Source organism: Vibrio sp. 05-20-BW147, from assembly GCF_013369385.1.
Lineage (GTDB): Bacteria > Pseudomonadota > Gammaproteobacteria > Enterobacterales > Vibrionaceae > Vibrio > Vibrio floridensis.
Map to the genome: position 1 here is coordinate 288,358 of NZ_SZTO01000010.1, position 57,671 is coordinate 346,028.

General features: G+C 47.0%; 53 protein-coding genes (1 of these 53 running past the window's edge). 10 read left to right on the top strand and 43 right to left on the bottom strand.

The window, feature by feature from the left end; translation table 11 throughout:
• Nucleotides 1-188 precede the first annotated feature (188 nt).
• The gene (fcrX, locus tag FC652_RS11535; protein ID WP_011078292.1) at nucleotides 189-638 is read left to right on the top strand and encodes a ferric iron uptake transcriptional regulator FcrX; all 450 of its coding nucleotides are present in this window, start codon (nucleotides 189-191) and stop codon (nucleotides 636-638) included.
• Between the two features lie 100 nt (nucleotides 639-738).
• Here fcrX and glnS read toward each other — a convergent pair whose 3' ends face one another.
• Nucleotides 739-2,409: a glutamine--tRNA ligase gene (gene glnS / locus FC652_RS11540; protein ID WP_176298671.1), complete on the bottom strand. Its 1,671-nt coding sequence runs from the start codon at nucleotides 2,407-2,409 to the stop codon at nucleotides 739-741.
• A 224-nt stretch (nucleotides 2,410-2,633) separates the two neighbouring features.
• Nucleotides 2,634-4,205: an N-acetylglucosamine-specific PTS transporter subunit IIBC gene (gene nagE, locus FC652_RS11545; RefSeq protein ID WP_176298672.1), complete on the bottom strand. Its 1,572-nt coding sequence runs from the start codon at nucleotides 4,203-4,205 to the stop codon at nucleotides 2,634-2,636.
• 491 nt (nucleotides 4,206-4,696) lie between these two features.
• On the opposite strand from nagE, the gene nagA reads away from it, so the two are divergent.
• The 3 genes from nagA (at nucleotide 4,697) to FC652_RS11560 (ending at nucleotide 8,732) form a co-directional block, all read left to right on the top strand.
• Nucleotides 4,697-5,833, top strand: a complete 1,137-nt coding sequence (gene nagA / locus FC652_RS11550; protein ID WP_176298673.1) for an N-acetylglucosamine-6-phosphate deacetylase — start codon at nucleotides 4,697-4,699, stop codon at nucleotides 5,831-5,833.
• A gap of 2 nt (nucleotides 5,834-5,835) precedes the next feature.
• Complete coding sequence (locus tag FC652_RS11555) at nucleotides 5,836-7,050, top strand: ROK family protein (RefSeq protein ID WP_176298674.1); 1,215 nt, start codon at nucleotides 5,836-5,838, stop codon at nucleotides 7,048-7,050.
• 89 nt (nucleotides 7,051-7,139) lie between these two features.
• Complete coding sequence (locus FC652_RS11560; protein ID WP_176298675.1) at nucleotides 7,140-8,732, top strand: cation:proton antiporter family protein; 1,593 nt, start codon at nucleotides 7,140-7,142, stop codon at nucleotides 8,730-8,732.
• 73 nt (nucleotides 8,733-8,805) lie between these two features.
• Here the strand turns inward: FC652_RS11560 and aroC are convergent, their stop codons facing one another.
• Complete coding sequence (gene aroC, locus FC652_RS11565; RefSeq protein WP_176298735.1) at nucleotides 8,806-9,891, bottom strand: chorismate synthase; 1,086 nt, start codon at nucleotides 9,889-9,891, stop codon at nucleotides 8,806-8,808.
• A 199-nt stretch (nucleotides 9,892-10,090) separates the two neighbouring features.
• Nucleotides 10,091-11,023: a 50S ribosomal protein L3 N(5)-glutamine methyltransferase gene (gene prmB / locus FC652_RS11570; RefSeq protein ID WP_176298676.1), complete on the bottom strand. Its 933-nt coding sequence runs from the start codon at nucleotides 11,021-11,023 to the stop codon at nucleotides 10,091-10,093.
• A 59-nt stretch (nucleotides 11,024-11,082) separates the two neighbouring features.
• Here prmB and smrB point away from each other — a divergent pair, with 59 nt between their 5' ends.
• On the top strand, nucleotides 11,083-11,613 hold the full coding sequence (smrB, locus tag FC652_RS11575) for an endonuclease SmrB (protein WP_176298677.1): 531 nt from the start codon (nucleotides 11,083-11,085) through the stop codon (nucleotides 11,611-11,613).
• 64 nt (nucleotides 11,614-11,677) lie between these two features.
• Here the strand turns inward: smrB and sixA are convergent, their stop codons facing one another.
• Nucleotides 11,678-12,142 carry a phosphohistidine phosphatase SixA gene (gene sixA, locus FC652_RS11580; protein WP_176298678.1) on the bottom strand — a complete coding sequence of 155 codons (465 nt, stop codon included), beginning with the start codon at nucleotides 12,140-12,142 and terminating at the stop codon, nucleotides 11,678-11,680.
• Nucleotides 12,143-12,450: 308 nt separating this feature from the next.
• Here sixA and FC652_RS11585 point away from each other — a divergent pair, with 308 nt between their 5' ends.
• On the top strand, nucleotides 12,451-15,228 hold the full coding sequence (locus tag FC652_RS11585) for an insulinase family protein (protein WP_176298679.1): 2,778 nt from the start codon (nucleotides 12,451-12,453) through the stop codon (nucleotides 15,226-15,228).
• 93 nt (nucleotides 15,229-15,321) lie between these two features.
• Here FC652_RS11585 and fadJ read toward each other — a convergent pair whose 3' ends face one another.
• Together fadJ and fadI are read right to left on the bottom strand one after the other, a co-directional pair.
• The gene (gene fadJ, locus FC652_RS11590) at nucleotides 15,322-17,439 is read right to left on the bottom strand and encodes a fatty acid oxidation complex subunit alpha FadJ (RefSeq protein ID WP_176298680.1); all 2,118 of its coding nucleotides are present in this window, start codon (nucleotides 17,437-17,439) and stop codon (nucleotides 15,322-15,324) included.
• Nucleotides 17,439-18,746 carry an acetyl-CoA C-acyltransferase FadI gene (gene fadI / locus FC652_RS11595; RefSeq protein WP_176298681.1) on the bottom strand — a complete coding sequence of 436 codons (1,308 nt, stop codon included), beginning with the start codon at nucleotides 18,744-18,746 and terminating at the stop codon, nucleotides 17,439-17,441. Before fadI ends, fadJ begins: the two co-directional genes overlap by 1 nt.
• A gap of 738 nt (nucleotides 18,747-19,484) precedes the next feature.
• Here fadI and FC652_RS11600 point away from each other — a divergent pair.
• The 4 genes from FC652_RS11600 to FC652_RS11615 all read left to right on the top strand — a co-directional run bounded on the left by FC652_RS11600 (nucleotide 19,485) and on the right by FC652_RS11615 (nucleotide 23,979).
• Nucleotides 19,485-20,060, top strand: a complete 576-nt coding sequence (locus tag FC652_RS11600; protein ID WP_176298682.1) for a sigma-70 family RNA polymerase sigma factor — start codon at nucleotides 19,485-19,487, stop codon at nucleotides 20,058-20,060.
• A complete protein-coding gene (locus FC652_RS11605; RefSeq protein WP_176298683.1) occupies nucleotides 20,053-20,784 on the top strand; it encodes a DUF3379 domain-containing protein in 732 nt (243 codons plus the stop codon). Before FC652_RS11600 ends, FC652_RS11605 begins: the two co-directional genes overlap by 8 nt.
• A 288-nt stretch (nucleotides 20,785-21,072) precedes the next feature.
• Nucleotides 21,073-22,377 carry an outer membrane protein transport protein gene (locus FC652_RS11610; RefSeq protein ID WP_176298684.1) on the top strand — a complete coding sequence of 435 codons (1,305 nt, stop codon included), beginning with the start codon at nucleotides 21,073-21,075 and terminating at the stop codon, nucleotides 22,375-22,377.
• Between the two features lie 300 nt (nucleotides 22,378-22,677).
• Nucleotides 22,678-23,979, top strand: a complete 1,302-nt coding sequence (locus tag FC652_RS11615) for an outer membrane protein transport protein (protein WP_176298685.1) — start codon at nucleotides 22,678-22,680, stop codon at nucleotides 23,977-23,979.
• A 55-nt stretch (nucleotides 23,980-24,034) separates the two neighbouring features.
• Here FC652_RS11615 and FC652_RS11620 read toward each other — a convergent pair whose 3' ends face one another.
• From FC652_RS11620 to fliF, 36 genes are all read right to left on the bottom strand, one after another.
• A complete protein-coding gene (locus FC652_RS11620; protein ID WP_176298686.1) occupies nucleotides 24,035-24,826 on the bottom strand; it encodes a VacJ family lipoprotein in 792 nt (263 codons plus the stop codon).
• Nucleotides 24,827-24,908: 82 nt separating this feature from the next.
• A complete protein-coding gene (gene ccmI, locus FC652_RS11625; protein WP_176298687.1) occupies nucleotides 24,909-26,123 on the bottom strand; it encodes a c-type cytochrome biogenesis protein CcmI in 1,215 nt (404 codons plus the stop codon).
• Nucleotides 26,123-26,605: a cytochrome c-type biogenesis protein gene (locus FC652_RS11630; protein ID WP_176298688.1), complete on the bottom strand. Its 483-nt coding sequence runs from the start codon at nucleotides 26,603-26,605 to the stop codon at nucleotides 26,123-26,125. The genes ccmI and FC652_RS11630 overlap by 1 nt, the downstream gene beginning before the upstream one ends.
• Nucleotides 26,602-27,156, bottom strand: coding sequence for a DsbE family thiol:disulfide interchange protein (locus FC652_RS11635; RefSeq protein WP_176298689.1), 555 nt, complete (start codon nucleotides 27,154-27,156; stop codon nucleotides 26,602-26,604). Before FC652_RS11635 ends, FC652_RS11630 begins: the two co-directional genes overlap by 4 nt.
• Nucleotide 27,157: 1 nt before the next feature.
• A complete protein-coding gene (locus FC652_RS11640; protein ID WP_176298690.1) occupies nucleotides 27,158-29,140 on the bottom strand; it encodes a heme lyase CcmF/NrfE family subunit in 1,983 nt (660 codons plus the stop codon).
• Entirely contained in the window at nucleotides 29,137-29,622 is a 486-nt protein-coding gene (gene ccmE / locus FC652_RS11645; protein WP_176298691.1) for a cytochrome c maturation protein CcmE, read from the bottom strand. Before ccmE ends, FC652_RS11640 begins: the two co-directional genes overlap by 4 nt.
• Entirely contained in the window at nucleotides 29,619-29,825 is a 207-nt protein-coding gene (gene ccmD, locus FC652_RS11650; protein ID WP_176298692.1) for a heme exporter protein CcmD, read from the bottom strand. Before ccmD ends, ccmE begins: the two co-directional genes overlap by 4 nt.
• Nucleotides 29,826-29,837: 12 nt before the next feature.
• A complete protein-coding gene (locus tag FC652_RS11655; protein ID WP_176298693.1) occupies nucleotides 29,838-30,581 on the bottom strand; it encodes a heme ABC transporter permease in 744 nt (247 codons plus the stop codon).
• A 107-nt stretch (nucleotides 30,582-30,688) separates the two neighbouring features.
• Complete coding sequence (ccmB, locus tag FC652_RS11660; protein WP_176298694.1) at nucleotides 30,689-31,357, bottom strand: heme exporter protein CcmB; 669 nt, start codon at nucleotides 31,355-31,357, stop codon at nucleotides 30,689-30,691.
• Between the two features lies 1 nt (nucleotide 31,358).
• Nucleotides 31,359-31,976, bottom strand: coding sequence for a cytochrome c biogenesis heme-transporting ATPase CcmA (ccmA, locus tag FC652_RS11665; protein WP_176298695.1), 618 nt, complete (start codon nucleotides 31,974-31,976; stop codon nucleotides 31,359-31,361).
• Nucleotides 31,977-32,270: 294 nt separating this feature from the next.
• Nucleotides 32,271-32,768, bottom strand: a complete 498-nt coding sequence (locus FC652_RS11670) for a DUF2802 domain-containing protein (protein ID WP_176298696.1) — start codon at nucleotides 32,766-32,768, stop codon at nucleotides 32,271-32,273.
• On the bottom strand, nucleotides 32,768-33,262 hold the full coding sequence (locus tag FC652_RS11675; RefSeq protein ID WP_017420583.1) for a chemotaxis protein CheW: 495 nt from the start codon (nucleotides 33,260-33,262) through the stop codon (nucleotides 32,768-32,770). The genes FC652_RS11670 and FC652_RS11675 overlap by 1 nt, the downstream gene beginning before the upstream one ends.
• 32 nt (nucleotides 33,263-33,294) lie before the next feature.
• Complete coding sequence (locus tag FC652_RS11680) at nucleotides 33,295-34,362, bottom strand: chemotaxis protein CheW (protein ID WP_176298697.1); 1,068 nt, start codon at nucleotides 34,360-34,362, stop codon at nucleotides 33,295-33,297.
• Nucleotides 34,355-35,131, bottom strand: a complete 777-nt coding sequence (locus FC652_RS11685) for a ParA family protein (protein WP_176298698.1) — start codon at nucleotides 35,129-35,131, stop codon at nucleotides 34,355-34,357. Before FC652_RS11685 ends, FC652_RS11680 begins: the two co-directional genes overlap by 8 nt.
• Before the next feature lie 8 nt (nucleotides 35,132-35,139).
• The gene (locus FC652_RS11690) at nucleotides 35,140-36,270 is read right to left on the bottom strand and encodes a chemotaxis response regulator protein-glutamate methylesterase (protein WP_176298699.1); all 1,131 of its coding nucleotides are present in this window, start codon (nucleotides 36,268-36,270) and stop codon (nucleotides 35,140-35,142) included.
• A gap of 30 nt (nucleotides 36,271-36,300) precedes the next feature.
• A complete protein-coding gene (locus FC652_RS11695) occupies nucleotides 36,301-38,526 on the bottom strand; it encodes a chemotaxis protein CheA (RefSeq protein WP_176298700.1) in 2,226 nt (741 codons plus the stop codon).
• Between the two features lie 9 nt (nucleotides 38,527-38,535).
• Nucleotides 38,536-39,276: a protein phosphatase CheZ gene (locus FC652_RS11700; protein ID WP_176298701.1), complete on the bottom strand. Its 741-nt coding sequence runs from the start codon at nucleotides 39,274-39,276 to the stop codon at nucleotides 38,536-38,538.
• Between the two features lie 122 nt (nucleotides 39,277-39,398).
• Entirely contained in the window at nucleotides 39,399-39,767 is a 369-nt protein-coding gene (gene cheY / locus FC652_RS11705; RefSeq protein WP_017052487.1) for a chemotaxis response regulator CheY, read from the bottom strand.
• 44 nt (nucleotides 39,768-39,811) lie between these two features.
• Entirely contained in the window at nucleotides 39,812-40,546 is a 735-nt protein-coding gene (locus tag FC652_RS11710; protein ID WP_176298702.1) for an RNA polymerase sigma factor FliA, read from the bottom strand.
• Entirely contained in the window at nucleotides 40,539-41,426 is an 888-nt protein-coding gene (locus FC652_RS11715; protein ID WP_176298703.1) for a MinD/ParA family protein, read from the bottom strand. Before FC652_RS11715 ends, FC652_RS11710 begins: the two co-directional genes overlap by 8 nt.
• A 13-nt stretch (nucleotides 41,427-41,439) precedes the next feature.
• Nucleotides 41,440-42,933: a flagellar biosynthesis protein FlhF gene (flhF, locus tag FC652_RS11720; RefSeq protein ID WP_176298704.1), complete on the bottom strand. Its 1,494-nt coding sequence runs from the start codon at nucleotides 42,931-42,933 to the stop codon at nucleotides 41,440-41,442.
• A gap of 49 nt (nucleotides 42,934-42,982) precedes the next feature.
• On the bottom strand, nucleotides 42,983-45,079 hold the full coding sequence (flhA, locus tag FC652_RS11725) for a flagellar biosynthesis protein FlhA (protein WP_176298705.1): 2,097 nt from the start codon (nucleotides 45,077-45,079) through the stop codon (nucleotides 42,983-42,985).
• A gap of 188 nt (nucleotides 45,080-45,267) precedes the next feature.
• Nucleotides 45,268-46,398 carry a flagellar biosynthesis protein FlhB gene (gene flhB, locus FC652_RS11730; RefSeq protein ID WP_176298706.1) on the bottom strand — a complete coding sequence of 377 codons (1,131 nt, stop codon included), beginning with the start codon at nucleotides 46,396-46,398 and terminating at the stop codon, nucleotides 45,268-45,270.
• 9 nt (nucleotides 46,399-46,407) lie between these two features.
• Nucleotides 46,408-47,190 (bottom strand): flagellar biosynthetic protein FliR, encoded by a 783-nt coding sequence (gene fliR, locus FC652_RS11735; RefSeq protein ID WP_176298707.1) that lies wholly within the window; start codon nucleotides 47,188-47,190, stop codon nucleotides 46,408-46,410.
• 12 nt (nucleotides 47,191-47,202) lie between these two features.
• Nucleotides 47,203-47,472 (bottom strand): flagellar biosynthesis protein FliQ, encoded by a 270-nt coding sequence (gene fliQ, locus FC652_RS11740; protein ID WP_011079845.1) that lies wholly within the window; start codon nucleotides 47,470-47,472, stop codon nucleotides 47,203-47,205.
• A 15-nt stretch (nucleotides 47,473-47,487) separates the two neighbouring features.
• Entirely contained in the window at nucleotides 47,488-48,357 is an 870-nt protein-coding gene (gene fliP, locus FC652_RS11745; RefSeq protein ID WP_176298708.1) for a flagellar type III secretion system pore protein FliP, read from the bottom strand.
• Nucleotides 48,347-48,769, bottom strand: coding sequence for a flagellar biosynthetic protein FliO (gene fliO / locus FC652_RS11750; protein ID WP_176298709.1), 423 nt, complete (start codon nucleotides 48,767-48,769; stop codon nucleotides 48,347-48,349). The genes fliP and fliO overlap by 11 nt, the downstream gene beginning before the upstream one ends.
• Nucleotides 48,769-49,179 carry a flagellar motor switch protein FliN gene (gene fliN, locus FC652_RS11755; protein WP_176298710.1) on the bottom strand — a complete coding sequence of 137 codons (411 nt, stop codon included), beginning with the start codon at nucleotides 49,177-49,179 and terminating at the stop codon, nucleotides 48,769-48,771. The genes fliO and fliN overlap by 1 nt, the downstream gene beginning before the upstream one ends.
• Before the next feature lie 69 nt (nucleotides 49,180-49,248).
• Complete coding sequence (gene fliM, locus FC652_RS11760; protein ID WP_176298711.1) at nucleotides 49,249-50,289, bottom strand: flagellar motor switch protein FliM; 1,041 nt, start codon at nucleotides 50,287-50,289, stop codon at nucleotides 49,249-49,251.
• Between the two features lie 7 nt (nucleotides 50,290-50,296).
• Complete coding sequence (fliL, locus tag FC652_RS11765) at nucleotides 50,297-50,794, bottom strand: flagellar basal body-associated protein FliL (RefSeq protein ID WP_176298712.1); 498 nt, start codon at nucleotides 50,792-50,794, stop codon at nucleotides 50,297-50,299.
• A 36-nt stretch (nucleotides 50,795-50,830) separates the two neighbouring features.
• A complete protein-coding gene (locus tag FC652_RS11770; protein WP_176298713.1) occupies nucleotides 50,831-52,897 on the bottom strand; it encodes a flagellar hook-length control protein FliK in 2,067 nt (688 codons plus the stop codon).
• A gap of 105 nt (nucleotides 52,898-53,002) precedes the next feature.
• A complete protein-coding gene (fliJ, locus tag FC652_RS11775; RefSeq protein ID WP_176298714.1) occupies nucleotides 53,003-53,434 on the bottom strand; it encodes a flagellar export protein FliJ in 432 nt (143 codons plus the stop codon).
• 3 nt (nucleotides 53,435-53,437) lie between these two features.
• Nucleotides 53,438-54,760 carry a flagellar protein export ATPase FliI gene (gene fliI, locus FC652_RS11780; RefSeq protein ID WP_176298715.1) on the bottom strand — a complete coding sequence of 441 codons (1,323 nt, stop codon included), beginning with the start codon at nucleotides 54,758-54,760 and terminating at the stop codon, nucleotides 53,438-53,440.
• Nucleotides 54,760-55,560, bottom strand: coding sequence for a flagellar assembly protein FliH (gene fliH / locus FC652_RS11785; protein ID WP_176298716.1), 801 nt, complete (start codon nucleotides 55,558-55,560; stop codon nucleotides 54,760-54,762). Before fliH ends, fliI begins: the two co-directional genes overlap by 1 nt.
• A gap of 96 nt (nucleotides 55,561-55,656) precedes the next feature.
• On the bottom strand, nucleotides 55,657-56,712 hold the full coding sequence (gene fliG / locus FC652_RS11790; protein WP_176298717.1) for a flagellar motor switch protein FliG: 1,056 nt from the start codon (nucleotides 56,710-56,712) through the stop codon (nucleotides 55,657-55,659).
• Nucleotides 56,705-57,671 carry the 3' portion of a flagellar basal-body MS-ring/collar protein FliF gene (gene fliF / locus FC652_RS11795; RefSeq protein WP_176298718.1) on the bottom strand. The gene runs 779 nt beyond the window's last position, so 967 of the gene's 1,746 nt are visible here — the last part of the coding sequence; the start codon falls outside the window, past its right edge; the stop codon is at nucleotides 56,705-56,707. The genes fliG and fliF overlap by 8 nt, the downstream gene beginning before the upstream one ends.

Below are 57,671 nucleotides of genomic sequence, written 5' to 3' on the forward strand. Positions count from 1 at the left end.
TGCTCTCTTTGCACAACTGTTATTAAAATGTAACTGGTCAGATGAGCAATATAAGCGACCTTGCACCAATTTACAAAAAGAATCTAGTAACCCTTTGAAGTTCGTGGTTTATTGTTATCTCTGGTTAACCTATAATGTTCAGAATATTGAATTCTGTTAATTGCGGCAGATCATCAACGGGAAAGTATATGTCAGACAACAACCAAGCGCTAAAGGATGCTGGTCTTAAAGTTACCCTTCCAAGGCTGAAAATTTTAGAAGTACTACAGCAACCGGATTGCCAACACATCAGTGCAGAAGACCTTTATAAGAAGCTGATTGATCTTGGCGAAGAGATTGGTCTTGCGACTGTATATCGCGTGTTAAACCAGTTTGATGATGCCGGTATTGTTACTCGCCACCATTTTGAAGGCGGTAAATCGGTATTCGAACTCTCAACTCAACACCATCATGATCACTTAGTGTGCTTGGATTGTGGTGAAGTAATTGAGTTCTCAGACGACATTATCGAAGAGCGCCAAAAAGAAATCGCCGCCGCTTATAATGTTCAACTGACAAACCACAGCCTCTATCTTTACGGCAAGTGTGGCGATGGCTCATGCAAAGGTAATCCAGACGCGCATAAGCGTAAGAACTAATTTCTAACCAAGACACAAAAGCCAGCTTAACGCTGGCTTTTTGCTGTTTCCAATAAAAAACCCAACTCTAAGAGTTGGGTTTGTATTCAGTTTGTTCGTGTTACTGCGCTTCGATCTTCGCCCAAGTATCTCGTAAACCTACGGTGCGGTTGAAAACCAAATGCTCTTTAGAAGAGTCTTTAGAGTCCGCACAGAAGTACCCCATACGCTCAAACTGGTAGCCTTTCTCAGCTTCCGCTTCTACTAGGCTTGGCTCGACAAAACCCTTCAACACAGTGAGTGACTCTGGGTTAATTGTGGATGCAAAATCATCCGCCGCTGCTGGGTTTGGTACCGTGAATAGACGATCGTACAAACGAATTTCAGCAGGAACGCCTTTATCCGCCGATACCCAGTGAATTACACCACGGACTTTACGACCATCAGCTGGGTTAACGCCCAATGTTTCTGAGTCGTAAGTACAGAAGATGGTTGTGATATTACCTTCGTCGTCTTTCTCAACACGTTCAGCTTTAATCACATACGCGCCACGGAGACGCACTTCACTGCCGAGAACCAAACGTTTGTACTTCTTGTTCGCTTCTTCACGGAAATCTTCACGCTCGATCCAAATTTCACGGCTAAACGGCACTTCACGCGCACCCATTTCTGGTTTATTTGGGTGGTTAGCAACCGTTAGATTTTCTACTTCGCCTGCAGGGAAGTTCTCAATCACTAGCTTAACAGGATCCAACACCGCCATTGCGCGAGGGGCATTTTCATTCAAATCATCACGAATACAAGATTCAAGCGAGCTAAACTCGATCATGTTTTCTTGCTTCGTCACACCGATACGCTTGCAAAACTCGCGAATGGACGCTGGTGTGAAACCGCGACGGCGTAAACCAGAGATAGTTGGCATACGTGGGTCATCCCAACCATTAACCAATTTCTCGGTCACTAGTTGGTTAAGCTTACGCTTAGACATCACTGTGTATTCAAGATTCAGACGGCTGAACTCATACTGATGAGGACGGCAATCAATGGTGATGTTATCGAGAACCCAGTCGTACAAACGACGGTTGTCCATAAACTCAAGAGTACAAATTGAGTGCGTAATGCCTTCTAACGCGTCCGAAATACAGTGCGTGAAGTCGTACATTGGATAAATGCACCATTTGTCACCGGTTTGGTGGTGAGACGCAAAACGCACGCGGTAAAGTACTGGATCACGCATAACAATGAACGATGAAGCCATGTCAATCTTCGCACGAAGGCATGCTTTACCTTCTTCAAAACCGCCGTCGCGCATTTTTTCAAACAGCGCAAGGTTTTCTTCGACAGGACGATCACGGTAAGGGCTAGGCTTACCAGGCTCAGTCAACGTACCACGGTATTCACGGATCTGCTCTGGACTTAGCTCATCAACGTACGCTAAGCCTTTGTTAATCAGTTCCACTGCATACTCGTAAAGCTTGTCGAAATAGTTCGATGAGTAACAGATCTCATCGTCCCATTCAAAGCCTAACCAGCTCACATCATTTTTGATCGACTCAACGTATTCGATGTCTTCTTTCTCAGGGTTGGTATCGTCGAAACGAAGATTACACTTACCCTGATAGTCCTGAGCAATACCAAAGTTCAAACAGATCGATTTCGCATGGCCGATGTGTAGGTAGCCGTTTGGCTCCGGTGGGAATCGTGTATGCACACTCGTGTGTTTGCCATCCGCCAGATCTTTATCAATGATCTGACGAATAAAGTTTGATGGACGAGCATCAGCTTCACTCATCTAAAGCACCTCAAGTTTGTTTTAGTATTGTTCAGAGAAAACTTAGCTCCGAAGCTGCATTCAGCCTTCAGAGCACACTGCCGTTAATGATCCACAATTATGCGCCAATAGACAATAAGATCTCGCGTTTAAATGGGATTATTTATCTTAAACAACCACGATAAAGCACTAAAATAGAAAAAGCCTCCCTAGGGAGGCTTTGATCTTGTTTCATGTGATTGCGATTAAGGCAGTTTCACATCAGATAGGTCTTCGTTAGCACCAATTGCTTTCATTTCGCCAGCAACGATTTCTGCTAGAGGACCAAGGATAACTTGTAGGTTGTTTTCGCCAAGCTTAACCACACCTTTCGCACCCAGTTTCTTAAGTACTGCTTCGTCAGCAACAGAGCGGTCTTTAAGCGTTAGACGCAGACGAGTGATACATGCATCGATTGATGTTAGGTTCTCATGACCGCCTAGTGCCTTAAGGTACTGACGAGCTAGGTCACCACTTTTTGCATCACCAGATGACTGAGCAACTTCAGAGTCATCGTCTTCACGACCAGGCGATTTCAGGTTGAACGCGCGGATTGCGAAGGTGAAAGTGAAGAAGTATAGAGCACCAAATGCTAGACCGATTAGTAGTAGTACAAATGGTTTAGTTGCTAGACCCCAGTTCAGTGCGAAGTCAATTAGACCTGCAGAGAAACCGAAACCGTGTAGAGTACCGAACATGTTCGCAACCACTAGAGCTAGACCAGTGAATACTGCGTGCATTGCGTATAGCGCAGGTGCAAGGAACACGAACATGAACTCTAGAGGCTCTGTGATACCCGTTAGGAATGAACAGAATGCTACAGAGAACAGTGCACCACCAACTTGATGACGTTTCTCAGCAGGCGCTGCAAAGTACATCGCTAGAGCCGCACCTGGTAGACCAAACATCATGATTGGGAAGAAACCGTTCATGAATACGCCAGCGCCTTTATCGCCACCGAAGAAGCGGTGTAGGTCACCAGATTTAACAGTTTCAGTTACTTCTTTTACTGTTGCTGTGATTTCTGGAGTTACTGCGTTAGCAAATTCAAATGTGTGAGTTTGGCCAGCAACAAGAGTTTTCGCTAGAGCTGGGTCAACACAAAGCTGTTGTAGCGCTGGTAGTGCTTGACCAGCAGCTTGCGCGCCAGTTACTAGGATCTCTTGACACGTACCCATACCAAACCAGAAGTATGAGTTTAGAACGTGGTGAAGACCAACAGGGATAAGTGCACGGTTAAGAGTACCGTAAACAAATTGACCAACAGCACCTGAAGTCGATACAGCGTGTGCTAGAGCGTCAAGACCACCCTGGATTGAAGGCCAAACCACACCAGCTACTGCACCAGCAACCAGCGAGAATAGACCTGCCATAATAGGCACTAGACGTTTGCCAGAGAAGAATGCCAACCACTCAGGAAGACGTGTAGCATGGAAAGCGTTGTACGAGTGACCAGCGATGATACCACCAATGATACCGCCGAAGAACGACATGTTGATAGACGCATCGATTGTTGTTGCTGTTGCTGTTAGCACGAAGTATGCAACTGCACCAGCTAGGCCTGCAGCACCTTGACCGTCTTTAGAAAGACCAATCGCGATACCAAGACCGAATAGAAGAGGAAGTTGACCAAAGATAGCACCACCAGCTTGCGCCATGAATGGGATATCCAACAGGTCGCCTTGACCCAAACGTAGTAAGAGCGCCGCAACCGGTAGGGTCGCGATAGGTAGCATAAGTGCTTTACCTAATTTTTGCGCGTATCCAAGAATATTCACCTTAAGTTCCCCCTATAGGATTTTCATTTTTTGAAAGACTTTTTTTAGTCATCCAATTTAGTCTTTTTCAGTTTATGACATTAATTTTGCTCCGCAAATTAAAAGCTCTTTGTTTGTGATCATAATCACCAGATTTTGCCCTTCCAAAAGGTTTTTGCTAGCGAGATCATAAAACTTATTTTATCATTCAAAAAAATGGTGAATTGGCGATAAAATTCTCAGACTTTTAGTGATAAACGAATCCCTTTTTTTACCCTTGCTCAAAACATTAAAATTACAAGTGGGCAATAACAAACACTGAAAGAACCATAAAAACAAATAAAACTCAGCAACTTACGCTATTAAACCTTTATCTTGCCAATGTTTGCTGTACCGGTTTTACGGTCTAATTCAGCGACACAAACTAAGTGTCCAATATTTCGGATGAATCGCTGTCTAAGGAACCGTAAATGAAACGAATTTAAATCTCATTTGATAAGGATTAGCTGAACATGTACGCGCTAACGAACTGTAAAATTTATACAGGAAGTGATGTTCTTTCAGAACACGCTCTCATCATCGAAAATGATTTGATCACATCGGTTGTGCCTGCAGCGGATCTACCTTCAGGGATCGAAGTCAAAGACCTTGCAGGTGCTAATGTTAGCCCAGGCTTTATTGACCTACAGTTAAACGGCTGTGGTGGTGTAATGCTGAACGATGAAATCACCGCAGAAACCATGCAAATTATGCATGAAGCCAACTTGAAATCCGGTTGTACAAGCTTTCTGCCTACACTGATCACATCCTCTGATGAAGATATGCGTGCAGCCATCGCTGCAGCACGTGAGTATCACGCCAAGTACGAAAACCAATCGCTTGGTTTGCACCTTGAAGGTCCTTACCTTAACGTGATGAAAAAAGGCATCCACAGCGTTGACTACATCCGCCCGTCAGATAACAGCATGGTTGACTTCATCTGCGCAAACGCAGACGTCGTGACTAAAGTGACTCTCGCACCAGAGCTGAACAATCCTGAGCACATTGAAAAACTTCGTGATGCCGGCATCATTGTGTCAATTGGCCACACCAACGCGACCTACGCAGAAGCTCGCAAAGGCTTTGAAGCAGGTATCACTTTTGCCACTCACTTGTTTAACGCAATGACACCAATGGCAGGCCGTGAACCTGGTGTAGTGGGCGCTATTTACGACACACCTGAGGTGTATGCTGGTATCATCGCGGATGGCTTCCATGTCGATTACGCAAACATCAGAATTGCGCACAAAATCAAAGGCGAGAAGCTAGTATTAGTGACCGATGCCACAGCTCCTGCAGGCGCTAACATGGATTACTTTATTTTTGTAGGTAAGAAAGTATATTACCGTGATGGCAAATGTGTTGATGAAAATGGCACATTAGGTGGTTCAGCGTTGACGATGATTGAAGCCGTCGAAAATACAGTTGAACATGTCGGAATCGCTTTAGACGAAGCTCTTCGTATGGCAACACTCTACCCAGCAAAAGCAATTGGTGTAGATGCTTACCTAGGTCGAATTAAGAAAGGTTACGTGGCTAACCTGACGATTTTTGATCGAGACTTCAACGTTAAAGCGACGGTTGTTAACGGACAATACGAGCAAAATTAAGAATGAATGGCGGACAGATAGGTAACGTAGACTTAGTAAAACAACTGAACAGCGCTGCTGTGTACAGGTTGATTGATCAACAAGGACCTATCTCCCGCATTCAAGTGGCAGATGTCAGTCAGCTGGCACCTGCCAGTGTTACAAAAATCACTCGCCAGTTACTTGAGCGTGGGCTAATCAAAGAGGTTGCTCAGCAGGCCTCAACGGGTGGGCGACGCGCCATTTCACTGACCACCGAAGTAAAGCCATTTCACTCTGTTGCGGTTCGTTTAGGACGAGATTACGTACAATTTTGCCTATACGATCTTGGTGGGACAGCGCTAGCACAAGATCAACACGATTTCCGTTACACCAACCAATCAGACCTCCAGCAGGGACTTACTTCCCTTTTGAAAGATTTTATTGGTCGCTGTCAAGGCAAAATAGACCAACTCATCGCCATTGGTATCACCCTTCCTGGCCTAGTCAACCCAACAACCGGTGTTGTTGAGTACATGCCAAACACAGACATCGATAAACTTGCGCTCGGTGAGATCATTCGTGAAAAATTTGGCATTGAATGTTTCGTTGGCAACGACGTGCGTGGCATGGCGTTAGCTGAACACTATTTTGGAGCCAGTCAGGATTGCCAAGACTCAATTCTCGTCAGCGTTCATCGAGGCACCGGTGCTGGTATTATCGTTAATGGACAGGTGTTCCTTGGTTTTAACCGCAATGTGGGAGAAATTGGTCATATCCAAATCGATCCTCTCGGTGAACAGTGCCAGTGTGGTAACTTCGGCTGCCTTGAGACAGTTGCAGCAAACCCAGCAATTATTCAGCGCGTGAAAAAACTGATCGCGCAAGGTTATGAGTCATCGCTAGCAAAATTGGATCACATTACCATCCAAGATGTCTGTAACCACGCTCTAGAAGGCGATGAACTGGCGCAACAAAGCTTAGTCCGCGTTGGGAATCAGTTGGGTAAGGCGATCGCAATGACCATCAATTTGTTTAACCCACAAAAAATTGTTATTGCGGGTGACATTACTGCGGCGAAAGACATTGTGTTCCCAGCTATTCAGCGCAACGTCGAAAATCAATCACTAAAGACATTCCATAACCAACTGCCAATTGTCGCGTCACAAATTGACAAGCAACCTACTATGGGCGCATTTGCAATGATTAAACGTGCCATGCTGAATGGCGTTTTGTTACAAAAGTTGTTAGGTGATTAAAGCATCTGTCATTCAATCCGTTACATAAGCTACAATTGGGCTGTGTCATCACAGCCCTTTTTACATTTGAAGGAAATCACGTTAGCCCCATGGAAATCATTCTAATATCTACGGCGTTTATCGCTGGGTTTGCAGCGTTGAAATGCAATCTTCCTCCGTTAGTCGGCTTCTTGCTTGCGGGTTTTGCACTGCACGCTTTTGGTTTTGAAAGTAACCTCACTATCACTACGCTCGCAGATCTCGGTGTAACATTATTGTTGTTCACCATCGGCCTAAAACTTGACATCAAAACTCTGCTCTCAAAAGAAATATGGGCTGGCGCTACTGTTCATAACCTTCTCTCAACGTTACTTTTTACAGCGGCATTCGTTGGCCTCAAGTTTCTCGGAATCTCATCTCTCGCTGAGATGGAGTTGAACCACCTTATTTTGCTCGCATTTGCCCTATCATTCTCCAGTACGGTATTTGCCGTTAAGTCATTACAAGAAAAAGGGGAAATGAACGCTACCTATGGCACACTGGCTATCGGCATTTTAATCATGCAAGATATTTTTGCCGTTGTGTTCCTCACTGCTTCAACAGGAAAACTGCCGCATTGGTATGCAATCATTTTGTTCGCCCTGCCGTTGCTGCGTCCACTGTTCTACAAAATTTTGGACTGGGTGGGTCACGGAGAAATGCTGGTGCTATGCGGCATTTTCTTTGCCCTAGTAGCCGGAGCAGGACTATTCGAACTCGTAGGCATGAAAGCAGACTTAGGTGCGCTGGTGCTGGGCATGTTGCTCGCAGGTCATAGGAAGTCCTCTGAACTTGCCAAATCTCTCTTTAACATGAAGGAGCTCTTCTTGGTCTGCTTCTTCCTCAACATCGGCTTATCAGCGTCTCTCAGTTTAACTGGTGTCTCTTTAGCACTGCTCATACTGCTCTTGCTGCCACTTAAAGGTCTGCTCTACTTCCTGACCATCAATCATTTCAAGTTTCGTGTACGTACGTCTCTGCTCGCTTCGTTAACACTATTTAACTACAGCGAGTTTGGTCTTATCGTAGGCGGTCTAGCCTACAAAATGGGCTGGATGCCAAGTGATATTTTGGTCGCCTTAGCGGTAGCCGTGTCGCTTTCGTTTATTATTGCCGCGCCGTTAAACAAAATGGGGCATCAGATTTATCAACACTCAGGCAAATGGCTTCAGGAAACGGCAGCAGAGAAACTCAATCAACGCGATCAGTTGATCAATCCGGGGAATGCTCAAGTTCTCATCCTCGGTATGGGCCGCATCGGGACGGGGGCCTATGATGAACTACGCGCACGTTACGGAAAAATCAGTTTAGGTGTTGAAGTGCGTGAAGAAGCGGCGCAGTACCATCGCGAAGAAGGTAGAAATGTGATTGCTGGAGACGCCACCGACCCAGACTTTTGGGAGCGTATTCTTGATACAGCGAATGTGAAACTGGTTTTGCTGGCCATGCCCCACCACCAAGGTAATCAAACGGCGCTCGAACAGCTCAAACGTCGAAATTATCAAGGACAAATTGCGGCAATTGCCGAGTACTCCGACCAATTAGAGACACTCACCAACAGTGGCGTACACGCAGCCTTTAACATTTACAACGAGGCAGGTAGCGGCTTTGCACGCCATGTGTGTCAACAACTCAAACCAGAGTTCACACCGCCAACGAGTTAATCAACAAAACGAGTCAAAGCAAAAAGGTGGCCCATTGGCCACCCTTTGATATTTTCTCGATAGACAAATGCCATTAGATCTTCGGTGTGTGCGTACTGACACCATGGTTTTGTCCACGATGACGCAGTAAGTGGTCCATCACCACAATCGCTAACATGGCTTCTGCGATCGGCACTGCTCGGATACCAACACAAGGGTCGTGTCGACCTTTGGTAATGAGTTGTGTGGATTCACCATCCACATTGATGGTGTCCCCTGGCACTGTGATGCTGGACGTTGGCTTCAACGCAATATTGGCAACGATGTCTTGCCCAGTTGAGATGCCGCCCAGAATACCACCAGCATGGTTACTGCCAAAACCCTGAGGAGAAAGCGTATCGCGGTGTTGACTGCCTTTTTGACTCACGACATCAAAGCCATCACCAATCTCCACTCCTTTCACCGCATTAATGCTCATCAAAGCATGAGCTATGTCCGCATCAAGTCGGTCAAAGACAGGTTCACCCAAACCGACAGGTACATTGGTGGCAACCACTTGAATTTTCGCGCCGATCGAATCGCCTTCTTTTTTCAAATCTCGGATCAGTTGATCAAAAGCCTCAACTTTGTCGACGTCGGGACAGAAGAATGGGTTGTTCTCAATTTCGTTCCAATCCACTTTATCAATCGCAACGTCGCCCATTTGTGAAAGGTAAGCACGGATTTCAACGCCAAATTCTTGCTTGAGGTATTTCTTCGCAATCGCGCCTGCTGCCACTCGCATTGCCGTTTCACGTGCCGAAGAACGGCCACCACCGCGGTAATCACGAATTCCGTATTTTTGGTGATAGGTGTAATCGGCATGGCCTGGGCGGAATTTATCTTTGATTTCTGAATAATCTTTTGAACGTTGATCGGTATTCTCAATCAACAAACCAATTGATGTGCCCGTCGTTTTTCCTTCAAACACACCAGAAAGAATTTTCACTTCATCCGGCTCGCGTCGTTGGGTAGTGTAACGCGATGTCCCTGGGCGACGGCGATCCAGATCGGTTTGAAGATCCGCTTCACTAATCTCGAGCCCTGGGGGACACCCGTCCACGATACATCCTAGTGCGATACCGTGACTTTCTCCGAATGTCGTCACTCGAAAATGTTGTCCGATACTGTTTCCTGCCATTACTTCCTCAAATTTGTTAGCGCTGTAAACTGCGCTATACATTCCAATTCTTCGTGAATTCATAGTGGCGCTATTGCGTTTTGATGTAAACCCCTAAAACGATCAATTTTGTCTTTTTCGGTCGCTTCGAAAAAAAACGCCCGCTTAAATCATTAAAGCGGGCGTTTTCTCAAAAAGTGTCAGCAAAAGGGGTTAATGCTTAGTCTTTGTATAGACGGAAATCTTCCGCACACTCCAACAACTGCTCGCGCGTTAGCAAGAAGACGCCATGGCCGCCGTTTTCAAATTCCAGCCAAGTGAATGGAATATGTGGATATTGCTCCATCATGTGAACCATCGAGTTACCCACCTCACAGACTAAAATACCTTTCTCTGTTAGGTAATCTGGCGCATTAGCGAGAATACGGCGAACCAGTTTCAAACCGTCCGTACCCGCGGCTAAGCCTAGTGCTGGCTCGTGGGTAAATTCGATTGGTAAACTGTTCATGTCCTCTTCATCCACATACGGTGGATTGGTCACGATGATGTTGTATTGCTCTTTTGGCAAATCACGGAATAGATCGGAACGAATAGGGAAAACTTGTTGCTCCATACCGTGATCTTGGATGTTCTGCTCAGCAACCGCTAGCGCGTCTGCAGAAATGTCAATCGCATCCACTTCCGCTTCTGGGAAGGCATGTGCACATGCAATAGCGATACAGCCACTGCCCGTACACAAATCCATAATGCGCACAGGCTCTTCAATAAGCCAAGGTTCAAACTGTGCTTGGATCAATTCACCAATTGGTGAGCGTGGCACAAGTACACGCTGATCAACAAAAAACTCTAAGCCACAAAACCAAGCTTTATTGGTTAGGTATGCCGTCGGCGTGCGCTCATTGATACGTTTCACCACACGTTCAACAACGCGCAAACGCTCGCTGCTGGTTAGGCGAGAATTCAATACATGTGGAGGCACATCAATCGGCAAATAGAGGGTTGGTAGGATCAACTGAACGGCTTCATCCCATGCATTATCGGTACCATGACCATAAAACAAGTTCGCGGCATTAAAACGGCTCACCGTCCAACGAATCATGTCTTGAAGGGTATGAAGCTCAGAAACGGCCTCTTCTACAAAAATCTTATCCAAAATTGCCTCCGAAAAGCGCTACAATACTGCCAATGATATAAATATTTAGTGTTAAACCCATGAGTAACAAAGACAACGACCTTGACGACGATTTCTCATTATTCCGGGAAGCAGTACAGGGCATAAAAAAGTTGCCTCAGGATACCATAGTCCAGCAACCAAACAGAAATACTAAACAAAAAGAAATCAAGCGCGTGAGCCGTGAAGCAAGTGATTCTGAATTCTATTTTTCAGACGAGTTTGTTCCTCTTTTAAGCGAAGAAGGGCCGACCCGTTACGCACGTGACGACGTATCCACCTATGAAGTCAAACGCTTGCGACGCGGGGTATATGTTCCCGATGTGTTTCTTGATATGCATGGGATGACACAACAAGAAGCCAAGCGCGAACTCGGTGCAATGATAGCGTACTGTGTGAAAAATGAAGTGCATTGTGCCTGTGTGCAGCACGGCATCGGGAAGCACATTCTCAAACAAAAAACGCCGCTATGGCTCGCGCAACATCCTGATGTCATGGCCTTTCACCAAGCACCACTAGAGTTTGGCGGTGATGGCGCCTTACTTGTTCTGATCTCAATCCCTGAGAAATAAACCCTCTAACGCCTGCAGGCAGGTTTCTCCTGCAGCGCTCTTCTGAGCACTTTGCCCACCCTAGCTACGGTCTTAAACTAAATCGGATTTCGCCACGATGTAGGGCAGGTTCAAACTCAATACAAACCATGCCAGAAGTCGGAAACATCGGCGCAGACATATCTTTGACAAATTCTGCCGTTAGGTAACCCACAAGCGGAAGATGAGACACAAGAAGAATTTGCTCTGGCTGCTCAACTTCAATCAATGCACACAGGTAATCATACACTTGCTCAGACTGACCATAAGGGGTGATGTCTTCGCACGTTTCAACCACATCGGCTTGAAAATAACCACTGATTTCCTGCCAAGTTTGCTGTGCTCTCAGATAAGGGCTCACTAAGACCTTATTAAAATGAGTGATGCCTTGCTCTGCGCACGCTTTTGCAACCACATCTGACTCTAAACGACCTCGTGAGGTCAAAGCACGTTGCGCATCACTCTCAGCGAAATGCTCTGCCTCACCGTGACGCATGATTAGTACTTTCATGTAATATCCTTGGACTTTTATCGATTCGAAAATGCGATGACGGAGGACTCTCGATCTTGCTGCATTTTTCGAGCCGTTTTTGTGTGTCTAACACACTTTGTCGATTGTTAATTTGATTATCTGCTCGACTCAGCCACGACAATTATATCAATTCGCTTGCTAAAGACTTCGACTTTCTTAACAATCTGTTAAAGAGAGGTACGCAAAGCGTTATCAATCTCAATATTCACTATGGAAATACCACAGAGAATTTGCACCCGCTCTTTTCAGGTTCATAATAACAATATTGACATTTTCGGAGATGCAACGTGCACTTAAGCCCAAACGACAACCATCAATACCGATACCTGACGCTCGACAATGCGTTGCGGGTGTTGTTAATCAGCTCCGAAGACGCCACAAAATCTGCTGCTGCACTTGCGGTCAACGTTGGCCACTTTGATGACCCAGACGAGAGACATGGCTTAGCGCACTATCTTGAGCACATGCTCTTTTTGGGGACGGAAAAATACCCTAAAGTTGGCGATTTTCAAAGCTATATTAGCCAACACGGCGGAAGCAACAATGCTTGGACAGGAACGGAGCACACCTGTTTCTTTTTTGACGTCAGCTCGAATGTCTTCGAAAAAGCCCTCGACCGATTTAGTCAGTTTTTTGTCGCCCCTCTTTTCAATGAAGAAGCGCTGGATAAAGAACGTCAAGCGGTAGAATCGGAATATCGACTTAAACTCAACGATGACTCACGTCGTTTCTATCAGGTGAATAAAGAAGTGGTTAATCCACTTCATCCATTTGCTAAATTTTCTGTTGGCAATCTTGATACTCTTGATGATCGCAATGGCATCTCTATTCGGCAAGAAGTCGTCGATTTCTATCGTTCTCATTATTCTGCCGATTTGATGACGCTCACCGTCTATGGACCACAATCCCTTGATGAACTGCAGCACTGGGTAGAAGAGAAATTTGGCGAGATTACCAATAACCAACGCCAAGGTAAGACGATTAGTGTGCCCATCATTGGTGATAACAGCACTGGTGTGACGGTGAGTATTGAACCACTCAAAGAGATCCGTAAGTTAGTGCTCACCTTCCCTTTCCCAGGTATGGACCAGCATTACGCCATCAAACCTCTTTCTTATTTTGCCCATCTTTTAGGCTATGAGGGCGAAGGCAGTTTAATGCTGGGGTTGAAGAACAAAAATTGGATCACCTCGCTCTCAGCTGGCGGTGGCGCGGCGGGTAGTAACTATCGCGATTTCACCATCAGCTGCACACTAACCAAACAAGGCCTCGAACACACCGATGAGATTATTCAGGCCGTTTTCCAATACATCCGTTTAATCAAAGCGGAGGGTCTGGAAGAGTGGCGTTACAAAGAGAAGCAAGCGGTACTTGAGTCGGCTTTCCGTTTCCAGGAGCCCTCTCGTCCTCTCGATATGGTGAGCCATTTAGTGGTCAACATGCAACACTATCGACCTGAAGACACCATTTACGGTGACTATATGATGGTGGGTTATGACGAAGCATTGCTGAGCTCTCTGTTTGAGTACTTCACCATTGATAATTTACGTGTCACGCTAATTGCAAAAGGGATAGAAACCGATCGCGAAGCGGCGTGGTATTTCACACCTTATAAAGTGGTACCACTAAGCCTTGAGCAACGTGAGAGCTATGCGCGGATCAACCCTGGCTGGGGATTCGATTTACCCGCAAAGAACCCCTTTATCTGTTACGATCTAGACCCAACACCACTTGAAAGTGATGAAGAGCTCCCTCAACTGATTGAAGATCTCGAAGGGTTCCGTTTGTGGCACCTGCAAGATACCGAGTTTCGTGTTCCGAAAGGGGTGTTGTATGTTGCTATCGATAGCCCTCATGCCGTAGCATCGGCAAAAAATATTGTTAAAACACGTCTTTGTGTCGAGATGTTTTTGGACTCATTAGCAAAAGAAACCTACCAAGCTGAAATCGCTGGTATGGGATACAACATGTATGCCCATCAAGGTGGCGTCACCCTCACGCTCTCCGGTTTTTCTCAAAAACTGCCTCAACTGCTTGAAATGATTCTAAAGCGGTTTGCGACTCGGGATTTCAACCCAATTCGCTTCGACAACATCAAAAAACAACTGTTACGAAGCTGGCGCAACGCGGCGCAAGATCGTCCTATTTCGCAACTGTTCAATGCAATGACGGGCATTTTACAACCAAACAACCCACCATTTTCGACGCTCATTGAAGCACTACAACAGATCGATGTGGAGGAGTTGGCCGATTTCGTCGATGAAATATTGGCGGAGCTGCACGTGGAAATGTTTGTCTATGGTGATTGGCAACGCCAGCAAGCACATGACATGGCAACAACACTCAAAAATGCGCTACGTGTGAAAGAGCAACGCTATGAAGAAGCCTTACGTCCACTGATTATGCTTGGCGCTAATGGCAGCTTCCAACGAGAAGTGGAGTGCGGACAACAAGATTCTGCCGTGGTGATTTACCATCAATGTGAAGATACTTCGCCGCACAGCATCGCACTTTACTCTCTTGCTAATCACTTGATGTCAGCCACTTTCTTCCACGAGATTCGCACTAAGCAGCAGCTTGGCTACATGGTCGGCACTGGCAACATGCCACTTAACAAACACCCTGGTATTGTGCTGTATGTGCAGTCGCCGAATTCTGCGCCGGCAGAGCTTGTACGCTCCATTGACGAGTTCCTAAACGCATTTTACATGGTACTGTTAGAGCTAAACGAGTACGAATGGCACAGCAGTAAACGAGGGCTTTGGAATCAAATAGCGGCGCCAGATACAACCTTGCGTAATCGAGCACAACGCCTATGGGTGGCCATTGGCAACAAAGATACCGATTTCAACCAACGCGAAAAGGTCTTAGCCGAACTAAAAGGCTTAACGCGCGCTGACATGATCCGTTTTGTCGTTAACGAACTCAAACCAAGAACTGCGAATCGCTTGGTGATGCACACACAGGGCATTGCCCATGCAGAAGAACCTAAGATTCATCTTGGGCAAGAGATCGGATCGATTGAAGAGTTTCAATTGAGGCCGAAAGATACCGGCCTCGGTTAACTCAAAGTGAACTGAATGCATAGACAAATTGGCTAGACAAACAAAACAGGCTACCTTCGGTAGCCTGTTTTGTTTCAAACGCTTTCTCGACACTTACTCAGGGTAGAACTTACGCCCTTCACCAGCGCGAGTTAGCAAACCATCACACGGCGCAAATCGGTCGCCATACTTCTCGGCAAGCTGATTCATTTTCTCCACCAACTCTTTCAAACCGAATTGGTCCATATAGCGGAATGGCCCACCCAAGAAAGGAGGGAATCCAATGCCAAAAATAGCGCCGATATCACCATCGCGAGGGGAACGAATAATGCCATCATCCAAGCAACGGACGGCTTCATTCAACATAGGAAGCACACAACGCAAAGCGATGTCTTTATCACTGAGTTTCGATTCTGGCGTTAGCTTGAGCAGCTTATACACCGATTTATCGACCTCTTTTTTCTTCCCTTTGTAGGTGTAGAAACCTTTGCCACTCTTGCGTCCTTTGCGGCCATCGTTGAGCAGTACATCAAACACATCCGGACCCTTAAAACGAGCACCGAGCTCAGCGACAAGGATAGGCATTATCTTCGCGCCGATATCCACCCCAACTTCATCGAGCAGAGTGATTGGCCCGACAGGGAAACCAAAATCCAGTAACGCCGAGTCTATCTTCTCGATAGGTTCGTTTGCCAACAGAATATGGGCAGACTCATTCATGTAAGGCGCTAAGATACGGTTCACAAAGAAACCAGCTTGATCTTTGACCACAATCGGCGTTTTGCCCTGCTTCTTCGCCAATGCCACCACCGTTGCAATGGTTTCTTGCGACGTCGTTTCATGTGGAATGACTTCTACCAACGGCATTTTTTCCACCGGGCTAAAGTAATGCAAGCCAACGACGTTTTCAGGGCGCTGCGCTTTTTCTGCAATTTTATGGATTGGCAGTGAAGAGGTGTTGGTGGCAAAAATGGTTTCTGGTTTAGCATTTGCTTCAATATCCGCCACCATTTGCTGCTTGAGTGTTAAATCTTCAAACACCGCCTCAATCACCACATCGGTGCGATTGAAACTGGTGAAATCTGTTCCACCGCTCAGTTGCATCATTTTGCTTTGCAGTTGAGCCTTGGACAAAATACGACGCTTGTACTGCTTATCAAACAGCTTGTGGTTGTATTTCAACGCATTGAGAACACCATCGTTGCTCACATCTTTAATACGAGCAGGCACTTTGGCTTTGCCCACTGTCACATGGCCAATGCCTGCGCCCATTAACCCGCCACCTAAAACGCCCACCATTGACACTTGGCTTGGTTTGGCATCGCTACCGGTTTCTTTCTTCATTTCAGTCGTGGCAAAGAAAATCGAGCGCAGCGCTTTTGATTCATTGCTCATGACCAGTTCACCAAAGCGCTTCGCTTCCAGCTCAAGCCCTTGCTTCATACCCTTTTCAAGGCCATGTTGAATTACGTGTAAAATTGCTACGGTCGCAGGGTAATTACCGCGCGTTTTTTCGTGGGTTTTCTTCGCCGCTTGTTCAAACACAAACTTACGCCCTAGCCCACTGCCAGAAAGCAGTTTCTCTTTGGTAGAGACTTTTTGCTTGGCGCGTTTTTTGCCTTTTTCAACCAACTGTTTTGCGACATCCAACAGAATGGTTTGTGGAACACATTCGTCGACAACGCCCAGTTTCTTCGCTTTTTTGGCTCTCAGTTGCTTACCTGTCAGGATAAGATCTAGCGATGGCAATAAACCAATCAAGCGAGGCAAACGTTGAGTCCCGCCAGACCCTGGCAACAAGCCTAGTTGCACTTCGGGTAAACCTAACCGCGTGATATCGTCGTCACTGCATACGCGAAAATCACACGCCAGTGCCAACTCTAAGCCACCACCTAAACAAGGGCCGTGGATCGCCGCAACAACAGGATAGGGTAAGTCAGAGAGTTGCTGAAACAACTCTTGTCCTTGGCGTGCTAGTGCTTCTGCTTCAGGCGCTGTTTTACACGCTTCAAGCATACGCACGTCTGCGCCCGCGACAAAGTTGTCAGGTTTCAATGAGTGAATGATCAGACCTTTCAGACCACTACTGTCTTTTAGCTGAGAAAAAATCGCTTTCATCTCTTCAGCGAACGCAGCTTGAAGTGTGTTCATTTTTTCGTTTGGAACATCAATGCCAAGCCACGCAATGTTCTGTTCATCAATCTTCAGATTAAATGCTTTTTGCTCGCTCATTATTCAACCTCCAGAATCATCGCAGCACCCAAGCCACCTGCCGCACACGCGGTATTCAATGCTAAACCTCCACCACGACGTTTCAACTCACGTAGAGTCTGCGTCATCATCCGCGCACCAGTGGCGGCAAATGGGTGACCATAAGCAATCGAACCACCCAACACATTGAACTTATCCATATCGATTTCACCAATCGCTTTGGAACGGCCAAGGTTCTCTTGGGCGAACTTATCGGAAGCAAACATTTTCACGTTAGCCAAGGCTTGAGCGGCAAAGGCTTCATGCATGTCAATTAAGGTAAGATCTGAGAGTTCCAAACCGGTATTTTTCAACACTTTTGCGGTTGCATAGGAAGGCCCCATCAGCATATCAGTCTCGACACCGATAGCAGAAAACGCATAGCCACGGATGTAACCGAGAATCTCTAGACCAAGCTCTTTTGCTCGCCCTTCGCGCATCAGCATTACTGCCGCCGCACCATCAGTCAGTGGCGTACTATTAGCCGCAGTGACCGTGCCGAATTGACGATCAAACGCAGGGCGAAGTTTGGCATAGCCTTCCAATGTGGAATCATGGCGGATGTTATTGTCTTCTGCGATCCACTTTTTATAAGGTTCGGGAAACGCCGTCATTACCTCTCCGGCAATTTTGCCATCACGCCACGCCTGAGAGGCCAGAGTGTGAGAGCGATGCGCCAAAGCATCTTGTTCTGCACGAGTAATGCCATGAGTTTTCGCCATCTGCTCCGCGGTTTGGCCCATAGACAAACCCGTAGAGTATTCGGCCACTGCTGGGGGAACAGGCATCAGATCTTTTAAACCTAAGCTTGAAAGCACCTTAAGTTTTTGACCTAGTGTTTTGGTTTTACTAAGAGCCAACAAGCTCGCTGCCAATTTTTTGGATACGCCAATCGGCAGAACAGAAGAAGAATCCGCACCGCCAGCGATGCCAATATCGATTGCGCCTGCCATGATGCTCTCTGCTACGTTCACTGCCGATTGAAAGCTCGTTGCACAAGCACGGGTCACGCTGTAAGCATCGGTGTGAATGTTCATGCCTGTCCCTAGCACGATTTCACGCGCTATATTGGGTGCTTCTGGCATCTGCACGACTTGGCCAAACACCACTTGCTCAATCAACTTCGGATCGATGTCGGTACGTGCCAACAGATCACTCACAACCATCTTGCCAAGATCCACAGCGGGTACTTGGCTGAACTCCGTGCTTTGACGAGCAAAGGGGGTTCTCAACCCCGCCACAATAGCTACACGCTCACCATGGCGTGTTTTCACTTCCTGCTTGCCCATTGTTTCTCCTTAATAACAAGAGGTCTGACCTGACGCATTGTAATCATTTTGTTAAATTTATCAAACGTGCGTTTAAATAAACGTGAGGTTAGTAGATCTATTGTTCTAACTCAAACTTAGATTACTTTTACTTCAATAACTTACAAAGGAATATTGCAAAAGGTTTCAATGGCAAGTGGAATGCAGGCAAAAAAAAACCACACAAAACTGTGTGGTCGGAATCGGTATAAAACAATTAACTTACGCCAATTGAAAATAATCAGTTTCCTGATTAGGAGAAAGTAAAGTCAGCCTTCAAAAGGAAGTGTCATCTTGCTCAACACGCTAACCCAAAGGGTTAACTAGATGACAGGGTTTACTATAGCCAGTTTGTCGTTACAGATTTTGAATTAGATCAATTTTATGGTGGTTTTGCGCTAACAGATTGGCAAGTTAGCCGATATTCCCGACTTACTCTGATCTTCATCATCTAAATGGCATTTTTTAGACTTTTCCAAACCAGACCTATCGACAACCTTTTGACTTAAACTGATTGGTATAGAGCGCTCTTGTTCAACTTGAAGATCGAATCGTCTCTGACGTTAACACGCCGTTAGACCGATGTTTGCCATTATCGGAACGCATGTAGCATTTCCTTTATCAATAATTACGTTAGACTGACCAACAGGTCGTTCGATTGACAAAACCAATAGGAATCATGCCATTATTGTTGGCTTCCTATTTCCACACAGAGCAGGTATGGAGGCTCCTGTGGCAATATTTAAAATATTCGGAAAGAAAACCTCTGACACTCCGGTCAATACGGAAATGGACAGACAAAAAAAATACGAAGCGCTTGTAAGAGCCTATCACCGAGATTTGTATCGCTATGCGTACTGGCTTTGCAAAGATCAATCTGTAGCAGAAGATCTCGTGCAAGAAACCTGCCTCAGAGCTTGGAAATCTCTCGATAGCCTGCAAGACGAAAAGGCCGCAAAATCTTGGCTCATTACCATATTGAGACGAGAGAATGCTCGTCGTTTTGAAAGAAAGCAATTCGATCTCGTGGACATCGAAGATTATGGCAACGAAGCCAAAGTCAATGATGATGACCACCACCAGCAAGAATGGCTGCAAGCGCAAATCATGAAATTGGATATCGAATATCGAGAGCCGCTGTTTCTTCAAGTTGTTGGTGGGTTTAGTGGTGATGAGATAAGCGATATTTTGGATTTAAACAAAAATACGGTGATGACACGTTTGTTTCGCGCCAGAAACCAACTGAAAGAACTGTTAGACTCAGACCAAACTCAAAGGGGGCAAAAAAATGGATGATTTAGAATTTCGTCGCCGTATTTTGTCGGACCCGAAAAGCCGTGACCAAGAGATTTTGCAAGCACTCGATAGCAGTGACTCCAATGCAAAGTTTGCTCAAGATGTGCTGGATTTGGATGCGCAAATCAAACAAGCGATGAAAGTGGAAGTGCCGGAAGAGCTTGTTGACAAAATCTTGCTTAAGCAAACCTCTTACGCAAGTGAGGATAAAATCGTCAGACCGAGTTTCGTCCGCAAAGCCATGGCCCTTGCCGCCTCTTTTGCGTTTACCGCTGGTTTACTGGTTGGACAAATTAACTGGGGCAACTTATTGGTTTCACCGGCGCAAGCAAGCCTAGCAGACACCGCGATACAGCATGTTGTTGCTGAAAGTGCCTTTGTACGACACATTGATGAGCAAGTCACGTCCATACAGATCAACGCCAAGTTATCACCATTGGAGTATTACTTTAATGATAACTTCCCGTATCACGTGTACTACCTCAATCACTGTGGTTTTGGCCATACCAATGCACTGCACATGATTTTCCAAGGAGAGAAAGGCAAGATTACGCTGTTTATCGCCCCAATTAAGAGCTCAGCAGAAGCGGATTTCGCCAAAGATGGTATGAATGGCATTATCGTTCCTGTTGGGGATACCAGCTTAATCTTGGTGGGTGAAAACGGCGAAGAGACAAAGAAATTTGCTGACAAACTGGCACCAATGATTAAACCGCTCGTTTAATCGCTATTTCACCGTCAAAAGCCGCAAGTTACCGCTAACTTGCGGCTTTTTGCTTTATTAATTCACACAAAATCATTCACCAAAACAATGCCTATAGAGTTAAAACTCTATTTTATGCGTTTTAGCTGCTTATTCCTGCCAGATATCCGCCAATTTTGCAATTTTCATTCATTTTAACTCAATGGTCGGATTTGTATCTGCTACGCTTACGACTAGGATCAGCCACCAACTGAGCAAATGCTCAAAAACAACGCCCATTTAGAGGCGGTAACAAAAAGGAATAATGAAATGACTCAGAACATGCGTCTGTTTAAAAAGTCTCTTCTCGCAGTGACTGTTGCATTGGCTTCAGGCCAAACAATGGCAGCAGGTTTCCAGCTTAACGCACAATCTGCAACAGGTCTCGGCCGTGCTTTTGCCGGCGATGCCGTCATTGCAGATAACGCCTCCGTCATGGCGCGCAACCCTGCCGCGATGGCACTTTTCGATGATATGGAGCTGTCGCTAGGCTTTGTTTCCATTACATCAAAGATCAAAGTAAAAGATGCTCAATATTCACAGAACAATCTAGTTGTTCAAGGAATGTCATATACGAGCGAATCAAATTACGGCGATGCTGGTGATACTTCCATTGCGCCTAATATTCACCTGATTGTGCCAGTGAATGAACAGTTCGCTTGGGGTGTTAATGCATACACCAACTTTGGCACCAAAACAGAGTTTGATGATTCTTTTGTTGGTACAGAATATGGCGGTTTGACAGACGTAAAGAGTATGAACCTTGGTTTAGCCGGTTCTTACCGCGTCAATGAGCAGCTAAGCTTTGGTCTGGGTTTAGATTTGATCTACGGTAAAGGCAAGCTTCAGAGATCGATGCGAGTATACCACCCAGCCAACGGTGCTGTACTACAGACACAAACCGCGTTGGATGCCGATGCTGATGGCTGGGCGCTTGGTTTCAACTTGGGTACCGTCTACGAGCTTGATGAAGATAACCGCTTTGGTTTCTCCTACCGATACAGCCCAGATTTAGAAGCGGATGGCAAAGTCAATTACGTTGGTTCAGGTAAAGGTGAGATTGACGATACTTTGATCATGCCTCTGCCAGATATGGCTGAGTTTTCTGGCTACCATCGCTTGAATGAGCAGTTCGCTGTTCACTATAGTGTGCAATGGATCGGCTGGGCGGAGTTCGATAAGCTGGAAGCGAAAAAAAGCGGCGTGCTAAATGAGTACCAATGGCAAGACGGCATGCACTATTCAATCGGTGGTACTTATTTCCTAAACCAAGATTGGACATTACGTGCTGGTTACATGTATGACACCAGCGCACAAGACCAGATTACCTCGGTTTCAGTACCAGATTCAGATCGCCAATGGTTGTCTGCCGGTTTCACATATCATATTGATCAAAAATCGAACATCGATTTCGGTTTCACCTACTTGATGGGTGAAGATGTTAAGGTATCGGAAAGCACCGACTTAACCCCTGCGGGCTCAGGCCTGCCAGCTAACACCGTAGGCACGACGTTCACTGGTACAACACATGCGGACGCAATTCTAGTCGGCTTACAATACAGCCGTTCGTTCTAATTTTAGATTAGAGCAAACCTCTATGCTAAAGGGCTGGTCTACCAGCCCTTTTTCTTTATTTTCCCTACTGCATCTCACTATTTCAGAGCACAACTGTTTGCTGGATTGGCCATTTCATTACACGCGTGTACGCTCAAATTTCAAAACAAGCCGATAACAAACAGAACGTTAACGAGATAAACTTTATATTTTTAGATAAATACTCTAAATACACTGTTTTATTGGCATTTGGTTTTTAAAGTATTTACTCAAGATCTACAATCCGTTCCCACATATCCACTTTTTCAGCGAACAAACATAATGAAAACCAACAAGACTCTTCTATCTACAGCCGTCGCTTTTGGCCTACTTTCTAGTGCCAATCTTGCCAATGCTGCAGGCTTCCAACTAGCAGAATACTCGGCAACAGGCCTTGGCCGCGCATACGCGGGTGAAGCTGCGATGGCAGACAACGCAAGCGCACAGTGGCGTAACCCTGCGATGCTAACCTACCTAGAGGGTACACAAGTCTCTGTTGGCGCGATTTATGTGAACCCAAATATTGATGTGGAAGGCGAAGTTCGCCATCCGATGCACGGAAATACTGCGGCAAGCTCTGAAGATTTTGCCCACGACGCAATTATTCCAAACCTTTACATCTCACACCGTTACAATGATCAACTTGCGATTGGTTTTGCACTAGGCACCAACTACGGTATGGAAACTGACCTAGGCAAAGATTTCACTGCCTCTCATTTCGGCAACGAAGCCAGCGTGATCAGTAAAGAAGCGAACTTAAACCTCGCTTACCAACTGAATGAGCAGTTCAGCATTGGCGGTGGTGTTCGCTACATTATTGCTGAAGGTAGCTTTGGTGCTACAGCACCAAAAAAGAATATTTTGGGCGTTCAACAAGGCACTACTCTAAAATATATGGAAGGTGATGACACCGCGTGGGGTTGGCAAATTGGCTCCGCATGGCAGATCAACGAAAATCATCGTGTAGGCTTTACCTACAAATCTGAAGTAGAACTAAAATTGGAAGGCCATGCTGAAGGGTTTGGCTTCAATAAAATCCTTGGAGACACCCGAGATTTCTACGATACAGGCAGTATGACTCTATCACTACCAGCAACAGCCGAACTTGCAAGCTTCCACCAGCTTTCTGAACAGCTAGCGCTACATACCAGTATTAACTGGACAGACTGGAGCAGTTTTAAAGAACTTTATGCCGATTTAGACAACAATCCAGGCTCGACGGTTAAAGAAGAACACTGGAAAGACAACTACCGCTTTGCCGTTGGTGCAACATACCAACTACAGCCTAAACTGGCGCTAAGAACCGGTATTGCTTATGACACCTCAGCCGTGAGCGACAAAAACCGTACCATTACCATTCCAGAAACCGATCGTACTTGGTTGAGCATCGGTGCAACATACGACTGGACGCAAGATTTCACTCTAGACGCGGGCTTTACTTACATCATAGCCAAAGATGCGCCAATTAAGGAATCACGTGGTTACAGTTCAGACGAAGCGGCACAAGCAGTTGGTGGCCAGTTTGTCGGTGAAACCACGGGCAACGTGTGGCTCATTGGTGTTCAAGCGAACTACCGCTTCTAATTTCGTTCATACGCAGATCAAAAAGGGCTTAGTGTTAACTAAGCCCTTTTGTCTTTTAATATTCTTCAAGATACTGATCGAGAAGTGCTTCTTCCTCTTCATCGACGCCATCTTTATTGATTTCTGCTTTAAACGCTTGCCGTTGTAAGTACACACCACGCGTTAACGCGTAAGGGTCTGGCGATGAATTGAGCTGTGCTTCTTGATTAACCAATAACGCCCGTTTTTCCATCCCTTCTAATGCCCACTTACCCAATCCGGCCCAGAAGTTTAGGTAAACCAAAGGCACATACATGCCATCAACCGTATCGGTCACTTCTCTAACCGTATAAGGCCCATAGCCTGGCAGCATCAAAAAGGGACCATTGCCAACGCCATAATGACCAATAGCGTCACTGAACGCTTTATCATCATGCTTAGTAATCCCCGCGGCGGTAGCAATATCAATCAAACCTAACAAGCCAAATGTAGAGTTGATCCAAAAACGGTTAAAGTGTTCCACCGCGCGTTGACCATTACCCATGATAATGTTGTTCACCATGCTAGAGGGTTCATCAAGGTTTGATAGAAAATTAGCAACCCCAACTCGAACAGGAGACGGCGTGTACTCTACGTAAGCCAGAGAGACTGGACGCACCAAATAAGGATCGAGATACTCGTAGTTGAGTGTCCACATAGAACGGTTGAACGACTCAAATGGGTCACCGTCATAATGATCGGTTTCTGTCGATGTTCCATCGGCCTGCCCTTCTTGGTCCTTCGGCGCGCTTGCGCAACCAGAGAGACCAAAGATCAGCAACGATAACATCGCGAAGGATTTCCCTTTGCTGTACATTCTGAATTCCATTGTTGATGAAGGACAATATCAAGAGCAAAAAATAAGGCCAGCTTTCACTGACCTTAATGATTCTACTTGATAGCCAGCGAGATTAGTATTGATTATTAATACTCAGCGTCACCGGCGCACCGAGTGCGACAGGCTCACTTTCGCCATACCAGTCACCTTGCTTTGTCGCCACATTACCATCGCTATCGATGCGCGCGCGCACAATCAGTTCACTCAGATTAGAAAGCTGCTGCCCTTGCATCATGCTGTTTCCATCATCGAGCACGACGGTACGAGGAAAGGTACCGAGCGGATAGCGAGCTGCAGCAATAGGCATTGGCGAACCGTCCGCGTTGTGTACCGAGACGATCAGTACTGAATTCGGATCCGCCTGCACTTGTGGGCTAAGCTCGATGGTCACTGCGACACTCTTACCAGCAGCCCCCTTTTCGCCCATGCGCTGCTTAGCGCTTTCAATGCTGCGAGCAAGCATTTCGTAGCGGCTATCTTGTGGCCCAATCATTTGCTGCATAATACTCCAGTATTTAACCGCAGCAGCAAAGTCTTGACGTTCAAACGCATCAAATGCCAACAAAGAGAACACTCGAAGATCGACATAATCCTCACGTACCAACTGGCTCAAAATCGAACGAGCCGTATTTTGGTCCATTTCGTCTTGTGACAACATCAAAGCTTGCGCGTAACCCAGCTGAATATCGGCATCTTTTGGCTGCAGATCAAATGCTTTTTGCATCGCATCAATGGCGGTGTTGACGTCGCGATTCGCCAGAGCAATGCGGCCAAGTAACAACCACCCTGTCGCATCATCAGGCTGATAATGTAAACGAGTGCGCAGCGCCAAGGTGAGATCCGTCATCTCATCGTCACTGAGCGGTTCAGCCGTTGAGGACATCAGCTTTTTCGAAAGCTCAGGCAAGTTCGCATTGACTTCTTGCCATTTCACCACATCTTGATAGGCGCCAAATTTGATGTATAACCCATAGCTCAGTGCCACGGTCAACACAATTGAGGGGATCAAAACCGCCATCGGTGAAATTTTGCTTTCACCCTGCTTCTTTGCATCAGGAATATCGTCTAATAACGATTGTTTGAGATCGGCAATCAGGTCCTGCTGATCTTCTACTAACCCTTCAGAGGCTTCTTCTTGAAGCTCAGAAAGGCGATCTTTATAAAATGCTTTGTTGAGCTCATCACGTAACACATCATCAGTATTGGCTTTTTGCTTAAGCATCGGCATAGCAATAAGTGCACACGCAACTAAAATCAGAGCGACAGTGGATAACCAAAAAAGTGTCATTATTGTTTGTCTCCGTTGTTCTCTTCATCTAACAAGGCCTTAAGACGGGCTTCTTTATCATCATCCCAAGATTCGCCACTACCTTCACTTACACTTTTTCGCTTACGACTTCGTAGCACAATCAAGGTGAATCCAATCACGATCACGCCCAATGGGCCCAGCCAAAGTATCGATGTAGCAAGCGTCAATGGTGGGTTGTAAGTCACAAAGTTTCCATAGCGGGCAATCATGTAATCAACGATTTCGTCCTTTGACTTGCCTTCTTTGGTCATCTCATACACCTTTTGACGCAGGTCTTGCGCCAGCTCCGCATTCGAATCGGAAATGGTGTTGTTCTGACATTTTGGACAGCGCAACGTATGACCTAACTCTTTGAACTGCTGTTCTTGCTCTAAGTTATCAAATTCATACACTTCAATGGCAGCGTGCGCAGCAAGTGAAAGAGTAAAAGTCGCCAATACAACTAGAAGGAATTTTTTCATTGTTTCGCCTCCTCAACCAACTGGTTGTAAAGCGGCTCTAGCTTTTCCGACCAGTTACGTGGATTGACGTCACCGACATGGCGATAACGAATAATTCCATTCGCATCAATAATGAAGGTTTCTGGCGCACCGTAGACACCCAGATCTAAACCAAGCATGCCGTTACCATCGAACAGGCTAATTAGATATGGGTTGCCTAAGTCATTTAACCAACCCACCGCTTTGGTACGATCATCTTTGTAGTTCATACCAATGATTTTTACGCCCTTGCCAGCAAGCTCATTAAGGTATTGATGCTCTGCATAACACGTTGGGCACCAAGTCGCCCAAACGTTTAACAGCAGCGGCTCCCCTTTAAAGATCGACTGATCGTAAAGCTTGCCCGGCTCTGCCAAATCTTCCAATTTAAACGTCGGCACCGATTTACCCACTAACACCGATTCAAGCTTGGTTGGGTCATCGCCATGTTGGTTTTTAATCAACTGAGTGGCGAAAATCACCGCAAGTGCCATAAAGGCAACCAGCGGAACAAACAAAATTTTCTTGTTCATTTTATGCCTCTTGTTCTTCTAGCTTCGCTTTGGCATCGGCTTTATTGCTCTTGCGGAAACGGTAACGTCTGTCCGACATCGCCAATAGACCACCGAATGACATAATCAAAGAACCTGCCCAGATCCAACGTACAAACGGTTTGTAGTAAATACGTACCGCCCAAGAACGGTTATCTTCCAAGCGCTCACCCATAGCAATGTACAGATCACGAGTAATACCACGATCGATTGCCGCCTCTGTCATCATCGATTTCGCGGTGCGATAGAAGCGCTTCTCGGCATGCAGTGTATTAACGTACTGACCGTTATGAGTGATTTCAAAGTCTGCGATATAACCATCGTAGTTCGGGCCATTCTTGTCGCGAAGACCTGAGAAATAGAAATCGTAACCCTGAATTTGGAAATGCTCGCCAGGCGCTAAACGCACATCGCGTTCAATACTGTAGTTTTGCACCATCGCAATACCAATCACCGTCACTGCGAGACCAATATGTCCCAACATCATTGCCCAGTGACTACGTTGTAGCTTACGAACGCCAGTCAAGAATGAATGACGATGCGTTGCACGTTCATAAAGCTCGAAGCCGTGCATTGCGATGATCCAAATCGCCATCACCCAGCCGATGTATGCCATCACGTCAAAGAAATCGGCAAACAGGTACACACATAAATAACCGAGCGAAAAGGCAGCAACGCCAGAAACCAACATAGGTCTGATGAGGTGCGAAAGCTGATCACGCTTCCAACGGATCAAAGGTCCAATGCCAAGCAAGAAAGCAAATGGCATCATCAACCACGCAAACAGCATGTCGAAGAATGGTGCACCAATGGAAACAGACCCCAAACCGATCTGCTTGTGAACTAGCGGCAGTAACGTACCGACTAACACCACGACTAACGCGGCGATCAACAAGACATTGTTGCCAAGAAGCATGTTCTCACGTGAAATCAGGTCGAAGTTACCACGCACACGTACTGCTGCGCCTTTTACCGCGAAAAGGAGGAGTGAACCGCCAATAACAAAAACGAGGAAGCCAAGAATGAACATGCCTCGTGATGGGTCAGAGGCAAATGCATGAACAGAAACCAAAATACCCGATCGCACTAGGAAGGTACCTAGTAAGCTCAACGAGAACGCTGAGATCGCCAGTAGTACTGTCCACGCTTTAAAGGTGCCACGTTTTTCTGTCACCGCGAGAGAGTGCATCAGCGCAGTGCCCGCGAGCCAAGGCATAAAGGAGGCGTTTTCTACGGGATCCCAGAACCACCAGCCACCCCAGCCAAGCTCATAGTAAGCCCACCAAGAACCCAATGCGATACCTAAGGTAAGGAATACCCATGCTGCGGTCGTCCATGGACGAGACCAACGTGCCCACGCAGTGTCTAATCGACCTGTCATCAGCGAGGCGATGGCAAAAGAGAATGCCACTGAGAAACCCACGTACCCCATGTAAAGCATTGGTGGGTGAACAATCAAACCTGGGTCTTGCAATAACGGGTTAAGATCTCGACCATCAACCGGGAAGAAAGGCAAGGTGCGTAGGAATGGATTTGACGTCAAGATGATAAACAGTAGGAAACCAACGGAAATCATCCCCATAACTGCGAGCACGCGAGCAACCGATTCTTGAGGCATTCCACGACTAAAGGTCGCGACGGCAACCGTCCATGCTGCTTGGATCAACACCCAAAGCAGTAATGAACCTTCGTGCGCGCCCCATACCGCTGTTAAACGATAGTACCAAGGAAGCTGACTGTTCGAGTTACTGGCAACATATTGCAGCGTAAAATCATTCGCGTAAAAACCGTAACATAGAACGATAAATGAGATAAACAGCATCACAAACATCGCCCAAGATAAAGGGCGAGCGCTGTTCATCAACATGGTATTGTTGTTTGACGCCCCCCAAAGAGGCAATATGCTCAATAGTACCGCCATCGCTAAAGAGACGATGAGGGCAAAGTGACCGATTTCTGCAATCATTGGTCGCTTCCTTGTTTTTGTTCTTCAGAATATTGTAACGGTGCGTGCGTCTTCTTCATTGCTTCAGCAATTTCAGGTGGCATGTATTCTTCATCGTGTTTTGCAAGGACTTCAAATGCTTCAACCGTGGTTGCATCTTTCAAAACGCCTTGAGCGACGATCCCCTGACCTTCACGAAATAAATCAGGAAGAATCCCTTCGTACTCGATAGTCACCTTTGGACCGACATCGGCAAGATCAAAACTGACTTTCAGTGACTGCGGGTCACGACGTACAGAACCTGTGACCACCATACCGCCAATACGCAAACGCTGTCCGACGGTTGGCGTTGTGCCATCCTCTTTACCATTTACCAACTCGGTTGGGGTATAGAATAGATCCATGTTTTGGTTCAATGCATAAATCATTAAACCAATCGTGGCGCTCACACCAATAAAGATGGCTAAAATAATGCCGAGTCTCTTTTGACGTCTTGGATTCATAGAGTGTTCTCCATATTCTTCGCGGCATCAATTCGAGCCTGACGGTCTATCTTCGCTTTCACTTCATTCAACAGCGCATTGCTGCGGCGTAAGCTGCTAATCAGAAGAATAAGCATCGACAAAAATGTTATGCCGAACGCTCCCCACACGTAGGAGGCATAGCCTCCCATCGCAAAAAATTCGCTCAGAGATTCAAAATGCATGTTCTAAAACCCTCACTGAGTTTTTTCGAGTGCTAATTCACGCACCCAAGGACGATGACTTTCTTTACTGATGATTTCGTTGCGAAAACGCACCATAGTCACCGCCGCAAAGAAAAAAGCAAAACCCAAAATGTTCAGGAGCAATGGCCAGAGCATGTCTGAAGCAATCGAAGGTTTAGCAAACTTAGTGATCGTTGCACCTTGATGCAAGGTGTTCCACCACTCAACCGAAAAGTGAATAATTGGCAGGTTGATCACGCCAACGATCGCCAGAATCCCTGCTGCTTTCGCCGCCGTTTTTTGGTCATCAAAGGCGTGGTAAAGTGCAATCACACCCAAATAAAGGAAAAGAAGAATCAGTTCAGAAGTCAGGCGAGCATCCCAAACCCACCATGTACCCCACATTGGTTTCCCCCAGACTGCACCAGTCACTAACGCGATAAAGGTATACACCGCACCAATCGGGGCCATTGCAAGCGCCGCCATCTCTGACAAACGAATTTGCCAAACCAAGCCAATGAAGGCCGCGATGGCCATCGACATATACACCCCCATCGACCAAATAGCCGAAGGCACATGAATGTAGATGATTCTGAAGCTGTCGCCTTGCTGATAGTCAGCCGGAGCATATGCTAAGCCCCATACTGTACCGACTACCAAAAAGATCAGGGCTAAAACGGAAAACCAAGGCAACAACTTACCACTTAGCTGGTAGGCTGTTTCTGGCTTTGCATAAGGATGGAGCCATTTCCACATGTTTAGTTCTCACTCTTACTTCACTCAGGCACAAACTTAGCGTGTTACACTAGCAGTGCTGTAATAATAATTCTTTGATCCGATATTGTATTAATGTCGGTAATTTTTTAGTTAACACTGACTCTCAACGCAGCGCCGATAGCAAAAGGGGTGAGTGTCATGCCGCCAACGAGCATGGCACCCAAAATGGCCAACTGGCCGTTATACGCCATTCCCAACGCTGCGGCATCAATTGCAGACGTCGCAAAAATCAAAATTGGGATATAAAGCGGTAAAACCAATAAGCTCAACAATACCCCCCCTTTTTGCAGTCCTACGGTTAGGGCAACACCAATTGCTCCAATAAAACTTAGCGTTGGTGTACCAAGCAATAGGGTTAAGACCACCGATAACCAAGTATTGAAATCTAACGACAACAAAATGGCCAACAACGGGCTAATGAGAATCAGTGGCAAACCTGTCAATAACCAATGTGCTATGACCTTTGAAATCACTACAAGTTGCAAAGGAATTGGCATCAGCATCATTTGCTCAAGTGCACCATCTTGAAAATCATCGCGAAACAGACGCTCTAAAGATAATAGAGCGGATAGCAATGCCGCTACCCAAACAATACCTGCTGCAATACGCGCTAACAAATTCGGCTCGGGGCCGATGCTGAGAGGGAACAGGGTAATAACTATGATAAAAAACCAAAGTGGGTTCAAAATATCGGCTTGGCGTCGAAAAGCAATAAGCAGCTCACGGCGAATAATGGTTGTCATTGCAGAAATCATCTCAATCACCCAACTTAATTTTTCTGAGTTTCGGGCTATCTGCAAACATATCTTGGTGTGTCGTCAAGATTACGATGCCCCCATTATCAACATGGTTGGAAAACAGAGACTCAAGCACTTTCACCCCCTGCTTGTCGATGGCAGTTAACGGCTCATCAAGAATCCAAAGGATCTGATTGCTTAACCAAAGGCGGGCCAACGCCACGCGCCTCTGCTGCCCGGCAGACAACTGTGCGACGGGTACATCTTCACGTCCCGCCAAGCCAACCTGAGTCAGGGCGTGAAAAATCCGTTCTGAAGAGGAGTCTGAATTATGAATCGATTGATAAAAGCGTAAATTTTCAAACGCGGTAAGCTCTCTTTTCACCCCAGTTTGATGGCCTAAGAAAAGCAAATCTTGATGGAACTGGTCGCGGCTTTTTTCAATCGCCTCCCCTTTCCATTTGATGGAGCCTTCGTCTCTGTCGCCAAGCCCTGTCACGATTCGAAGTAGCGTGGTTTTACCAGTACCGTTTCGACCCTCAATCTGCACCAACTCACCGGGTTTGATTTCAAACTGAAGATTTTCAAAAAGCACGCGTTCATCGCGAATTGCGGTTAAATGGGAAACTTCTAGCATAAGGCTTCATAGCGACACAAATTTGAGGGGTATATTAACACAGCTAATTAGTTACAAGACAGGACAACAAACCCTCTATGTTTGTCAGTTGGTGAGAATTTGTTAACCTGTTATCACATTTATTTAAATTTACCTCTATAGAGTGATAAGTATCTCAATTCTTTCACTTTCCCTGAACAAAACTCTCCACTAGCTCGGTCACGACTCACTATTGTGCTTTGCAGCGCAAAATAACAAAAAAGAAGCCGAAGCTTCTTTTTCTTTTTCTTTTTCTTTTTCAACAGACAAACATGCCTAGCGTCTTGGTGTCGTTTTCTTTTGCGACCTTTCATCCAAATCAGAGAGGCGGCTGCTTAACGGTGGCACTTTTTCTTTGCCCGCTATTTTCTTTTGTAGTGACAACATCAATTCCGCTTCAGCTTTCGGTAACTCACACTCTTTGATTAGTTCGTTGACATCTGCGCCGAGCTGAACCATCTTGCTAGCGCGCGTATACAAACGACCATCGGTATCTGCTTGCTCCAACTCGACAACTCGTTCTGTTAGATGCTGAATAATGTCTTGCTGTTCGCTTACTCGTTGTCCCAACCCAATAACAACGGATCTGACCTCAAGTAATTGCTTATTTGCTTTCTGTAACTCTTTGTCACTGCTACGCAACATCTGGCTTTGTTGGTCTAAACGCTTTTGCAGTACTGCTTTGACTCGCAATGGAAGCAAAATAAGTACAATAAAAGAGAAGACCACAAAGCCAGCGAGTATCACAGGGCTATCGGAAAACATCTCAAGCATTATAGATGAGCCATGTCATCCCATTCTTCATCCGTCAACAACTTGTTCAGGTCGACCAAGATCAGCAACTTACCATCGCGGTTGCTCACACCTTGGATAAACTTGGCACTCTCATCCGTACCAACAGATGGGGTTGAATCGATTTCTGAAGAACGCAGGTAAACCACTTCAGCGACACTGTCTACAAGAATACCAATCACTTGATGCTCAGATTCAATCACGATAATGCGAGTGTTGTCTGTTACTTCGCCTTCCATTAGGCCAAAGCGTGAGCGAGTGTCGATCACCGTAACGACATTACCACGTAGGTTGATAATACCAAGTACATAATCTGGTGCACCTGGGACGGGCGCAATTTCTGTATAACGAAGTACTTCGCGAACTTGCATTACGTTAATGCCGTAAGTTTCTTCTTCCAGCTGGAACGTCACCCACTGAAGTACTTCATCATTTGTGTGATCTTTTTTTACTTCTACTTCGTTAGAATGAGACATAGCTAATCCTCGTTAATGTCGTTCCCGACTTCTCAAAATTCTGAATTTAATGATTTTACATCCAGTCCGGCATTTAGCATGGAAATTAATGCGTCTACATGAATTAAAGCACACATTTTCTCTTTCACCATGCCGGCAAGCCACGGGCGCTTACCCGATTGCTCACGCCAACGCACTTTTTCTGGATAAAGAAGCTCAGTGCCCAGCAATTTATTACTGGCTAAGCCCCACATGCTATTCCCTAGCATGACAATATACTGATAGTTCGATTTGTATTCTTCATCAGCCAGCTTGTCTGGCATAACCCAACGTGCCGTATCAACCACATCCAGTTGCTGATCCCGATTGGTTTGCAAACCAAGATACCAGCCTGGTCTACCGATTAAGTGGTTCAACTGAGTCAGTTGATGGATTCCACCTAGCTCATCGAGAGGGACAGCGAAAGTCACACTGTTGACATCAAAGTAGAGTACTTGGAAAGCATCTGTTCGTTGAGTCGATGACCAAACCTGAGCGCTGTTTGACTCGGTTTGCATTTCCAACTCGACTTGTGTCTCATGAGACACTTGTTCTTCTTCCTGCGAGATCGTTTCTAACTCAGGCTCTACAGGTGCGACGTCAACCGCTGGCTCTTCAATCTCAACCGGCCAATCCTGAATCTCTTCGCTAAACTCGGTCTCTACAGGCCAATCTTGTATTTCTTCTTTAACTTCGACCACCGGCACTTCATCAACAAGTACCTCTCGTTCGACCACCAGTTGCGCCTCTTGTTGCAACTCAGCAATCGTCGCGGTGTTTTGCGCCAAAATATCGTCGATACCAAGCTCGTCTACGACATTGGTAGATTCTAACTGACTGAGAAGACGTTCGACATCTTCCAAATTTGGCGCTTCGAACTCTCTTAAATCCGTTTCCGCATACCGATAGGATTCTGGCTCTGAATACTGAACTCTCAGCTCTGGTTGATAAGAATTCACTAAACGCTCTGCCACTAAATCGTCTTCGTGGAACAGTTCCAGTTCTTGCTCTTCGGCCAGTAAAGCACTGAAGTAATCATCCAGTGCTTTTTCGCTCGATAGTACCGCTTCTTTGCTACTCATCGATAGCTAACCTCTCTAAATAGATTAGCAATTGCTTATAAGCAAAAACACCACGGCTGCCCTCGGCAAAATGAGATGCAGGTAAACGCTTCAAACTCGCGTCTCTAAACTTAGTATCAATCGGAACCGCTGAAGTCCAAACCTGATCTGGATAGTCCTTTTTTAACTGAGTCAGTGTCTGCAAGGATGCTTTCGTGCGCTTATCGTACATGGTTGGAACGATCGTGACTTTAAAAGGGTCGCGCCGCGATTTTTGCATGATCGACAAAGTACGAACCATGCGCTCCAATCCCTTCATTGCCAAAAACTCGGTTTGGACAGGAATTAAAATTCGATCGCTGGCCGCCAAGGCATTGACCATCATCACACCCAAAATGGGTGGGCAGTCAATCAAGACATAATCGTAATCTTTAGACAAAGCGATTAACGCACGTTTTAATATTAAGCCCATGCCGCTTCTGTTGCCCATTACGCGATCAAGTGTCGCTAAAGACATATGAGCGGGAATGATATCGATCCCTTCAACATCGGTTTTCAATAGCAAAGGTTTAACGTTTTCTCGCGTAAACTCTTTCAGTTGAAACAAATCAAATAGACTGCGCGTCACTCCATCGGGGTCAAAGCCCAGATATGTCGTCAAAGAGCCATGTGGGTCGGTATCGACCAGCAAGACGCGATGGCCTTTTTGACTCAACAGTCCGGCGAGAGTGACGGTTGTGGTGGTTTTACCTACGCCACCTTTTTGATTTGCTACACTCCAAACTATCATATCCTTCCTTACGCTAGCCCTACTTCAACTAGCATACGCTCTGCAATACGATCCAAAGGCAGATCTTCTGTCGATAGTCCTGCTTTGGCCACCGCTTGTGGCATGCCATAAACGACACAGCTCTCTTCATCCTGCGCCCAAATCGTCGCTCCAGCAGACTTGAGCATGCGAGCACCTTCGCGACCGTCAGCTCCCATTCCGGTAAGCACCATAGACAGCACTTTATCTGCGTAGATTTTTGCTGCAGAACCAAAGGTGACATCGACGCAAGGCTTGTAGTTCATGCGCTCTCCACCATCGATAATGCGAAGCCTTGCGGCTCCAGGGCGGCCATCGATCATCATCTGTTTACCACCAGGAGCTAGATATGCCACCCCCGGTTGTAATACATCACCATCTTGCGCTTCTTTTACCTGAATCTTACACAGGGTGTTAAGACGACTGGCAAACGCTGCCGTAAAGGTGGCCGGCATGTGCTGAACCAAGACGATGGGGTGAGGATAGTTAGCGGGTAGTTTTGTCAGAATTTTCTGCAAAGCAACTGGCCCACCTGTTGAGGTACCAATGGCAGTAAGCTGATACTTCTTACCCGATGCTCTGAACTTTGTGACAACAGGAGCTCGCGTTGGTGCAACTGGCTGAGCAACTGCCTCACGCCTTAGTCCTGTTGTAGGACGACTTAGTGAGGTTTGTGGTGCTCTGTCTGCAACAGAGGCGACCGCTGGGCGTCTCATGAATGCGCGTTTTGACGCGATTTGAATGACACGTTGCTGTAGCAAGGAGACCGCTTCGTCACGGTTTCGTGCGATATCTTCAAATTTCTTCGGTAAAAAATCCAATGCCCCTGCGTCTAACGCATCTAGAGTCGCTTTAGCACCATCATGTGTTAACGACGAAAACATCAAGATTGGCGTCGGTATCGACGCCATAATTTCACGAACGGCCGAAATGCCGTCCATGACCGGCATTTCGATGTCCATTGTGATCACATCTGGCTTTAGGCGCTTTGCTTTTTCAACGGCTTCTTTGCCGTTTACGGCCACATCGATCACTTCTAGGCGCGATTCGGCATTGATGATCTCGCTGACCCGACGTCGGAAAAAACTGGAATCATCAACTACTAATACTTTTATCGCCATTTGAGTCCTTATTGTATTGCTGGTTCTCGCTTAGATACGAGAGGCTGCCGCATACTGTTTAAGCAGATCTGGCACATCCAAAATCAGCGCTATATGGCCATCACTTGTAATGGTTGCACCGGCCATACCTGGAGTACCTTGCAGCAGGTTATCTAGCGGTTTGATAACCACTTCTTCTTGACCGATTAAGGTGTCTACGACAAAGCCGACACGCTGGCTGCCAATCTGAACAATCACGACATGTCCATGACCCTTGCGCAGTTGTGCTTTACCCGATTTAGGCGCAAGCCAGTTTTGTAAGTAGAAAAGCGGGATGGCTTTTTCACGAACAATGATGGTTAACTGACCATCAACCACATTGGTGCGGCTCAGATCTAAATGGAAGATTTCATTGACCGAGGCAAGTGGCAATGCGAATGGGTGACCCGCAACACCGACCATCAATGTCGGTAAGATCGCCAACGTTAACGGTACTTTGATTGTAATCTTGGTGCCTTTGCCCAGTTCTGAGTCGATATCGATTGAGCCGTTTAGCGTATTGATGGCCGTTTTCACTACGTCCATCCCCACACCACGACCTGAGATATCAGAAATTTTCTCTTTACTTGAGAACCCTGGAGCAAAAATTAGGTTGAAACACTCTTTATTGGATAGACGACCTGCCGCATCTTCATCCATCATGCCACGTTTGACCGCGATACCACGAAGTTTGTCAGGGTCCATACCGCCGCCATCATCGATGATGGCGAGCTCAATATGATCGCCCTCTTGAGATGCAGAAAGAATGACTTTACCCGTACGAGACTTACCTGCTTTAGCACGGTCATCAGGCATCTCGATACCGTGGTCGACCGAGTTACGCACTAAGTGAATCAATGGATCTGCTAGTGCTTCAACTAAGTTTTTATCTAGGTCAGTCTCCTCACCGCGCATTTCCAGCACGATGTCTTTTTGTAGGTTACGTGCCAAGTCACGAACAACACGAGGGAAACGACCAAACACTTTCTTGATTGGCTGCATACGCGTCTTCATAACGGCGCCTTGCAGATCCGCGGTCACCACGTCGAGGTTAGCGACTGCTTTCGCCATCTCTTCATCGTTACTATTCAGACCGAGACTCAAAAGACGATTTCGAACCAGTACAAGCTCACCCACCATGTTCATAATGGTATCGAGCGTTGAAGTATCCACTCGCACTGTTGCATCCGCTTGTTGCGGCTTTTTGGCTGCTTGTTGCGTCGCTGGTGCTTTGGCTTCTTGCACTGCGGGGGCTTTCACTTCCGCACGCGCTGGTGCAACTGCTGGTTTTGGTGCGGCTTTTACCGGCTCGGCAGGCTTGGACGTTGGCGCTGGTGGTGGCGTCACGTTGGCAGCGGCTGGTTTGGTTGCAAAATCCAACTCTTCTAAAGTTGGCCCTTTGCCGGAACCATGAAGCTCATCTAGTAGTCTTTCAAACTCTTCATCGGTCATCAGGTCGCTGTCTGCTCCACTCGCTGCAACAGGTTTTGTTGGCGACGGAGGAGGCGGAGGCGGGGTTACTACATTTGAAGAAGTTGGACTATTTCCCGCGCCGTGCAACTCGTCCAGCAACTTTTCAAACTCGTCGTCGGTGATGTCACCGCTATCGGTCGCTACACTAACAGGGGCCCGAGGCGGGGCTGATGGCGCTGCTGCACCGCTCGGTGCACTGCCTTTGCCGTGCAATTCATCAAGAAGTTTTTCAAACTCATCTTGGGTAATTTCATCCACTGACGAGGCAACCGTGCTGTTTGCTACTGACACAACAGGCTCTTCGACGATAGGCTCAGGCGTAATTTCTGGCTCTGGTTCCACCGCCGCAACTTCTTCATGAATTACATCTTCTGATTCAGGACGACAGAGATGATGAAGCTCATCCAACAGAACAGGATCGGCCGCTTCGAGTGGCTCGCGATCTTGGACGGCTTTAAACTGATGGTTTACTGTGTCTAAAGCACGTAGCATGGTGTCCATTAGACTTGGAGAGACAGTACGCTGGCCATTACGCAATACGTCAAACACGTTTTCAGCACCATGACAAGTTTCCACCAGTTCAGTCAGTGATAAGAAACCGGCACCACCCTTAACCGTATGGAATCCACGGAAAATAGCGTTTAGAAGATCCCTGTCTTCTGGGTTATTTTCCAATTCTACCAACTGCTCAGAAAGCAGCTCCAGAATTTCCCCGGCTTCAATTAGAAAGTCCTGTAGGATATCTTCGTCTAAATCGTAGCTCATACGTTACCTTTAAAATCCAAGACTGGATAACAAATCATCGACTTCATCCTGCGATGCAACTGCGTCTTCACGCAACTCGGGGTGCAAAATTGGACCCTCTGGCTCGCTGCCACTTTTTTCTTTTTCGGCAAGATTCTGTGTTTCTTGAGTTTTGTCCTTCGGCGGTTTATTTCCAGCAAACACCGTTAGGATATCTACCAATCGCCCTTCCACTTCGTTTACGAGAGTGATGACACGACGGATAATCTGTCCAGTTAAGTCTTGGAAATCTTGTGCCATCAAAATTTCTGTTAACTGGCCGCGTAATTCTGTGCTATCGCCTTCGACTTGAACTAAAAGATCTTCGATACGATGGCAAAGGGCCTTGAATTCACTCAATTCGATGCGACCGTGCATCAGTTCATTCCACTGAGGACGGACTTGTAGCAAGCATTCGTGAAGATTATCGGCTATTGGGAGACAGAGCTCGACAGCATCCATGGTCTTGTTCGCTGCGAGTTCCGTTTTTTCGATGACATATTGAAGGCGATCCCTTGCATCTGGGATTTCATCGTTTGTAATTTCTGTCATCCGTTGATCTAAGCTGAAATTCTTCAGAGAAGTGTGCAGATCTCGAGTCAGCGTTCCAATCTCTTGTAGCATTGGATTGCCATTGTCCTCATAGATCGAAGCAACCAGCTGGTCTGCTGCTGCTTGCTCTCCCTGTTCCAGTAATTCAACTAGAGACTTTGCTTGCTCTAATGAGATCATTCTGAATAGACCCTTTTCGTTTATGCTTCGGAAGCATGCTGCGTTTATGAGCTGCCAATGTTTTAAGTGGCATCTTTATCGATGCTTATAGCAGCTCTGACGAAGTAATCTTCAAACGAGGTTTATAAACGTTCAAAAATTTTATCGAGTTTTTCTTTTAGGGTTGCCGCTGTAAATGGCTTAACGATGTAACCGTTAACGCCTGCTTGAGCCGCTTCGATGATCTGCTCACGCTTCGCTTCTGCTGTAATCATCAATACAGGCAAGTGCTTAAGCTCAGCGTCCGCGCGAATATTTTTCAGCAGATCAATACCTTGCATCCCCGGCATATTCCAATCCGTAACGACGAAATCGAAATCACCTTTTTTCAGCATAGGTAACGCTGTCAAACCATCATCAGCTTCCTGAGTGTTATTGAAACCCAGATCACGAAGCAGGTTCTTTACAATACGGCGCATTGTTGAGAAATCGTCAACAATAAGGATCTTCATGTTTTTATTCAAAATTGCCTCCACTGAATGTCGAAATCAGTGTTTTAATCATTTTGTGTCCAAGCACTAAGCTTAGTGCGCAAACGTTGCATTGACTGGCTCAATATCTGACTGACGCGAGACTCGCTAACACTCAGAATTTCCCCAATTTCTTTTAAGTTTAGCTCTTCATCATAATAGAGCGAAAGTACCAAAGCTTCACGTTCTGGTAGCTGTTTTATTGATTCAACCAGTGCTTTTCTAAAATATTCATCAGCAACACCTTTAAAAGGGGTGTTGTTGTCTGAATCTTCCACCGAGGTGATCACATCATCCGATACCCCAAGATCTTCAATACCAATCAAGCGAGAACAATTGATATCTGTCAAAGCATTGTGGTATTGCTCTAGTGACATCCCCATATGCTTCGCTACTTCGGCATCACTTGGATCTCGATTGAGTATTCCTTCAAGTTCGGCTATCGCTTGGCTAATCTCTCGATTGCTTTTGTGTACCGAACGAGGCACCCAATCACCACGCCTGATATCATCAAGCATAGCACCACGGATACGAATGCCAGCATAAGTTTCAAAACTCGCGCCTTTTGTAGCGTCATAATTTTGTTGAGCTTCTATCAGGCCAATCATACCCGCTTGGATTAGGTCCTCGACCTGAACGCTAGGAGGCAGCCGTCCTAATAAATGGTGAGCAATGCGTTTGACCAACACCGAATATCTTTCAATGAACAGTTTTTGGCTGTTCACATTCGCATGCTGGTCATAAGTAAGCGCTTTATTCACCAAACGGTTCCTCTATAAATGCATTGCGTGAGAGCAATCTTTCGACAAAGAATTCCAAATGACCACTTGGGCTTTTGGGTATTGGCCAAGTCAGCGCTTTGTTGGCTAACGAACTGATCGCCAACGCTGCAGGGGAACGCGGGAAAGCGTCCACCACGATTTTCTGTCTCTTGACCGCTTGTCGCACTTTATCATCTAACGGAATACATGCTACGAGTTCGAGGCTCACATTCAAGAATCGCTCTGTGACCAACGTCAATTTTGCAAACAATTCTCGACCTTCTCGGTAGCTTCTGACCATATTTGCAACAATCTTGAAGCGTTGAACTTGATGCTCTTTACTCAATAACTTAATTAAAGCATATGCATCGGTAATTGAGGTAGGTTCATCACACACCACAACGATAACATCTTGAGCTGCTCGTGAAAAACTAATCACCATATCAGAAATACCGGCGGCTGTATCAATGAGCAGCACATCCATATCATCTTCAAGGCTACCGAATGCTCGAATCAAACCAACGTGCTGAGCATGTGAAAGCTCTGTCATACTCTGCGTCCCAGACGTTGCCGGTATTATTTTAATACCATATGGTCCTTCAACAATAGCATCTTTTAGCTCACATTCCCCAGCCAATACATGCCCTAAGTTACGTTTTGAACGAATTCCGAGCATAACGTCGACATTAGCAAGACCTAGGTCAGCATCTAGGACCATCACTTTCTTTCCTTGGCGAGCCATTGAAATCGCTAAGCCAAGGGTTACGTTTGATTTACCCACACCACCTTTTCCGCCAGTAACTGCAATCACTTTGGTTAATGATGGTTGTGTTAAGCGACGGAGGCCGCTTGCTTGATCGTGTATCATATTCTCAGTCATAGTAGTCCGCCGCCTAGAATCCTTCGTTGTCACTGTTCCAGTAGTGAGGTTCATTCTCTGTCGACTTCTCAAGCAGTTCATTCGCTTTCGCGATCAAATATTTTGGTTGTGCTATCACGATGTCTTCTGGCACCCGCTGGCCATTTGCGATATAAGCAACGGGCAGCGCATTTTGAATGACAACACTGACAAATTCGCCCAAGCTTAATGACTCATCGAGCTTGGTCAGGATACAACCTGAAAGTGGAATTCTACGAAAATGATCTAAAGTCTCTTGTAGTACTCGTCGTTGAGCTGTAGCGGGAAGCACTAGATAACTATGAATGACTTCACCACTCTCCTGCATCAAGGTATCGAGCTGTTCTGATAATCGGACATCTCGCTGTCCCATACCCGCTGTATCGACCAAGATCAGTTTTCTGTTTCTGAGCTGATAGATTACATCGGCTAACTCTTTAGAATCTTTAGCAACTTTTACGGGGCAACCCATAATTCTTCCATAAATGGAGAGTTGCTCATGCGCACCGATTCGATAAGTATCGGTCGTCACTAACGCGACATTGTTCGCGCCATACTCCATGGCTGCTCGTGCTGCAAGTTTGGCTATCGTGGTGGTCTTCCCAACCCCGGTTGGGCCCAACAACGCCACAACACCACCACGTTTCAGAATATCCTGTTTGGTCACGCTAATTTGGTCAGAGACCAAAGCGAGCAACGCCTTCCATGCACGGGCGGGTTTGGTATCTTCTGGAATGTAACACGCCATCTGATCCGCCAGTTCAGGGGAAACTCCCATACGTTCGAGGCGCTTGATAAGCATTGCCCTAAGTGGCTCTCTACGTTCCACTTCTTGCCAAAGTAATCCCGACACCTGATGTTCCAGCAGACGCCGTATTGAGGTCATCTCTTCACGCATGTTTTCTAGTTCGTTACTGCCTTCTTCCTGTTCAGGCTGAGGCTTACGACGATCATAGCGTGTTGGGTCGAGGCGAGGCTCTGGGCGTGGAACACGCCTGTCTTCCGCAATCAGCTTAGCCAACGGTGAATTCTCACGAATTCGGACGTTATTGCCTTGCTCTTCACGATGTTTGTTTTGTCTTTCCAGCAATGAGTTCAGAGAGTCGGCCGATTCATCTCGGTAGCTGCTCTCTTCGCTTGTATTGCTGTACTGCTTAAGCATGTTGGCAAAGCGTTTGGTCATGGATCCGCCATTGGTCTTCTCGCTCTGTAAGCTGACGCGATCGTCTTGAAGATCGCGAGTCGCTTTACGTGCGGGAGGCGCAGTGTATTGCCCTGCTGTCGACGGGGTTGCTGTCGCTTGTCGGCGACTTAAATTAGGCATGCTGCCAAAAGTGGAGGATTGATTGTCACCATCAATCGCAGCGACAATTTCAACGCCACCGGCCACCTTTTTGTTCGACATGATGACAGCATCAACGCCAAGTTCTTCTTTTACTTGGAGTAATGCAGTTCGCATGTCTTTGGCAAAAAATCGTTTTATTTTCAAACCATTCGTCCATTAAACAGGGCTTAACCATCAGTTATTAATTAATAGATCAGTTACCCACAGCCTGTACAATTCGAATTTGTTTTTCGTCAGGAATTTCCTGATACGAAAGCACTCTGAGGTTAGGAATCGTGTTCTTAACAAATTTCGCCAGAGTGGACCGCAGCACGCCCGAGGTGAGTAAGACTGCTGGTTCGCCTTTGAGCTCTTGCTCCTGAGTCGCCATCATCAACGATGATTGCAATCTTTCAGCCAAACCGGGTTCGATGCCCGCAGACTCACCACCTGACGCCTGCATGGTCTGATGCAATATTTGTTCCAGCTCTGGAATTAGGGTAATCACTGGCAACTCGGGTTCTATTCCATTGATTTCCTGAACGATTAGTCGTTTTAATGAAATCCGTACTGCCGCAGTGAGAATGTCGGGTTCTTGACTCTTTGAGGAATATTCAGCCAAGGTCTGAACAATGGTGCGAATATCTCGAATAGGAATCGCTTCATTAAGTAGATTTTGCAGCACTTTCACCACCGTACCTAGCGCCAGTTGGTCAGGAACAAAATTCTCCACCAGTTTCGGCGCACTTCGGCCCAACATTTCCAGCAAGTTCTGTACTTCTTCATGGCCGAGTAACTGCGATGCATTATTAGTGAGTAGCTGACTCATGTGAGTTGCTAGCACGGTTGAAGAATCCACCACAGTATAGCCTAGTGCTTGAGCGTGCTCTCTTTGGTCAGGTCGAATCCAAACCGCTTCCAACCCAAATGCTGGGTCGATAGTCGGTTCACCATCGATCATGCCATACACTTGACCTGGGTTAATGGCCAGTTCTTGATCAGGACGAATTTCAGCTTCACCGACGGCGACACCCATCAAAGTGATTCGATAACTGTTCGGAGTGAGTTCTAAGTTGTCACGAATGTGCACTGGCGGGATCAGGAAGCCAAAATCTTGTGAGAGCTTCTTACGAACCCCTTTCACGCGTTCAAGCAGTTCGCCACCTTGGTCTCTGTCCACCAATGGGATAAGACGATAACCCACTTCCAAGCCAATGATGTCGACCGGCTGTACGTCATCCCAAGAGAGCTCACGTACAGAGGGGGCATTGCTGCTGTCTGCCACCATGGGCACTTTCGGTTCTTTGGCCTTTTGCTTTTGCTTCTTATCAATAAAGTAAGCACCTGCTCCGGCGATCGCCGCTAGCGTCAGGAAAGCAAAATGAGGCATACCAGGTACAATCCCCATGATGCCCAGAATCGCTGCGGTGATCGTAAGCGCTTTTGGATTGTCAAACATTTGGAAGAGCATCTGCTCGCCCATATCTTCATCGGTATTCTGACGAGTCACCATCATCGCCGCTGCAATAGAAAGCAACAGGGATGGGATCTGCGCCACCAGACCGTCACCAATGGTCAGCAATGTATAGATTTTGATGGCGTCGGTGAAACCAAGATCATACTGCGCCATACCAATGCTCAAACCACCAATGATGTTGATGAACAAGATCAAAATACCGGCGATGGCATCACCTTTAACGAACTTCGATGCACCATCCATCGAGCCGTAGAAATCGGCTTCTTTGGTCACTTCAAAACGACGTAAACGCGCTTGTTCTTGGTCTATCAAGCCCGCATTCAAGTCGGCATCGATCGCCATCTGTTTACCAGGCAAAGCGTCCAAGGTGAAGCGAGCACTTACCTCGGAAATACGACCCGCACCCTTGGTGACAACCATAAAGTTAATGATCATCAAGATCAGGAACACCACAAGACCAACGGCGTAGTTACCGCCGATCACCACGTTACCAAACGCTTCGATAACGTTACCAGCCGCGTCTCCCCCTTCGTGCCCCTTCAGGAGAACCACACGCGTTGAGGCAACGTTCAAGGCCAATCTAAGCAAGGTCGCAATCAAAAGTACCGTGGGGAACGCTGCAAAATCGAGTGGTCGACGGGTATACACCGTCACCAACAACACCACCATGGCTAAGGCGATGTTAAAGGTAAAAAACATGTCCAATAGGAACGGAGGAATGGGGAGCACAACCATCGCCAAGGTGGCCAACACCATAATCGGTGCGCCAATCGCAGGCATGGAGCGTTGGGGAATTTTCGGCAACTTATCTGCAAACGGCAGAGTAAATTTCATAGCCATTACTTCGTCTCAATGGATAACTTTAACTTATTGATATAGAAAATAACCACTGGGGTTATCCGTACGTATCATTCGGATTAGGCCACTCTCAAGCAATCTCTATACCAGCTCATGCGCCAAAATAATGACAAACGTGACCATACGGCAAAGTACCGCTCAAAAGCGCTCTCATAACAAGCAAATCACTGGCGCAAATCAGGTGGAATAGGCAAATCATAATCTTTCAGTTTCGGACGATGCCCACCTCGTTTTCGATACTGCTTCAGTTGGAACACATACGCCAGAATCTGAGCCACTGCAGTAAACAACCCATCTGGGATCTGCTGTTCCAGCTCCGTTGAATAGTAAAGCGCGCGTGCCAGCGGCGGAGCTGGAACAATGTAAATATCATGCTCTCTAGCAACTTCTCGAATTTTCATCGCCATGTGATCGGTTCCTTTCGCCACCACCACAGGCGCTCTATCGGTACTTTGTTTATAACGCAGCGCAACAGAGAAATGCTCCGGGTTGGTCACGATCACATCCGCGGTCGGAACGTCCGCCATCATACGGCGCTGAGCGGCTTCACGTTGCAGCATACGGATACGGCCTTTGACCTCAGGCTTACCTTCGGTGTCTTTGTATTCGTCTTTCACTTCTTGCTTGGTCATTTTCAGTTGATCAGCGTGTTGCCAAATCTGAAAAGGAATGTCGATCGCCACCACAATCAACAACGAACAACTGATCAGCAAAACGAAATTCAACAATATGTCCAAAGCGTGGAAAATATTCTGTGGATAGACATCCAAACTGAGTTGGATTAAGTCTTCCTGTGAAGCTTGAATCAGATAGATCGCTACGCCCGTGACCAAGGCGACTTTTAAGATGGATTTGATGAGTTCAACCCAGCTTTGCAAGCCAAACATACGTTTGATGCCGCTCAGTGGGTTCATTTTCGATAATTTAGGCATTGCCGCTTCCACTGAAAAACTGATGCCACCGACGCCGGCAGAACCAATCGCAGCGGCGACAAAGAGCGCAAACAAAATAAGCAGCAGAGGAAGCAGCAAAGCGCTTAAGGCACCACTGGCAATATCAAATAGCTTACTGGGGTCAAAAATTTCTTCACGAGAGAGGCTAAACAAACGCCCCATCGCTTTGAACAACGCTCGTGCGAGACTTTCACCGAACCACATCAGGGAAACAGCACCAATCACCAATACTGACACAGAAGCCAGCTCTTTTGAGCGTGCAACTTGGCCTTTTTCCCGCGCTTGTTGTAACCGTCGGGGCGTGGCTTCTTCGGTACGTTCTTGACCGTCTGACTCTGCCAAACCAGCCTCCTAGCAATTCAAGCGAATAAATCGGCAAACCTGCTGTTCGCCTTGCAACCAGTACAGCTCATAGTGGCTGTATAAGCCAGCCAAGATGTACCAACAAATCAATAATCCCACCAGCAAAGCGAAAGCGAAACCAAGGGAGAAAATGTTCAGCTGCGGTGCGGCTCGGGTCATCACCCCAAAAGAGAGGTTGATGGTCAGCAACGCAATAATGCCCGAAAGCGACATGCTCAAGGCGGTTTTGAACATGATGCTCAGCCACAGTGCCAGTTCGCGGAAATCAACCGCATTCAATGAACCACTGCCTATGGGCAAGGTTTTGAAGCTAAACAGCACCAATTGCAGCATTTTCAAGTGGCCATCAGTGGCAAGGAAGAACAAGGTCGACAGGAACATAAATAACTGACCGAGCAGCGGTGTATTCTGTCCATTGGCCGGGTCCACCATGGAGGCGAAACCCAAGCTCGATTGCATACCCAAAATCTGCCCCAGCAAGACAAACGTTTGGATGATAAATTGCGTGACCATCCCCATCGCTACACCAATGACAATTTGCTCAAAGGTGGTCAAAAAACCTTGGAACGAGAGCAGTTGGAGCTCTTGTGGTACTGCCGGAATGGCGGGCATCAAGGCCAAGGTGATGGCAAGGCTGAGATAGAGTCGAATTCGAGGAGAAACAAAGCGCGCACCCGTCACCGTCATCACCATCAGCATGGATGAGATACGGGTGAAAGGCCAAAAATAGTTGGCTATCCAGTCCAGAATAATGGTGGTTGGATATTCCATCGCTCCTCCCACCTAGTACAGAACTTGCGGAAAACGTTCCACTAGCGCGAAAAAGTATTCCATCAACATCTGTGTCATCCAATGGCCAAAGAGCATTAACGCCAGCAAAGTCACAATCAGACGTGGCAAAAAGCTCAGGGTTTGTTCGTTGATCGAGGTCGCCGCCTGAAAGATAGCCACAATCAAACCCACCAACAAACTGGGAATAATGATGGCACACACCATGATAAGAACCATCCACAGTGCTTCACGAAACAGCTCAACAAAGACTTCAGGTGTCATCGCTTATCCTCCCTGCTACAAGGCAAAACTGCCAGCTAAGGTGGACAAGATCAAATTCCAGCCATCGACTAACACGAACAGCATCAGCTTAAATGGTAACGAAACGATCATTGGAGAAAGCATCATCATACCCATTGCCATCAGCACCGAAGCCACCACAAGGTCAATGATAAGGAACGGCAAAAACAGCATGAATCCGATTTGGAATGCGGTTTTCAGCTCAGAAGTGATGAACGCGGGAATCAACACTGCCATCGACACATCTTCAGGATTAGTGACTTGCTCTCCAGACATGTTGACGAATGTTTCGAGATCTTTCACGCGTGTTTGCTTGAGCATAAACGCTTTCATTGGCCCTTGCGCGGCGTCAAACGCTTCGCGTGCGGTGAGCTGCTCATTCAGGTACGGCTGAACCGCCTGTTCATTCACTTCGTTGATCACCGGCGACATGATAAAAAAGGTTAAGAAAAGTGCGATACCAATAATGACCTGGTTTGACGGCGTTTGTTGCAGACCCATGGCCTGTCGCAAAATCGACATCACCACCACAATGCGAGTGAATGAGGTCATCAAAATTACCATCGCTGGCAAGAAGCCAAGCATGGTCATTAACGCTAAAATCTGCAACGTGACCGAGTAGTCTTCACTGCCGTCAGGGTTAGTGGTCATGGTGAAAGCAGGAATTCCCCCACCTTTGCCAACACTCATAAACTCGCTTTGACTGGTGTCACTCTGCATTTGTGAAACCGTCACACTACCGCCCGGTGCAAGATTGGCTGGCAACGCGGTCTCTTCCGCTTGTGCCCAAGCCGAAAAGGAAAATAGGGATGCCATCAGTAAGCTGAGTGATAGCCAAAACGTGGTCAGAAGTTGCTTATTGTTCATTCTTTTTCAGTAGCTGGCTAAATTGTTGTGCAAATGCCGTTTTAGCCAACTCCTCCTGTTTTAACGGATGCTCTAATTTTGCAATCAGCTGGATAGACTGACTGGTGATGCCCACTAAAAATTGTTCTTCCCCCGCCTGAACAACGGCGATGCGCTCTCGGGTCCCCACCGCCATTTGGCTCACCACTTTTAGACCGTGTTTCTGGCCGAATGCTGGCGTTTGGATGCGCTTCATCAGCCAAGCTAAAAAGAGAATAAAAGCGATAACGAGGAGAAGAGAAGCAAACGTGGTGGCAAGGTCAAGTTCTGGCGTTTGAGGCGCGGCCCAAACACGAGGAGCACTCGTCATGGTGACCAGTGCTCCTGTAAGACCAAATAAGCGATGGCGATAACGGCTTGGTCTCATAAGCATTAACGCAATTTTTTGATACGTTCAGTTTGGCTGATCACGTCAGTGAGACGAATACCAAACTTATCGTTGACCACCACGACCTCGCCATGCGCAATCAATGTTCCATTGACCAACACATCGAGTGATTCACCCGCCAGGCGGTCCAGTTCCACTACCGAACCTTGGTTAAGCTGAAGTAAGTTACGAATGCTGATTTGTGAACGGCCCACTTCCATTGAAATGGTCACTGGAATATCCATAATGGTATCCAGTTTACGACGCTCATCGGCGGTGATTGGCGCAGAGGTGTCTTTTAGTTCTTCCAATGGTGCAGCTAAAACTTCGTCAACATCAATGTCAGGCGCTGAAGGATCTTCACCCAGAGCCGCTGCCCATTCTGCCGCTAGCCTTTCATCTTCACTTGATGCCATGTTACTGTCCTGTTTTTACTTACTGTTTAACTGAATACTAGACAAAGATATTACTCAATACAGAGCGTATTAATCATCGTCGTTACTTTCTAGCTCAGACATAATGTCTTTGCCCAAGAAAGTTAAATCGGTTTTCACCACATGCGGGCGTTCAATTTCTTCGGAAATTTGCACAGCCAGCTTCTCGTTAGATTGCCCCATCTTTACACGATAGGTGGGCAATTCTTCGACAAACATCACCGCATGTTTAGGCATTTCTATAGGAATAACGTCTCCAGGACGAAGTTCCATCAGATCGCGCAAAGAGATTTTTTTCTCTAACAAGTTAACTCGGAAATTCACCGGGCAATCCATGATTTCTTCGCGCAGAGCAGAGCTCCAACGTACGTCCGTTTCCATTTTGTCCGATTGCACACCCGCATCAAGCAATTCGCGGATCGGCTCGACCATGGAATACGGCATGACCACATGGAAATCACCACCGCCGCCATCCACTTCGATGTGGAAAGAGCTCACCACAATCACTTCCGTTGGGCTAACAATGTTCGCCATACTCGGGTTCACTTCCGAATCGAGATACTCAAATTCTACCCCCATCACCGGAGACCAAGCTTCTTTGTAATCTTCAAATACGATTTTCAGTAGAAGCTGTATGATGCGTCGCTCAGTTGGGGTAAATTCACGGCCTTCAATTTTGGCGTGGAAGCGACCATCGCCACCAAAAAAGTTCTCTACAAGAATAAACACCAAACGCGCTTCCATGGTGATCAACGCGGTGCCTTTTAATGGCCTGAAGCGAACCATGTTCAAACTGGTGGGTACGTACAGCGTGTTTTGGTATTCACCAAATTTCATCATTTGTACACCGTTGATCGAGACTTCGGCAGTCTTTCTCAACATGTTGAACAAACTGATACGCATATGGCGAGCAAAACGTTCGTTGATTAACTCCAAGGTCGGCATGCGACCACGGACAATCCTATCTTGTGAAGAGAAGTCGAAATTGACGGCACTGCCTAGATCATCATCTATCGGCTCATCTATCTCATCGACATCATCCACCCCATGAAGGAGCGCATCAATCTCGTCTTGGCTTAATAGATCGGTCACGCTATACCTACTGGATTACAAAGTCGGTAAACAATACTTTTTCAATCACAGACTGACCTACCGATTTCGTCAGCGCTGCTTTAATGTCATCTGTGGCTTTGTCGCGTAGCTCCGTTCGACCAGTAGGTGAACGCAACTGCTCAACCGTTGCTGAAGCAAAGGTAGACAGTAAGGAGCTTTCAATCAGTGGAGAGTGATAACGAGCAAGGTTCTCGTTTTCAGTTCCTCTGACCATCAACTGCACTTTAATCTGTACCATGCGGTTACGATTGTCGCCTGTCACATTGAAAACAAAAGGCTGAGCAATATTAACGTACGCAATCGGGTCTTCAACAGGTTTTGCGTCGACTTGTGCAGTGGCTTCTTCTTCCGCAGGATCAGAGCCCATCAGGAAAAAGGCCGCGCCACCGCCACCAACCAATAAAACAACAACAGCAATGATAATGATGAGGAGTTTACTTTTCCCTTTTGGTGCGTCTTCACCGTTTTGCATTTCTTCTGCCATGAGCTGCTCTACCTATCAAACTTAACAATTTGTATTTTATGCGTAAAAACTGATTCCATCACGCTTTGATGTGACATTTAAGTCAAGTTTAACGTCAGCCTCAAGGTTTTCCTCATTTGAAGAGGCAAATCTGCTGCTTTGTTGTCCATTCCCTTGCCCATCTGCACTGTATTGTCTCTGCTGTTGGCCAGACGCTTGCTGCTGTACCGACGAATCGGCTAGTTGCATTCCTTGTTGGGCGAGCATTTCCCGCAGTCTCGGCAATGTCTGTTCAATGATTTCGCGCGCTTGCGGGTTGGTGACAGTGAAGTGCACATTAGCGATATCATTGTTCATTGCCATGCGAATTTGCATACGGCCAAGCTCCGGAGGATCAAGACGAATATCGAGTTGTTTGAGGTTCTTCGACATCATCATTTGCACTTTTTCTGCCACCTGCTCATTCGCTAACTCTCGCGTTAATGGCATTGGCGGCTGTTGTGCTGCAACATTCTCTGCTCTCGTTTGTCCTGTCACTGTCTGCGCACTGTAGAGAGAGGGCGTTGGTTGAGCCCCCTGGTTCTCTGTGCTTGTTTGCTTCGATGAGCCTTTTACGCTGCTGGCAAGGCCAGCCGCCGCTAATGCAGCCTGCATCGATTGCACTTGAGATTTAGCCACATCCGGAGACACAGCAGGATTAAATGCGGTTGGTATCGTATTCGCCGTCATGCCTTCAGGCAGAGTGATGGTGGCTTTGTCTGCATTCAATGGGACAGTTGTGGCCGCGTTTGGCTGTGCCAGTGCCGTATGCACCGCTTGCGCTAATGCTGCGCTGCCTGCCGTTTTAGCAGCAGCGCTATCTTGATGCTTTGGCGGAGCAGATTGAGACGATGTCCAATCAATAGCGGCATGTCGTTCACTCACTCCTTCCGAAGGGGTAAGTTGCGCCTGAGTGGTGGCTGCGATAACGGGTAATCTTGTCGTCCATTCTGATGGGGGGAAATCCGCCACCATTTGACCCAACTTCAAACCATCGAGAATTTTTTGCTCAGGCGCGCTCAAAGGTTGCGCCGCCGCTAATTTTTGCTCAATGACCACTAACAACTCAAGTGACACCACTTGCGGTGTTTCACTTGACGACGCTGCACTATTTTTAACCGAATTGACTCCCATGGCGCTGCTGGCAAGCAACGCTTGTGGATCCATATCAGCACTTGGCTGAACATCCTTGCCGAGTGCCGCACTATTAGCAAGGTGACCCGCCTGAGGTTGCGGCATCACCTCGCGCCAATCTTGTGGCAATTCAGTCTTGGCCACTTGCGCATTGATGATTTGAGCTTGATGAGCAGCATCAATAGGTTGTGCTTGACTAACAGCCTGTTGATCAAGATGCGCGGAATAGTGGGAGAAGCTTTGCCCTTGTTGGGCCGCAATCAAGGCTTGATCATCATCGAGTACATCACGTTGTAGCTGCACAGAAGTCGCCGCTGCTGCAATGGCTGCGCTCGATTCAATGTCTGGCGATGCGTTTTGTGGCAACGCTTTGCCACTGGTTTCTTTGAGCGCCGCATTTGACTGTTCTAACTGACCCAGTATTTTGGAGCCTTCCTGCATCACCGCTTGCTTGCTCTTGTCACCTGGAACCACGGTGTCTTTTGCTGCAACAGGAGCGCCTTTCAATACATCACTGTGTGTCGTTAGGCGACTAAGCGATTGATCCGATTTGTCATCTTCACTACCAAGTACTGCTGAAGAGTCTTGGTCTGATTTCGATTCGGTCACGCGCTGAGACGCAGAGAGGTCTGCTGCTGATTCAAGCTCTAGTAACTCATCAACCGAGCTATCTGATGGGCTAACCTTTGCCTCACTGGTTTCGACGGCATCACCAAGAGTACTCGCCTCTTTGGTGTCTCCCGTTTTAGTGCTTTCCAATTTAGTGCCTTGCGAAGCTTTTGCTGATACATTGCCGTCCGCTTCCGTTTTTCCAGAGGAGAAGACTTCAGAAAGGGTCTGCAAAAAACCTTTGGAGTCCGTAGAGTCGGCCTTGGCGGTTGCAGCCAAACTTTCGTCACTTTGACTGGTGGTCTTTGTTGTCGTGGAAACGGGTTGCAGATTCACATTCATAATTCGAGTCTCTTAGCCGCGCTAAAATGGGTTAAAATCCAACGCTTTCCAGCCTTGGTATTGAGCTAAAAAAATAGCCTGCAAAAAGCAAGCCACTTCTCTCATTTAGCGCCGTGAATAGAGCAAGGTTGAAAACTCATCCATCTGTTTCTGCTCTCGCTTTGCTTCAGCTTTGAGTTTCTCTTGCTGTTTTTTCTCAATCATCCACTCGTAGGATTTTCGTTGCTTGCGCACTTCTAGCCAATAATGTTCACAGTTTTCGACTTGTTGTTTAAATTGTGTTTCTGCTTGCTTTTGCTTAGAGAGCGTTTCATCCAGTTTACCGAGGAATCGATGCAAATGAACAAACTGGCTGGCAGTCAGACCATTTTGCCCTCGTTCGACGAGCTGCTGGCAATAGTCAAGGCGATACTTTTCAATTTGAGCCAATTGAGCGTAGTAACTTTCCAACTCCGATTTCGCCTTATTCAGCGCCATCACCGCTTGGTTTTCTTTCTCTTTGGTCTGCTCAAGCAGAAAGTCCATTGCGTTTTCCATCGATTACTGCACTCCAAGCACGTTCTTCAACATGTTGACACACATGGCGTAAGGCACGGTTTCTTTCATCCGTTGTTGCAAGTATTCGTCCAACTTCGGCTTCAATGTGAAAGCACTGTCGATAGCTGAATCGGTACCTGGTTTATAAGCACCAATCGACACCAAATCTTGGTTTTTGCGACAAATCGACAACACTTGGCGCACCGCTTTCGACATTAACACATGCTCTTCGGTGGTGATTTGTGGCATGACTCGACTTACAGACTTCTCAACATCAATCGCTGGATAATGACCCGCATCAGCCATTTCACGCGAGAGGACGATATGACCATCCAAGATGGCTCGCGACGCATCTGCAATCGGGTCTTGAAGGTCATCACCTTCCGTTAAAACAGTAAAGAATGCAGTGATCGAGCCTTGTTGTGGGCCACCATTACCGGCGCGCTCCACCAGCGCAGGCAATTTGGCAAACACCGAAGGTGGATAACCTTTGGTAGCTGGCGGTTCACCGACCGACAGCGCAATTTCACGCTGCGCTTGGGCAAAGCGTGTCAATGAATCCATCAGGAGCAACACATCGAGCCCTTGATCACGGAAATATTCCGCAATGGTGAGGGCCGTCTGACAACCTTTCAAGCGCATAAGCGGCGACGCATCCGCTGGCGCCGCGACGACGACGGAACGCTTGCGTCCATCTTCACCGAGAATTTCTTCGATGAACTCTTTGACTTCTCGTCCACGTTCACCAATCAATCCCACCACAACCACTTGGGCGGTGGTACCACGAGTCATCATACCTAGCGTGACCGATTTACCCACACCAGAACCCGCAAACAGGCCGATACGTTGGCCTTTTCCCACCGTAAGTAAACCGTTAATGGCTTTTAAGCCGACATCGAGCGGCTCGGTAATGGGTTTGCGCGCAAGGGGGTTGATCGGTTCCGCATTAAAAGAAGCGCGATGTTCGGTGTAAATTGGGCCTAAACCATCCAAGGGGTTGCCCACACCGTCAATCACACGACCAAGCAGTTCCATGCCCACGGGCAAACCACTTTCGCTGGTTAACGGCGTCACTTTAGCACCGGGCAGAATGCCGCCGATTTGCTCGCTCGGCATCAGAAATAGATTGTCTCCCGAAAAGCCGACGACTTCGGCTTCCATCTGGCCCGTCATGGTTTCCACCAAACACAAACTGCCGATGGGAGCTCGACAGCCTGTCGCTTCCAGCGTCAAACCGACAACACGCACCAGTTTGCCTGAGGCGACTGGACGGCTGCCCAAGCCTTGTACTCTGTAGCTTTTGAGTCTCTCTGCTAGCGCGATCATCATTCACCTCCGTGGTGACGATTCTTACCACAGAAATTCTGTATCACTTGCTTGATGCGCTCTTCCATACGGTAGCTCACGCTGGACTCACCCGCTTCGATTTGTACATCGCCACGGTTCAGGGCTGGTTCACTGAGTAAGGTCCAGTTGCGGAAGTTGAGATCATCCTCACCATAAGCAGAGCGGATGATGTCGACATCTTCGGGATTGAGGCGCAGCGTAATGGGATGCCCAGCAATAGGCAGACTTTCAACAGAGGCTTTCACGGTGTCTAAGATCACTTGCGGGTTGGTTTGCACCTCGACATGCACCACTTCTTTAACCAAGCACAACACCATATCCACCAGTTGTTTTTCCACTTGGTTGTTCATCAGTTCTAACGGCTGGGCAAACTGGTTAGCGAGATTAATAAAGGTATCGACCTGCTGCTTGATGTGTTCTTCTCCAGCTTCAATGCCTTCATTTTTGCCCTGCTCAAGGCCTTCTTCATGACCGGCTTGAAAACCTTCTTCTTTGCCTTTATCAAAACCTTGTTTAAAGCCCGCTTCTTGACCTTGGAACAAACCTTCCTGATAAGCGCCTTGCTTAATCAGTTCGATTTGCTCTTCGGTTAACTCAAGGACAGCTTCTTCTTCCGTTTGTTCGAAATCCGGCATCCAGCCAGGATCGTAGTTAAAGGCCGTCTCTTTGGCTTTCTTATTCACCTCAGAGCCGTAATCAGGCAATCCCCAACGCTGAGGTTGTGGAACGGCATCGTCTTCACCAGGGCGGATAAAACCACGTTTTCTCTCGTTAGCCATGGATCGGTTACCTCTGAATGGTCACATGTAAAACTCAGTCATTGAGTTTTCATTGTTCTTAAGGAAACAAAGCCCCAACTCGGGGCTTGTCTGTTATTACAAGAATTCGTCTGCGCCACCGGACAGCATGATTTCTCCGCTGTCAGCCAAGCGACGGGCAATGGCCAGAATTTCTTTCTGTGCCGCTTCCACATCGGCAACACGTACTGGTGGCATCGCTTCGATGTCGTCTTTCATCATCTCAGCGGCACGTTTCGACATGTTCTTGAAGATCTTCTCACGAAGACCATCATCGGCGCCTTTAAGGGCTTTCTGCAATACATCTTGTGGAACGTCACGCAGCAATTTCTGGATACCTTGATCGTCCACTTCGATAAGGTTCTCGAATACGAACATGAGATCTTGGATTTGCGTCGCCAAATCTTCGTCTTGGTCGCGAATCTGCTCCATCAACAGACCTTCGACGTTGTTGTCGAGGTAGTTCATGATTTCTGCTGCTGCCTTCAGGCCGCCAATTTTCGCTGCTTGCGCGCCCGCTTGGCCGGCAAACTGTTTCTCCATGATTTCGTTCAACTCAGCCAGTGCTGAAGGTTGAACTTCCTCAAGGTTGGCGATACGCATCATCAAGTCAAGACGCACACGCTCTGGGAATTGCGCGATGATCTCGGCAGACTGATCCGCCTCTAAGTAAGACAATACGATGGTTTGAATTTGTGGGTGTTCGTTAACAATGATGCTCGCCACTTGTCGTGGGTCCATCCATTTCAACGAATCGAGACCTTTCGAACCCGTACCCAATAGGATCTGATCCACCAAGTTATTGGCTTTATCAGCACCCAGTGCCGCGATCAAGGTATTACGCATGAAGTCTTCACTGCCCATACCGATGTTGGTGTACTTCTGAATGTCTTCCAAGAAAGCACGGTGCACTGCCGAGACTTTGTCTTGGCTAAGGTCTTTGGCACGCGCCATCGCACTACCCACGCGCTGAACCTGCTTTGGCTCTAAGTGACGGATAATGCCGGCGGCGTCTTGTTCGTTTAAACTCAGCAGCAAAATTGCTGCTTTTTCTTCACCTGATATCGAGCTGATATCTATTTCTGGTGTATCCATCGAGCCGTCTTCGTTCCCATTTACAATTTCGTTAGCCATTTATCATCCAATTTTTGACCACTTGTGCTGCCAGTTCAGGTTCATTTGCCACGAGGGCACGAACCGCTTTCAGCACATCTTCGTCCTTGTGAAGGTTAGGGAGATCGATACTAGAGCCAAACTCAAACAGCTCACCTGCATCAATGTCGCTACCGATTAGGCTGGTTTCACCATCGGCACCTATCGGTAAGCCATCTGGCCCGTACATTTCGTCATCGTCGTCACCCGCAGGGTTGAGCAGTTTCTTCATTGCAGGACGGATGAGTACAAGAACCACAACGATGATGACCAATGCACTCGCAAACCAACGAATCCAATCATTGAAATTCGGATGCTCCCAAATCGGCACATCCGCCAACTGCTCTTGCTCTGGCTCAGCAAAGGGCATACTTAATACGTTGAGCAAGTCACCGCGATTTTCACTAAAGCCGACGGTACCGACAAGCACTTGGCGAATCGCGTTAATTTCCGCCTCGCTGCGAGGTGTATACGTCACATCACCTGTATCAGGATTGATGGTGGCGCGATCTTTAATGGCGACCGCTACAGTTTGACGGTTGATCACTCCAGTCTGCTTACGTTCGTGGCTGATGGTGGTGTCCAATTCAAAGTTACGTGTCGATTCTTTGCGCACCGACCCTTGACCGAGCACCGAACCATCTTTCATTTGGGCAACATCTTGTGGAATTGACGCATCGGCGGGTGGTTGATTACTCAGTGCGCCAGGCACCCCTGCCACCATATTGCCATTGTTGTAATCTTCAAGTGCGTATTCGCTTCGGGTCGCTGGAGTGTTAGGGTCAAACTGCTTACGCGTTTGCTCAACCGCACTAAAATCCATCTCGATATCGACTTGGGCAGTATAGTTACCAAAGCCCAAAATAGGGATCAACACGGAGTCGATTTTTTCACGCAGCGCTTGTTCTTGATTGCGCTCCAACTCTTGCTCTTTACGGCGA

What these genes read in the sequence shown, in the direction of transcription:
- FC652_RS11610 (WP_176298684.1), top strand. Translation starts at nt 21,073, where the DNA reads ATGACTCAGAACATGCGTCTGTTTAAAAAGTCTCTTCTCGCAGTGACT.
- FC652_RS11605 (WP_176298683.1), top strand. Translation starts at nt 20,053, where the DNA reads ATGGATGATTTAGAATTTCGTCGCCGTATTTTGTCGGACCCGAAAAGC.
- fadJ (WP_176298680.1), bottom strand. Translation starts at nt 17,439, where the DNA reads ATGAGCGAGCAAAAAGCATTTAATCTGAAGATTGATGAACAGAACATT.
- FC652_RS11630 (WP_176298688.1), bottom strand. Translation starts at nt 26,605, where the DNA reads ATGAAAAAATTCCTTCTAGTTGTATTGGCGACTTTTACTCTTTCACTT.
- FC652_RS11690 (WP_176298699.1), bottom strand. Translation starts at nt 36,270, where the DNA reads ATGGCGATAAAAGTATTAGTAGTTGATGATTCCAGTTTTTTCCGACGT.
- flhA (WP_176298705.1), bottom strand. Translation starts at nt 45,079, where the DNA reads ATGAAATTTACTCTGCCGTTTGCAGATAAGTTGCCGAAAATTCCCCAA.
- FC652_RS11600 (WP_176298682.1), top strand. Translation starts at nt 19,485, where the DNA reads ATGGAGGCTCCTGTGGCAATATTTAAAATATTCGGAAAGAAAACCTCT.
- cheY (WP_017052487.1), bottom strand. Translation starts at nt 39,767, where the DNA reads ATGAAGATCCTTATTGTTGACGATTTCTCAACAATGCGCCGTATTGTA.
- fcrX (WP_011078292.1), top strand. Translation starts at nt 189, where the DNA reads ATGTCAGACAACAACCAAGCGCTAAAGGATGCTGGTCTTAAAGTTACC.
- FC652_RS11655 (WP_176298693.1), bottom strand. Translation starts at nt 30,581, where the DNA reads ATGTGGAAATGGCTCCATCCTTATGCAAAGCCAGAAACAGCCTACCAG.
- ccmA (WP_176298695.1), bottom strand. Translation starts at nt 31,976, where the DNA reads ATGCTAGAAGTTTCCCATTTAACCGCAATTCGCGATGAACGCGTGCTT.
- FC652_RS11640 (WP_176298690.1), bottom strand. Translation starts at nt 29,140, where the DNA reads ATGATTGCAGAAATCGGTCACTTTGCCCTCATCGTCTCTTTAGCGATG.
- fliR (WP_176298707.1), bottom strand. Translation starts at nt 47,190, where the DNA reads ATGGAATATCCAACCACCATTATTCTGGACTGGATAGCCAACTATTTT.
- FC652_RS11715 (WP_176298703.1), bottom strand. Translation starts at nt 41,426, where the DNA reads ATGACTGAGAATATGATACACGATCAAGCAAGCGGCCTCCGTCGCTTA.
- fliH (WP_176298716.1), bottom strand. Translation starts at nt 55,560, where the DNA reads ATGGCTAACGAGAGAAAACGTGGTTTTATCCGCCCTGGTGAAGACGAT.
- ccmI (WP_176298687.1), bottom strand. Translation starts at nt 26,123, where the DNA reads ATGACACTTTTTTGGTTATCCACTGTCGCTCTGATTTTAGTTGCGTGT.
- FC652_RS11695 (WP_176298700.1), bottom strand. Translation starts at nt 38,526, where the DNA reads ATGAGCTACGATTTAGACGAAGATATCCTACAGGACTTTCTAATTGAA.
- fliL (WP_176298712.1), bottom strand. Translation starts at nt 50,794, where the DNA reads ATGGCAGAAGAAATGCAAAACGGTGAAGACGCACCAAAAGGGAAAAGT.
- FC652_RS11770 (WP_176298713.1), bottom strand. Translation starts at nt 52,897, where the DNA reads ATGAATGTGAATCTGCAACCCGTTTCCACGACAACAAAGACCACCAGT.
- FC652_RS11680 (WP_176298697.1), bottom strand. Translation starts at nt 34,362, where the DNA reads ATGAGTAGCAAAGAAGCGGTACTATCGAGCGAAAAAGCACTGGATGAT.
- fliQ (WP_011079845.1), bottom strand. Translation starts at nt 47,472, where the DNA reads ATGACACCTGAAGTCTTTGTTGAGCTGTTTCGTGAAGCACTGTGGATG.
- fliI (WP_176298715.1), bottom strand. Translation starts at nt 54,760, where the DNA reads ATGATCGCGCTAGCAGAGAGACTCAAAAGCTACAGAGTACAAGGCTTG.
- ccmE (WP_176298691.1), bottom strand. Translation starts at nt 29,622, where the DNA reads ATGAATCCAAGACGTCAAAAGAGACTCGGCATTATTTTAGCCATCTTT.
- smrB (WP_176298677.1), top strand. Translation starts at nt 11,083, where the DNA reads ATGAGTAACAAAGACAACGACCTTGACGACGATTTCTCATTATTCCGG.
- FC652_RS11700 (WP_176298701.1), bottom strand. Translation starts at nt 39,276, where the DNA reads ATGATCTCATTAGAGCAAGCAAAGTCTCTAGTTGAATTACTGGAACAG.
- ccmB (WP_176298694.1), bottom strand. Translation starts at nt 31,357, where the DNA reads ATGATTTCTGCAATGACAACCATTATTCGCCGTGAGCTGCTTATTGCT.
- sixA (WP_176298678.1), bottom strand. Translation starts at nt 12,142, where the DNA reads ATGAAAGTACTAATCATGCGTCACGGTGAGGCAGAGCATTTCGCTGAG.
- FC652_RS11615 (WP_176298685.1), top strand. Translation starts at nt 22,678, where the DNA reads ATGAAAACCAACAAGACTCTTCTATCTACAGCCGTCGCTTTTGGCCTA.
- FC652_RS11560 (WP_176298675.1), top strand. Translation starts at nt 7,140, where the DNA reads ATGGAAATCATTCTAATATCTACGGCGTTTATCGCTGGGTTTGCAGCG.
- fadI (WP_176298681.1), bottom strand. Translation starts at nt 18,746, where the DNA reads ATGGGCAAGCAGGAAGTGAAAACACGCCATGGTGAGCGTGTAGCTATT.
- fliO (WP_176298709.1), bottom strand. Translation starts at nt 48,769, where the DNA reads ATGCTTATGAGACCAAGCCGTTATCGCCATCGCTTATTTGGTCTTACA.
- fliN (WP_176298710.1), bottom strand. Translation starts at nt 49,179, where the DNA reads ATGGCATCAAGTGAAGATGAAAGGCTAGCGGCAGAATGGGCAGCGGCT.
- fliG (WP_176298717.1), bottom strand. Translation starts at nt 56,712, where the DNA reads ATGGCTAACGAAATTGTAAATGGGAACGAAGACGGCTCGATGGATACA.
- FC652_RS11675 (WP_017420583.1), bottom strand. Translation starts at nt 33,262, where the DNA reads ATGTCTCATTCTAACGAAGTAGAAGTAAAAAAAGATCACACAAATGAT.
- FC652_RS11670 (WP_176298696.1), bottom strand. Translation starts at nt 32,768, where the DNA reads ATGCTTGAGATGTTTTCCGATAGCCCTGTGATACTCGCTGGCTTTGTG.
- aroC (WP_176298735.1), bottom strand. Translation starts at nt 9,891, where the DNA reads ATGGCAGGAAACAGTATCGGACAACATTTTCGAGTGACGACATTCGGA.
- fliP (WP_176298708.1), bottom strand. Translation starts at nt 48,357, where the DNA reads ATGAACAATAAGCAACTTCTGACCACGTTTTGGCTATCACTCAGCTTA.
- fliJ (WP_176298714.1), bottom strand. Translation starts at nt 53,434, where the DNA reads ATGGAAAACGCAATGGACTTTCTGCTTGAGCAGACCAAAGAGAAAGAA.
- FC652_RS11635 (WP_176298689.1), bottom strand. Translation starts at nt 27,156, where the DNA reads ATGAACAAGAAAATTTTGTTTGTTCCGCTGGTTGCCTTTATGGCACTT.
- FC652_RS11620 (WP_176298686.1), bottom strand. Translation starts at nt 24,826, where the DNA reads ATGGAATTCAGAATGTACAGCAAAGGGAAATCCTTCGCGATGTTATCG.
- ccmD (WP_176298692.1), bottom strand. Translation starts at nt 29,825, where the DNA reads ATGCATTTTGAATCTCTGAGCGAATTTTTTGCGATGGGAGGCTATGCC.
- FC652_RS11685 (WP_176298698.1), bottom strand. Translation starts at nt 35,131, where the DNA reads ATGATAGTTTGGAGTGTAGCAAATCAAAAAGGTGGCGTAGGTAAAACC.
- nagA (WP_176298673.1), top strand. Translation starts at nt 4,697, where the DNA reads ATGTACGCGCTAACGAACTGTAAAATTTATACAGGAAGTGATGTTCTT.
- FC652_RS11555 (WP_176298674.1), top strand. Translation starts at nt 5,836, where the DNA reads ATGAATGGCGGACAGATAGGTAACGTAGACTTAGTAAAACAACTGAAC.
- glnS (WP_176298671.1), bottom strand. Translation starts at nt 2,409, where the DNA reads ATGAGTGAAGCTGATGCTCGTCCATCAAACTTTATTCGTCAGATCATT.